Here is a 56,364-nt window from a genome sequence, read left to right as displayed (position 1 = left end):
TGCGCACCCAGTTCTTCAGCGCTTCATTGATGCGGGTTTGCCAGCCATCGCCCGATGCTTTGAATTTCTCCAGCACCTCCACGTCCAGGCGCAGGGTTACCTGGGCTTTGCTGCCGCTACCCAGCGGGCGGCCACGGCGCACCAGTGGCTTGGCCTGCTCCCATTCGGCATCCGTGAAGGGCTGGGCGTCGGGGTCTGCCATGGCGGCGGCTGTGATGACTGCATCCTCGGCAGGGGTTGGCAGGATGGTTTTGGCTTTAAGTTTCGGCATAGCGTTTTACCTCTCGGCTGTTGGCCTTTCGCAAGCTGATGACGCGGCGCTCGGTCGGATGGTCGGCCGGGCGGTCAACAAACATCACGGCCATGATGCGCAACCCGATGTACCCCAACGCGGCCATGCGGGTTTCGCCATAGTCCCGGCGCTGGTCAGGCCACACCACGGCGGTGTTCCATTCAAAGCCTGCGGCCTCGGCCAGGGACAGGCCATGCTTTGCCATGTTGACGGCATCCTTGGCGAGGTCGAACGTCACATTCATCGTTAAGTGTAGCTACGTTTATTTGATGCGCAAGGATTATTTGTAGTTGCGTTATTTCAGGGGGACACCACCGTGCGCAGCGTTTCCGGCTCGGCCTGGGCCGTGACAAATGAAACGGGGGCTGCGGCAGATGCCGCAGCCCCCGTGGTCACTTGTCCAATGGCTGCCTTGCAGATCAGCCCTGCTTCTGCAGCATCTTGATCACACTCGAAAAATCCTCCCCGCCATGCCCCGCAATGCTGTGCGCCGCGTAAATCGCGCGCGCCATGCCGCCCAGCGGGGTGCTGGCTTTCACGGCGGTGGCATTTTCTTGCGAGAGGCCCAAATCCTTGAGCATCAAATCCGTGCCGAAGCCGCCGGTGTAGCCCTTGCTGGCCGGGGCGTTCTCGTGCACGCCGGGGTAGGGGTTGTACTTTTCCAGCGCCCAGTTGCCGCCTGAGCTGCGGCGCATGATTTCACTCAGCACTTTCGGGTCCAGGCCGTTGGCCACGCCCAGGGCGATGGCCTCGCTGGTGCCGACCATGAGGATGCCCAGCAGCATGTTGTTGCAGATCTTGGCGGTCTGGCCTGCGCCCACGGCGCCGGCGTGGAAGATGTTGGCGCCCATTTTTTCGAGCAGGGGGCGGGCGCGCTCCAGGGCGGCTGCCGTGCCGCCGACCATGAAGGTGAGCGTGCCGGCGATGGCGCCGCCGGTGCCGCCCGAGACGGGGGCGTCGATGAAGTCGATGCCTTCAGCTTCAGCGGCCTTGGCCACTTTCTGGCTGGTGGCGGCGGCGATGGTTGAACTGTCGATCACCAGCGCCCCCTTGGCGATGTGGGCCAGCAGGCCGGGCTGGCCGTTGCTGCCCAGGAACAGCGCTTCCACATGCTGGCTGGCGGGCAGCATGGTGATGATGGCCTCGGCCCCCTGCGCGGCGGCGGTGGCGCTGGCGGCAATGGCCACGCCGTCGGCGGCCAGTTTGTCGCAGGCGGGCTTGGAAAGGTCGAACGCCTGGACGGTGTGGCCGGCCTTGTGCAGGTTCAGGGCCATGGGGCCGCCCATGTTGCCTAGGCCAATGAATGCAATTTTCATGCTGCTGTCTCCTTGTGGTGATGGGGTTGATGGGTGGATATTGGTATCAATTGGATAGCTTCTGGCGCTTGTTGCATAAGCGCTATCGGCCAAAAAGGCTTGAAATCAGGGTGTGTCGTCGTCAAAAATGCTGTGCCGCTTGCTCTTGGAGATGGATGGCGCTGCGGGCGGGGGGTTGGCTGCTGCCCGCTTGCGCGGTGGCGTGGCCTTGGCCTGCGGGTTGTAGGCCAGGGCTTCACGCAGCCAGAAGTGCCACTGCGCACGCGTGGCGTAGCCGTTGGGCTCCACCCAGAAGTAGCCCTGCATCTTGCCCTCGGGCGATAGCTCGCGTGTGTTCTGCATTTCCTGAAACTCCGCGTGCCGCCCCGGCGGCAGGCGCACCAGCAGTTCTTCGCCCTTGACGGCTATGCACAGCTTGCCGTCCACAAAAAAGCAGTAGCTGCCAAACAGCCTGCGCTCGTCCACATCGCTGCGATGCGCCAGCGCGGTGCGCACGGCGTCGATCAGGTGCAGGGTTTCGTCGCGGAGGGGGCGGGCCGGCATGGCTTGGGTCAAATGGGCTGCTAGCGCTTGTGTATAAAGCGCTGGAAGCTATAAAAAACCTAGCGAATCACCTCCGTGGCGTCGCCGTCCAGCATGCGCCTGGCAATGATCACGCGCATGATTTCGTTGGTGCCTTCCAGGATCTGGTGCACGCGCGCGTCGCGCAGCAGGCGCTCCAGCGGGTATTCGCGGATGTAGCCGTAGCCGCCGTGCAGTTGCAGGGCTTCGTTGACCACGGTAAAGCCCGCGTCGGTGGCAAAGCGCTTGGCCATGGCGCAGTAGGTGGAGGCGTCGCGGGCTCCAGCGTCGAGCTTGGCTGCAGCCAGGCGCACCATCTGGCGCGCGGCCACGAGTTCGGTGGCCATGTCGGCCAGCTTGAACTGCAGGGCCTGGAAGCTGGCGATGGGTTTGCCAAACTGCTTGCGGTCGTGCAGGTATTGCTGGGCGGCGTTCAGTGCGCCCTGGGCCGCGCCCACCGAGCAGGTGGCGATGTTGATGCGCCCGCCGTCCAGGCCTTTCATGGCGATCTTGAAGCCTTCGCCCTCGCGGCCCAGCAGATGGTCGGCAGGGATGCGCACGTTGTCGAAGCTGATGGTGCGCGTGGGCTGGCTGTTCCAGCCCATCTTGTGTTCCTTTTTGCCGTAGGTGATGCCGGGGGCATCGGCCGGCACCGCAAAGGCGCTGATGCCGCCCGCGCCCGATGCCGCGTCACCCGCGCGGGCCATGAGCACCAGCACGTCGGTGCTGCCCGCGCCGCTGATGAAGGCCTTGCTGCCGTTGATGACGTATTCGTTGCCCACCAGTTCGGCGCGGGTCTTGAGCGAGGCGGCGTCAGAGCCCGCGCCGGGCTCGGTCAGGCAGTAGCTGGCCAGCTTTTCGCCGGTGGTGAGCAGCGGGCCCCAGTGCTCGCGCACGGCGGGCGTGGCCCAGGTGCCCAGCATCCAGGTGGCCATGTTGTGGATGGTGATGAAGGCGGTGGTGCTGGGGTCGATGGCGGCCATTTCCTCGAACACCAGCGTGGCATCAAGGCGGGGCAGAGCCAGGCCGCCAGCGTTCTCGGGCGCATACAGGCCGCAAAAACCCAGTTCGCCGGCCTTGGCGATGGCTTCTTTGGGGAAGATGCCTTCGGCGTCCCACTGCGCCGCATGGGGCGCCAATTGGCCTTCAGCAAATTCGCGGGCGGTCTGGGCAAAGGCGCGCTGTTCTTCGGTGAGTTCAAAGTCCATGGGGAAGTCTCGCAGGGTCTTGCGACTGAATGGGGATCGGTCAGGGCTTTGCGGGCGTGTCGGCGCTCAGCCAGCGCATGAGGCCCCGGCGGCGCTGCTGCGTCTCGCGCGTGAGGCACTCATGAAAGAGCCGGGGGCCGTCGGGCTGCTGCTCGGTGGCGCGCGTGGCCTGTTTGCAGCGGGTGGTGCGCTCGCGCAGCCAGGCGCTGTGCTCCTGGCGCAGCTGCGGGCGTTCGTGGGCGGCCAGGGCGCGCATCACGTCGGCATACAGCACGGCGATGGTGGTGTCTGCGGTCTGGAAGTCCTGCACCGCGCAGGCATTGACCTCGGCCACGCTGCCGCCGGGGCGGCAGTTGGCGCCCGCCTGTGCCCACGCACCGCCTGCCTGCAGCGCCAGCAGGGCGGTGGCGCACAAAGTTGCAACAGGCTGGCAGCCCGCCATTACTTCAGGCTGATGGTGGTGTTCACACCGTGCGACGTGGTGCTGTCATCGAACCAGCGGGCCGTCACGGTCTTGGTCTGCGTGTAGAACATGATGACCTGCTTGCCATAGGGCCCCAGGTCGCCCAGCTTGGAGGCGCGCGAACCCGTGAACGAGAACAGTGGCACCGGCACAGGAATTGGCACGTTGATGCCGACCTGGCCCACGTCGATTTCTTCCTGGAACTTGCGGGCCGCGGCGCCGCTTTGCGTGAAGATGGCCGTGCCGTTGCCGTTGGGGTTGGCGTTGATGAACTCGATGGCTTCGTCGATGTCGGCGGCGGGGACCAGGGCCAGCACGGGGCCAAAGATTTCCTGGTCGTAGATGGCCATGCCGGGCTTGACGTTCGAGAAGATCGTCGGGCCCACGAAGTTGCCCTTTTCATAGCCTGGCACCACGGGCTTGCGGCCGTCGAGTTCCAGCGTGGCGCCGTCGGCAATGCCGCGCTCGATCAGGCCTTCCACGCGGGCCAGGGCTGCGCAGGAGACCAGCGGGCCCACATCGGTGCCCTTTTCGGTGCCGCCATTGACCTTGAGCGTCTTGGCCTTGGCCACCAGCTCGGGAATCCACTTTTGCGCCTCGCCCACCAGCACCACCACGGGCAGGGCCATGCAGCGCTGGCCAGCGGCACCAAACGAGGCACCGGCGATGGCGTTGAGCGTTTGCTCCTTGTTCGCGTCGGGCAGGATGATGGCGTGGTTCTTGGCGCCCATCATGCATTGCGCGCGCTTGCCGGCCAGGGTGGCGCGGTTGTACACATGGGTGCCCACCTTGGTGGAGCCCACGAACGACACGGCCTTGATGTCCTTGTGGTCGCAGATGGCGTTGACCGCGCGCTCGCCCCCGTGGATCACGTTCAGCACGCCGGGCGGAATGCCGGCCTCCAGCGCCAGCTCCACCAGGCGCATGGTCACCATGGGATCTTGCTCGGAGGGCTTGAGCACGAAGGTGTTGCCCGTGGCAATGGCCATGGGGAACATCCACAGCGGAATCATGGCCGGGAAGTTGAAGGGGGTGATACCGGCGCACACGCCCAGCGGCTGCAGCAGGGTGTAGGTGTCCACGCCGCCGGCCACGTTGTTGGCCAGCTCGCCGAGCTGCAGGTTGCCGATGCTGGCGGCATGCTCCACCACCTCCAGGCCACGGAACACGTCGCCTTCGGCGTCGGGCAGGGTCTTGCCCTGCTCGGCTGTCAGCAGGGCGGCCAGCTCGCCCATGTTTTCACGGATCAGCTGCTGGTACTTGAGGAAGATGCGGGCACGCGCGCCAATAGCGGTTTTCTTCCAGGTCTTGAAGGCTTCCTTGGCGGCGGCCACGGCGGCATTGATTTCTTCGTCGGTGGCAAAGGGCACGCGGGCCAGCACTTCTTGTGTGGCGGGGTTCACCACATCGCGCCACTCGGTGGTCTTGGATTCGACAAACTGGCCGCCGATCAGCAGCTTGACGGTGGGGGCCAGTGCGGCCACGTTGGTGGGTGCGTTCATGGGGTTGTCTCCTGGAAAAAAGCGGGCAGGGGTGCGGGCAAAGCGCCCAAAACCACTCCATGTTAGTTGTGCGAAATTGCTAGCGCAATAGAGAAAATTGCACTTTGTTTTTGCATATTTGCACATCGACGCCATGCATGCGCAGCCCCCCATGGCGAAGCGCCCGCCTGCGGCCTCGCCCGTGTGACCGGTGCAAGGGCGAAGGCGGGCGTGAAGGGCTTCAAGCGGGTAACCCGGCGCGGCCGGGGCTCGGGGCCGGGGCCGTCAGTCCAGGCTGATGTTGGCCTTCTGGATCAGCAGCTTGTACTGCTCGGACTTGACCCCGGCCTGGCGCTGGATTTTCTCTACCGACCACGACAGGGGCTCGAACGCAAAGGTGTTGAATTTCTCGCGCACCTCGGGCTCTTGCAGCACTTTCAGGACATCGGCATGGATCTGGGCGCGCACGGGGGCAGGCACGCCCTTGACTGCCAGCAGGGACACGAACGAGTTCACATCCAACTGCGCGGGGCCTCCGGCCTCGGCCAGGGTGGGTACGTCGGGCAACTGGGCAATGCGGCGGGGGCCGGCCACAGCCAGGTAGCGGATCTTGCCGGCCTTGTAGATGCCCTGGCTGGACGGAATGCTGGCCAGGCTCCAGGCGGGGTCGCCATTGGCGACCGAGGTGAACAGCTGGCTGACCTCGCGGAACGGCACATGGGTCATCTGCGTGCCTGCCACCAGGTCCAGCCACTCGCCGCCCAGATGGCCCGGGCTGCCGACACCCCACGAGCCGTAGCTCACTGCGCCGGTGCCCTTCTTGGCCGCCGCAATCAGGTCGCCCACATTCTTCCAAGGCGACTGCGTGGGCACGGCGACCAGAAACGGCGTGCGAAACAGCGGCGCGACCGGGTCGAAGACCTGCAGCGTCTGGAAGTTGCGTTGCTTGTACAGGTGGGGCAGGGCGGACAGGTGCTCGCTGTCCAGTTGCAGCAGGGTGTGGCCGTCGGGGGCGCCACGGCGCGCGGCTTCGATGGCGATGAAGCCGCCGCCGCCGGGGCGGTTGTCCACGGTCACGCTCTGCTTCCAGGCCACCGACAGCTTGTTGGCCACCAGGCGCAGCACCGCATCGGGGCCGCTGCCCACGGCAAAGGCAGTGACCACGGTGACCGGCTTGCTGGGAAAGGTGGGCGTGCCGCCCTGGGCCCAGGCCAGGCCGGTGGCGCTGGCGCCGCCCAGCAATAACGCTGCAGTGGTGAGCGCGCGGCGGCGCAGGCCGCGCAGTGGGGCCGGGGCGGAATGGAAGGCTGGCATGGTTTGTCTCCTGGGAACGGTTATGAGTACTGGCACTGCGGGCCCCGGCTTTGTTGCAGGGCGGAGCGGTAAGGGGAGGCAGGCGCGCGACCGCGCACCGGCCGCTGGCGCGTGGGGCCGGCGTTGTCTTTCCAACAATCTTCAAAGCCCTGCGGGCTCAGGCATCCGGTTGGGCCGCAGGTGCTGCTCGGGCAAAGGCCGGTAGCTCGGCGCAGGCGGCATCCACCGCGCTGATGAGCGGCCAGGCGGTCATGTCCAGACCAAAGCGGCGAGCGCTTTCGACCTGCGGGATCAGGTACACATCGGCCAGGGTGGGCGCACCGCCAAAGCAGTAGCTGCCGCGCGCGTTGTCCTTGGCCAGCAGGGCTTCGATGGCGTCGAAGCCAGCGGTGATCCAGGTGGCGCACCAGGCGTTGATGGCGGCCTCATCCGCGCCGAACTGCTTGCGCAGGGTTTGCAGGATGCGGCGGTTGTTGATGGGGTGCACGTCGCAGCCCACGATGGCGGCCAGTGCACGCACATGGGCGCGGGCCAGTGGATCAGCGGGCAGCAGCGCGGGGGTGGGATAGCGCTCCTCCAGCCATTCGATGATGGCAGGCGACTGGATCAGCACCTGGCCGTTGTCGATCTCCAGCGCGGGCACCAGGCCCTGCGGGTTGATGGCCTTGAACGGCGCCTGGGCCTGCTCGTCCACGCGCAGGTCCACCGGCACGTAGTCGGGTGTGAGGCCCTTGAGGTGGAGCGCGATACGCAGGCGGTGCGAGGTACCGCTGCGGAAAAAGCTGTAGAGCTTCATGGGGCGGTCCTCGGCTTACTCGGGCTGGCCCACGGTCAGCGCGATCTCGCCCACACCTTCCACGCGGCCGGTGATCCGGTCGCCCGGCACCACCGCACCCACGCCTTCGGGCGTGCCGGTGTAGATCAGGTCGCCGGGCTGCAGGTGGTAGAACAGCGAGAGGTCGGCAATGATCTCGCGGATGTTCCAGATCAGCTTGTCCACGTTGGACTGCTGCTTGACCGCGCCATTGACCGAAAGCTCGATCACGCCGGAATCGATCACCTTGCCAGGCATGGGCACGACCTCGCTCGCAACGGAGGATTGCTCCACGTCCTTGCCCAGGTCCCAGGGGCGGCCCTTGTCGCGCGCCACCAGTTGCAGGTCGCGGCGGGTCATGTCGAGGCCGCAGGCGTAGCCGTAGATGTACTCATGCGCCTGCTCGGCCGGGATGCGGAATCCGGCCTTGCCAATCGCCACGACCAGTTCCATCTCGAAGTGGTAGTTTTGGGTTTCCGGTGGGTAGGCAACCGTGGCGCCCGATTCGGTGAGCGTCTGGGGGGCCTTGGTGAAGTAGAAGGGGCGCTCGACGCTTTTGTCCACGGGGCGGCCCATTTCGACGGCATGCGCGTGGTAGTTGCGGCCCACGAAAAACAGGCGGTGGATGGGCAGGCGCTGCGCGCTGCCGCGCACGGGCAGGGATTGAACGGGGGAGGGGGTCCAGAGATAGGGGATAGCGGTCATCGGGGCTTCCAGTCAGGGATAAAGGGCGCAGGGCCTGTCCGCGCGGGCAGGCCGGTGCTGCGAAGAAAAGGGCTTGGGGGTTATCAGGCGGGTTCCACCTGTTCGCGCCAGGCATGCACGGCTTCAAAAATGGGCGTGTCGCTGAAGCGGAACAGGTCCAGCGAGGGCTGGCCGGCATCGCACTGGGCGGTGAACGGTTGCCAGGACGGCACCACGAACATGTCGCCACGGCGCACCGGCCATTGGTGGTCGCCCACCTTCACGCTGCCTTGACCGTTAAACACCTGGAACACCGAGGAGCCCACCTCGCGGCGCGTGCGGGTGGTGGCGCCGCTGCGCAGGCGGTGCATCTCGCAGCGGATGGTGGGCAGCACGTCGCGGCCATTGGTGGGGTTGGTGTAGCGCACGGCGGCGTGGCCGGGGCTCAGCGTGGCGGCGTGGCCTTCGGCTTCCAGGGCCAGTTGTTCGTTGAGCGCCTTGTCGGTGTCCACCCAGCGGTAGGCCAGCAGGGGCGTGACGGCCTGGTCCTGCAGTTGCGAGACCGGGCGCAGGCCCGGATGCGCCCACAGGCGTTCGGAACGCGAAAACTCGGGCGAAATGCGTTCGGCCGGGCTGATGGCATCGCGGCCGAACTCGAAGAACTGGGACTCGGTGGAGTAGGCGAACGGAATGTCCAGCCCGTCGATCCAGGCCATGGGCTTGTCGGCCGCGTTGTGGTGGGCGTGCCAGTTCCAGCCGCCCTGGGGCAGGAAGTCGCCGCGTGACATGCGCACCGAATCGCCATTGACCACGGTCCAGACGCCTTCGCCCTCCACGATGAAACGGAAGGCGTGTTGGGTATGGCGGTGCTCGGGTGCGTCCTCGCCGGGCATCAGGTACTGGATGGCGGCCCACAGGGTGGGCGTGGCAAAGGGCCTACCACCGAGGGACGGGTTGGCCAGGGCGATGGCCCGGCGCTCGCCGCCCCGGCCCACCGGCACGATGCGGCCGGCCTCATCGGCCAGCGCTACCAGCCGGTCCCAGTGCCACAGGTGGGCACTGGCCTTGCTCTGCGGATGGGGGGGCATCAGGTCGCCGATCTGCGTCCACAGCGGCACCAGCATTTCCTGCTCAAAGCCGCGGTACAGCTGCTCCAGCGCGGGTGTGGGCTCCGGCTGGCCATGGGCCGCCACGGCGGGCAGGCGAACGGGCGAAGGTACGGTATCGATCAGGCTCATGGGGGAATCTTTCGGTCAATGAAGGTGGAACGAACGGGCCGATGGCAGGCTCAGTCGGCCAGACAGTTGTCCACCTTCCAGCCATACAGCCATTCCATGGCGTCATAAAAGCGCTCGGGGCTGCGGCCCTTCCAGAGGTCGTTGCGCACCAGGCGCTCCACACCCTTGGCGTGGAAGATGCGGCCCATTTCACGGGCCGACAGCACCACCCGCGCCGTGCGGGCAATGCGAGAGCGTTCGTACAGTGCGAGCGCCTTGGGGAAATCCTGGTCGCAGCGCTTCAGGGCCTCGCCCAGCGTCACCGCGTCTTCCAGCGCCATGCAGGCGCCCTGTGCCAGGTATTGCAGCGTGGGGTGGGCGGCATCGCCCAGCAAGGTGGCGCGGCCAAAGGTCCACTGGCCGATGGGCTCGCGGTCGGCGGTGGCCCAGCGTTTCCAGCTCTTGGGCATGTCGATCAGCTGGTGGGCGCGCGGGCAGCAATCGCGGTAGTAGCTCTGCACCTCCTCGCGGCTGCCCTCGCGCACGCCCCATTCCTCGTGCTCGCGGCTGTGGAAGGTCACGACCACGTTGTACTGCTCGCCGCCGCGCAGCGGGTAGTGCACCAGGTGGTAGTTGGGGCCGACCCAGATGCTGGCGGCGTTCCAGCGCAGGTCTTCGGGGAAGTCGTTCTTCTCGACCACGGCGCGGTACACCACATGGCCCGACACGCGGGCGGCATCGCCCACGTATTGCTGCCGCACGACGGACTTCACACCGTCCGCACCAATCAATGCCTGGCCCTGGTGTGCCACGCCATGCTGGTCATACACCGTGACGGTATCTCCGGTTTGCTCCACGCGCTCGATGCGGGTGCCGGTCAGCGTCTCGATGTTGCCATGCGCTTTGGCGCCTTCCAGCAGCGAGGTGTGGATGTCGGCGCGGTGGATCACCGCATACGGATTGCCAAAGCGCTGGCGAAAGGCGTCGCCGGTGGGGATGCGGCCCACCAGGCGCTCGTCCAGCGCGTCGTGCATGACCATTTCATCGGTGTAGACCGCGCGGGCCCGCGCCAGCTCGCCAATGCCCAGGGCATCAAACGCCGCAAAGGCGTTGGGGCCCAACTGGATGCCTGCGCCGATCTCACCGAGCTGGGGGGCCTGCTCCAGCACCTTGACCGCGTACCCCTGGCGCGCCAGAGCCAGTGCTGCCGCCACGCCACCGATGCCGCCGCCGGCGACCAGGACTGGTGCCGTGGGAATGTTCAAAACTGTCATTGCCGCTGTCTCCGTCGGTTGTGATGCTGATGTGGATCAATAAACAGTGTGCATATAAAAAGTACACTGATGATTAGTGTAGGTCCTAAAATGATGTGAATCAAGATTGGTGGAAACCCTTAATTTTTCATGCCCGTAGAGATCGACAACCTTCCCGGTTTCCATATCCGCCGTCTGCAGCAGATCGCCGTGGCGGTATTTCTGGAGGAGACGCAGGCCAGTGGAATCACACCCGTGCAATTCGCCGCGCTGTATGCCGTGGGGCGTGAGCCGGGCATTGACCAGCGCACGCTGGCGCGCACCATCGGCTTTGACACCTCCACCATTGGCAGCGTGATCGACCGCCTGGAGTCGCGGGGCCTGATGCAGCGCAACGCCCACCCCGAGGACCGGCGCGTACGCCTGCTGACCATCACGCCCGACGGCCAGCGTTTGCTGGAGGAGGTGGAGCCCGGCATGCTGCGCGCACAAGAGCGCATGCTCGAACCCCTGGCGCCGGAGCAGCGTGCGGTGTTCATGGACATGCTGCGCACGCTGGTGCGGGGCAACAACGCGCTCAGCCGTGCGCCCAGCGAACCCTTGGACGAGCGCACCCCACGGCGTGCCCGGTGACGCCATGGACTGGGACAACCTGCGCTACTTTCTGGAACTGGCCCGCGCCGGCACGCTGGTGGGCGCCGCGCGCCGCCTGGCGGTGGACCACACCACGGTGGCGCGCCGCCTGCAGGCGCTCGAAAAACAGGTGGGCTCGGCCCTGTTTGCGCGCGAGGCCGGCGGCCACCGGCTGACCGAGGCCGGGCGCGCGCTGCTGCCCCAGGTCGAGGCCATGGAGGCGGCCTTTCTGGCGGTGGAAAACGCCGCGCCCGGCGTGCGCCAGGGCCTGCACGGCCTGGTGCGCATCGGCACCACCGAGGGCTTTGGCAACCTGATCCTGGCGCCGCAGCTGGCGCGCTTTGCGCTGAGCCACCCCGGGCTGGTGGTGGACCTGCTGGCCCTGCCGCGCCTGGTGCACCTGTCGCGGCGCGAGGCCGACATCGTGATCTCGCTGGAGCGCCCGGCACGCGGCGCGGTGCTGGTGGTCAAGCTCACCGACTATGTGCTGCAGCTCTATGGCGCGACCAGCTACCTGGAGCGGCACGCGCCCATCCACACCGCCGACGACCTGCGCGGCCACACCTTCATCAGCTACGTGGACGACCTGTTGTTCAGCAAGGAGCTGCAGATCCTGGACGAACTGCACCGCCCCGCGCACTTTGCGCTGCGCAGCACCAGCATCCTGGCACAGTACGAGGCCGCACGTGCCGGGGCGGGGCTGGCGGTGCTGCCGGCGTTTGTGGCGGCGCAAGACCCTGCGCTGGTGCCGGTGCTGCCCGGTGTGGCGCGGTTCCAGCGCACGTTCTGGATGTCCATGCCCGCCGACAACAAGCATGTGGCGCGCATCCAGGCCACCTGGGCGTTTTTGCGCGAGGCGGTGGCGGCGCAACAGGGCCTGCTTTTGCCAGGAATGAATGCTATTTAATTAATAGCTCGCAGCGCTTGATGCACGCGCAATCAAGGCCTTTTGGCTGACATTGACTGCGGCAAAAGACATTCAGTGCGCGCCACCCGCATCCACCGCGGTTCCCGCCGCTACGCGGGCGGGGCGCCTGGTCAGCCAGATCAATCCGATCAGCAGCAGGAACAGGCCGGCCGATCCCAGAAAGATGTCGTCGGCGGCGCGCGTGAAGGCCTGCTGGTCGATCAGCCGGTTGATCTGTGCCAGCGCCTGCATCTGCGTGAGGCCCGATGCCATGAGCTGGTCCAGTGTGGCGGCAAACACGCCCTGGCCCTGTACCAGCCCCTCGGTCAGGTGTGCGTGGTGCATGGCGGCGCGGCTTTCCCACAGCGTGGTGGCAATCGAGGTGCCCATGGCCCCGGCGGTGATGCGCACGAAGTTGGACAGGCCCGCGGCAGCCGGAATACGCTCTGGCGCAATGCCCGACAGCGTGAGCGTGGTGAGCGGAATGAAGAAGAACGCCATGGCCGCGCCCTGCAGCAGCGTGGGGATGAGGATGTGCACAAAGTCGGTCTGCACCGTGAACTGCGAGCGCAGCCACAGCACCATGCTGAACACCATGAACGCCCCTGTGGCCATGCGGCGCGGGTCCCACTGGCCCACCTTCTTGCCCACCAGCGGTGTGAGCAGGATGGCGAAAACACCCACCGGCGCCAGCGCCATGCCGGCCGAGGTGGCGGTGTAGCCCATCCACTGCTGCAGCCACAGCGGCAGCAGCACCACGTTGCCGAAGAACAGCGCGTAGGCCACCGACAGGGCCAGCACGCCGAAGGTGAAGTTGCGGCCCTTGAAGAGCTTGAGGTCCACCACCGGGTGCTTGTCGGTCAGCTCCCACACCAGAAACACGGCAAACGCCACCACGGCCACCACGGCCATCAGGATGATTTCGCTGGAGGCAAACCAGTCCAGCTCCTTGCCCTTGTCGAGCATGAGCTGCAGCGCTCCCACCCACAGCACCAGCAGCGACAGGCCCACGGTGTCGATGGGCAGCTTGCGCGTGGGCGTTTCGCGCTTCTGGTAGATGCCCCAGGTCAGGGCGGCGGCCAGCAGTCCCACGGGCACGTTGATGTAGAAGATCCACGGCCACGAGATGTTGTCGGTGATCCAGCCGCCCAGCAGCGGCCCCACCACGGGGGCGACCAGCGTGGTCACGCCCCACAGGGCCAGGGCGGTGCCCGCCAGCGCGCGCGGGTAGCTGGCCAGCAGCAGGGTTTGCGACAGCGGAATCATGGGCCCGGCCACCAGGCCTTGCAGCACGCGGAACACCACCAGCATTTCGAGCGACGAGGCAAAGCCGCACAGCCACGAGGTCAGCACAAACAGCAGCACGCTCATGGTGAAAAGGCGCACGGCGCCAAAGCGCTGCGTGAGCCAGCCGGTCAGCGGCACCGAGATGGCGTTGGCCACGCCAAAGCTGGTGATGACCCAGGTGCCCTGGCCGGGGCTCACGCCCAGGTCACCGGCGATGGCGGGGATGGAGACGTTGGCGATGGACGAGTCCAGCACGTTCATGAACGTGGCCAGCGACAGCGACAGCGTGCCCAGCAGCAGGGCGGTGCCTTGCAGCGGCGGGTGCGCTGCGGGCGCAGCCGGGGTGGCAGGCGCAGGCGGCTGGGCCGGACCGGCGGTGGGATTGGCGGCAGTCATGCAGGCCTTGGCTTACTGCATGGTGGCGGCACGCAGGGGCGCGGCGGCCAGCGTGGCAGCGGTGGGCGCGGTGGACTTGCGTGCGGTGGGCGCAGGGCCTGCCTGCGCCTTGCGGCCCAGGTTGGCGGCGATGATGCGTGCCACATCGGCATCCGCGGCCTGGAGCTGTTCGTCAAACACCGTGGTGGCGGCCACGGGCGCGGTGCGCTGGGTGTCGGCCAGGGCCTTGCCGCTCTGGTCGGCCGTGTCCACTTTCACCTCCATCGACAGGCCCACGCGCAGGGCGTGCTCGGCCACTTCCCTGGGGTCCAGCGCAATGCGCACGGGCACCCGCTGCACCACCTTGATCCAGTTGCCGGTGGCGTTCTGTGCCGGCAGCAGCGCAAAGGCCGAGCCCGTGCCTGCGCCCAGGCCGGCAATGCTGCCATGGTAGGTGACCCTGGTGCCGTACACATCGGCCACCAGCTCGGCCGGCTGGCCGATGCGCAGGTTCTTGAGCTGGCTTTCCTTGAAATTGGCATCCACCCACAGGTCGTTCAGCGCCACCAAGGTCATCAGCGGAGCGCCGGCCTGCACGCGCTGGCCCACCTGCACGCCGCGCTTGGCCACATGGCCGTCGAGCGGGGCCACCAGCTGGGCGCGCTGCACGGCCAGATAGGCCTCGCGCACGCGGGCCGCGGCGCGCAGCACGTTGGGGTGCTGCTCGATCGTGGTGCCTTCGGTCTGCGTCTGGCTGGCAGCCAGTTGCTCTTGCGCCGCCTGCACGGCCGACTGGGCCGCGGCCACGGTGCTTTTGGCGGCGGTGACCTGGGCGCTGGCGTGCTGGAATTCTTCCTTGCCCACGGCGCCGCTGGCCATCAGCGGGGCGCGGCGGTTCACGTCGTCCTGAAGGCGGGCGGCATCGGCCTGGGCGCGCGCCAGGTCCGCCTGGCGCAGGCTCACCTGGGCCTGGAGGGTGGAATTGTTGGCATACAGCGTGCGCACCTCGCGCACGGTTTGCGCCAGCTGGGCCTCGGCCTGGTCCAGCGCCACGCGGGCATCTGCCGGGTCGAGCTGGACCAGCAGCTGGCCAGCGCGCACATAGTCGGTGTCGTCCGCACCAATCGACACCACCGTGCCGCCCACCTGGGGCGTGATCTGCACCACGTTGCCGGCCACGTAGGCGTTGTCGGTGGTCTCTGCATGGCGTGCGTTGAACCAGTGCCAGCCGCCCCAGCCCAGCGCCGCAATGGCCACCGCGGCGGCAATCACGGTCAGGCCACGGCGGCGGGCGGTGCTGGCTTCGTGGGAGGTAAGGGGGTCGCTCATGGCGGTGATCTTTCAGGACTGTGTTGTTGTGTGGTTTTTGATGGGGCCGGTCATTGCCTGCTACGTACGCCATTGGCGCGGCCTAGGCCAGTAACTGGCTTTGCCAGGCCGCTGGGTGTGTTCCCCTCCCGCGAAGCGAGAGAGGGGGAAGGCGCGAAGCGGCTCAGGGGGTGTCTCATAGTGCCGTGTCGTCGGTCCAGCCACCGCCCAGCGCCTTCATCAGCACCAGGCGCGTATCGAGCTGGCGGGCGCGCAGGTCCACGGCCAGGCGGCGTTGGACCAGCACCTGGCTTTCGGTGCTGAGCACCACCAGGTAGTTGCCCAGGCCTGCGCGGTAGCGCTCCTGGGCAAAACGGTAGGCCTTCTCCGCGCTGGCCATGGCGTCGCCCTGCAGCGTTTGCTGGCGGGTCAGCGACTGGATGGAGTCCATGGCGTCGCCTGTCTCCTTGACAGCATCGAGCACGGCGCCGTTGTATTGGGCGATGGCGGCATCCAGCTCGGCCTGGCGGCCACCGAGCTGGGCGCGCAGGCGGCCGCCATCAAAAATCGGCAGGCGCAGGGCGGGTGTCACGCCCATCTGGCGCGAGCCGGCGCTGAAAAGCTGGTCGAGCCCCAGCGCGTTCAGGCCGATGAAGGCGCCAATGTTGATGTTGGGATAGAACTCGCTGCGCGCACTGTTCACGCCCTGGGTGGCCGCTTCCACGCGCCAGCGGGCCGCCACCACGTCGGGGCGGCGGCCCAGCAGGTCGGCGCCCAGCACCTCGGGCACGGCGATGGGTTGCAGCGCAGTGAGCCGGGGAGCGAGGGTGGGCAGCGCACCGGGCGCCTGGCCGGTGAGCACGGCCAACTGGCGGCGGGCCAGGATGATCTGTTCATCCAGCGCCTCGATCTGCGTGCGCGCGTCGGGCACGGCGGCCTGGGCCTGGGTGAGTTCGACCTGGCTGTCCAGGCCGGCGGCGGTGCGCTCTTGCGTCAGCTTGCGTTGCTCCTCGCGCTGTTCCAGCGCCCGCGCAGCCACGTCGCGCTGCGCCACCAGCCGGGCCAGCGCCACATAGCTGCGGCCTACCTGGGTGGCCAGGGTGTTGGCGGCGGCGGCGGCATCGGCCTGGGCGGCGCGGGCCTGGCCCAGCGCGGCCTGCAGTTCGGCCGCGTGCTGGCCAAAAAAGTCGGGCGACCAGCTCAGGGATGCCTGCACCGTGCCACTGTTGTAGGTGTTGCCGGCAATGGGGGCGGGCACCAGGCCGTTGGCGGAATAGCGCTGGCGCGTGGCGTCCACGCCCAGGGTGGCCTGCGGGCCATTGGCGGCCTCGCGCACCTGGCTCAGGGCCACGGCCTGCTCCAGCCGGGCGCGGCTGACGGCCAGGCTGGGGCTGCCTTGCAGGGCCTGGTCAACCAAGGTGTCGAGCTGTTCATCCCCCAGTGCCGTCCACCATCGCGCCGGGGCTGCCGTCTGCGTTGCCGGGGGCGAGTCGGACAGGCCCAGCGCAGCGGGCGTGGTCTGGGTCAGCGGTGTATGCAATGCGCCCGGGCTGGCACATCCGGTGATGAAAAGCGCACAGGCCAGCGCAATGGCCAGGGGGGCGGGGTGGCCTGGCGCGCCAGCCCATCGCGAAAAGACAGAACGGTGCATGGAGGGTGCGTTCGAAGAGTGTGGAGGACTTGGCTTAGCCGGCCGCCGTGTCGGGCGGTGGGATCTGCTGCCGCAGTGCATCGCCATTGGCCAGCATGCGGCGCAGCATATTCAGCAGCAACTGCCATTCATCATGGGTGAAGCCGACCAGGTGGCCGTTGAGCACATCGGCCAGCACGCGCGGCACCTTGGCGGCCACCACCTGGCCTTCATCGGTGAGCGTGAGGTGCACCACGCGGCGGTCGGCGGTGGAGCGCTCGCGCCGCACCAGCCCCTTGGCTTCCAGCCGGTCCAGCGTGCGCGTCATGGAGGCCGGGTCGGTCTCCAGATCACGCGCCATGCTGGCCAGCGTGGCGTTTTCGCAGAGCCTCATCTTGTACAGCGGCAGCCACTGTGCATAGGTCAGGTCGTGGCAGGCGAGCTGGCCATCTGCTTGCGTGCGGATGGACGATGTCACCTTGCGCATCAGGTAGCCCACGCTGTCGGCGGGCTGCATGTGGTCGGGTTGGTAGAAGCCCTGGAGGCCAAGCTTATCGGGCAAATCAGACATGCCGTGAATGTAATTGACTAGACAATCATTGTCTTGGCAATTATTAAATTCAGATATCCCGTCAGGGTTATTACGCAGCCTGCGACTTGGCTCAGGGGAGGGGATGGCGGTCGTGGTCCGCGCAGCCAGACCGCCGAACCAGCGACGCCGTATGGGCGATGGCGGCGTGAAACCTCTGGCCTACCCCAGCAGCGCCACCACCACGGTCAGAACTCCCAGCACCAGGTTGACGCCCACCCAGGTGCGGATGCCGGCCAGCGCCTTGCCGCCGGCGGGCCAGTCGGACGCTGCCACGGCGCGCTGCAGGCGCTTGAACAGGATGAGCCGGATGTGGCCGAAGATGGCCACCATCACCAGCCCGAGCGTGGCCATCACCGTCCAGGCCATGGGCATGGCAAAGCGGCCATCCGATTGCGCGGCCTCGCGCGCCGACTGGCCGATCATCCACAAGCCGCTGGCCAGCACCAGCACCACGGCCACCAGCACGGCGGCAAAAAAGCGCTGCAGCACCTGGTGCATGAGCTGCACGCGCGCGGCAGGCTCCAGCGCCTGGGCTGCGGGGCGCAGGAAAAAATGGGCAAAGACCATGCCGCCGATCCAGACGATGATGGACAGGAGGTGGATCAGTTTCAGGCTGGCGTAAAGCATGGTGCGGGGCTCTTGAAGTGTGGAAGAAAAAGGCTGCAGGGACTGCGGGCGCGCGGCGGTGGGATGCCCTTGTGTCTTGTACGAATGGGGTTCCCGCGGTGTCAGTGCGGTGCGCCTGGCCGCGGCAGGAACTGCAGTGCCATGCCGGTAGCGCCGGCCACGCACACCTGGTTGCCGCCGCTGTTCTTGGACCGGTACATCGCTGCATCGGCATGGCTGAGCAGCAGGCTTTCTTCGCTGCCATGGTCCGGGTGCATGGCAACGCCGATGCTGGGCCGCATCGTCACCTGGTGCCCGTGCAGATCAAAGGGCTGGATGAAGGTGGCCAGTATTTTTTCTGCCACCGCTGCGGCATGCTCGGCCGAGTCGCTGCTTTCGAGCAGCACGACAAACTCGTCGCCGCCCAGGCGCGCCACGGTGTCCGAGGCGCGCACGCATTCCAGCAGCCGCTGGGCCACGCGCTGCAGCAGCAAATCCCCCATCGAGTGACCCAGGCTGTCGTTCACCTGCTTGAAGCGGTCCAGGTCAATGAACAGCAGCGACAGCAGCGTCTGCTCGCGCTGGGCCCGGGGCAGCGCGGTTTTCAGGCGATCCAGAAACAGCTGCCGGTTGGGCAGATGGGTGAGCTGGTCGTACTGCGCCATGTGCTGCAGCCGCTTGCGCATCTGCGTGCGCTCAATGGCGGACGCCACCTGGGTGGAGACGAATTGCAGCAGTTCCTTGTCCCGCTCGGAGTAACGCGCCTCCTCGGAATAGCCCTGCAGCACCAGCGCCCCCAGCACGCCCGCCGGTGTTTGCAATGGCACACCCAGCCAGTACAGCGGCCTGGGAGCGGATGCCATGGGCGGCGCCGTGGGTGGGAGGCTGTCGGGGGTTAGCAGCAGGGTCTGCCCCTTGCGGATGACGTGGGAGCACAGTGCGTCGGCATCCAGCGGGCTCGGCGTGGGGGCCGGGTGGCGCTCATCGACATGGTAGGGAAAGCTGATCGTGTCGGGCAGGCGGTCGTGCAGCGCGACGGAAAAATTGGAGGCGGGCAGCAGCGTGCCGATGATGTGGTGGATTTTTGCAAACAGCGTATCCAGGTCTTCTGCGCCCTGTGCCGCCTCGGATATGGAATAGATGGCGGCCTGCAGCGATTCGGTGTGCTTGCGCTCGGTGATGTCGTGCGCCACCGCCAGCCGGACCTGCTGGTCTTCTACCCAGCGCGCTGTCCAGCGGATATGGGCGATGTGCCCGTCCTTGCGCACATAACGGTTCTCGAAATGCAGCTGCAGAGTCCCCGCCATGATGTTTTGTGCGGCGCGCAGGGTGCGCTCGCGGTCTTCGCTGTACACCATTTCAATCATGGGTCGCCCCACCGCCTCTTCGGGTGTATAGCCAAAAATGCGCTCGAACGAGGGGCTGACATACACAAAGCGGCCCTGTGCATCGACGATGCAGACAGCGTCGAGCAGCAGGTCGACCATGTTCGGGGGGATCAGGGCCGTCATCGCAGCAGAAGGAAAATCCGGCAGGCCGGTGTGAACGCGGGCATAGGGCGCTTGGCGGAGCGGGTGATGGTCCATTGTGCCTTTGGAATGGGTCGGCGGGGCATATCCAGCAGGCTGAGCCAACAGCGCTGCGTGTCGCTTCCCACGGCGTCCAGGGGCCGGCCCTGAATTGCCGCTATTCTCTGGGGCTCCATCCCTGGCGTTCCTTCGCGGTCCGTTTTGAATATTCCCCATTGCCGATGACATTCATGCCACACCTCACCCGCCACCGGCACTGGCTGCTGGGCGCGGCGGTGGCTGTGCTGGGACTGGTGACGACCTTCTGGCTGGCGCAGCAACAGGCGCGGTCGGTGGCCACGATTTCCGAAGCCCGCTTCCTGTATGAAGTGCGGGAGTTTTCCAGTGCGCTGACGCAGCGCATGGCGGCGAACACCGAAATCGTCAACGGTCTGCGCGGACTGTTCATGGTCAACCCGCTGCTCAGCCATGCAGAGTTCGAGCGCGTCACCCGCGAACTGGATGTGAGTCAGCGTTACCCTGGGGTACGCAATCTGACCTTTATGCGCTACGTCACAGCCGCCCAGCGCCCTGCATTCGAAGCCCGCGTGCGCTCCGATACTTCGGTGCGGCCGCAGGGGCTGGCCGACTTTGCCATCCACCCCGCGGGCGAGCGCCCCGAGTATTTTGTGCTGGAGTATGTGTGGCCCGAGGAAGATGGCAAGGGTCTGCTGGGTATGGACATCAGTGCCCAGCCCGCCAACCTGGCGGCCATGCGCTACAGCCGCGAAACCGGCAACACGGTGATCTCGGCGCCGTTCGATCTGCCGCAGGAGCAGGAGCATCGCACTGCCGTGGTCCTGCGGGTGCCGGTCTTTGGCCCCGCGGGGCCGGGCGAGAAACCGGTTTTTCTGGGTGCTGTGGCGTCCACCATCCGCCTCCACGACCTGGTGGGCGGATTGCGCACGCTGGGCTACCTGCAAGGCATTGCCGTCTCGATCACCGATCGTGGCCCGGTGCATGCCGGTGCGGCGAATGCCCAGGGCGAGAAGGAGCTTCCCCTGCTGGCACTGACGGATGCTGCGCCGGCCTCGGTGCAGCTGCATACGGTGGATATGCAGGTGCACGATCGCCGCTGGCGCCTGGGTTTTGTGCCGACCCAGGACTTTCTCTCACCGTCCGAGCGGCGTCTGCCGCTGCTGGCCGGTCTGGCGGGGACGCTGGTTTCCGTGCTGCTGGCAGCGCTGGTGGCATTGCTGGGCCGGCAGCGCACGCTGGCCCTGGCGCGGGCGCGGGTGTCGGACGACGCCCGGCGCCAGAGCGAAGAGCGCTTTCGCGCCGTATTCAGGCAGGCGGCCGTGGGCATGGCGCAGGTCGATACGCAGACCGGGCAGTTCGTTCGCGTCAACCAGAAATACGGCGATATCCTGGGTTACTCGGTGGAGCAGATGGTCCGGATGGATTTTCAGACCATCAGCCACCCCGCCGAGCTGGCCGAGGATCTGGCCCTGCTGGAGCGCCTGAAAGCGGGCGAGATCTCCGAATACCACATGGAAACGCGCTATTTCCACCGCGACGGCCACGCCGTGTGGGTGGACCTGACGGTGTCGCCCATGTGGGCTCCCGGGGCGCAGCCTGGCTTTCACATTGCCGTGGTGCAGGACATCACCGCGCGCAAGCAGATGGAAGAGCACCTGCGCAAAAGCGAGTTGCGCCTGCGCAGCATCCTGCAGCGGCTGCCCGTGGGCGTGTGCCTGGTGCAGCAGGACGGGCGCATGGTGTTTCGCAACGATCAGTTCGTGCAGATCTGCGGCTACACCGAGGACGACGTGCCCACGGGCCAGGACTGGTGGCCCGCGGTGTACCCCGACGGGCAATCCCGCGAGCGCGCCCGCGCCGAATGGACTGCGGCGCGCACCCAGGCGATTGCCGGCGACGGCACCATTGCCGCCGGTGAGTACACCATCCATTGCAAGGATGGCCAGCAGCGCACCGTGGAAATTGCCGGTGCCATGGTGGACGGTGGCCACCTGTTCACCCTGGTGGATCTCAGCCAGCGCAAGGCCGACGAAGAGGAAATCCGCTACCTCGCTTTTTACGATCCGCTCACGCGCCTGCCCAATCGCCGCCTGCTCAGGGATCGGCTGCAGCAGGCGCTGGCGGCCAGCGCCAGGCACCGGCGCAGTGGTGCCCTGCTGCTGCTGGACCTGGACAATTTCAAGACCCTCAACGAAACCCAGGGCCACGAGCGCGGCGACATGCTGCTGCAGCAGGTGGCCCAGCGGCTGCTCGGCTGCGTGCACGAGGACGATACGGTGGCGCGCCAGGGCGGCGATGAATTCGTGGTGGTGCTGGAAGACCTGGGCAGCAACCCCGAAGAGGCGGCGGCGCGCAGCGAAGAAACGGGCCAGAAAATTCTGGCGGCGCTGCGCGCGCCCTACCCGTTGCACGGTGAGGTCCACCATAGCTCGCTGAGCATGGGAATCACCATTTTCAGCGGCATGCGCGAAACCGTGGACGAGTTGCTCAAGCGGGCGGACCTGGCCATGTACCAGGCCAAATCGGCGGGTCGCGACACCCTGCGGTTCTACGACCCGCAGATGCAGGCCGCCGTGAGCGCAAGGGCGGCCATGGAGCAGGACCTGCGTGCCGGTCTGGCCCAGGGCCAGTTCGAGCTGTATTACCAGGCGCAGACCGAGCAGGGCCGCATCACCGGTGCCGAGGCGCTGCTGCGCTGGCGCCACCCGCAGGGCGGTTTCATCTCGCCCGCCCAGTTCATTCCGCTGGCCGAGGAGTCGGGCCTGATCCTGCCGCTGGGCGAATGGGTGCTCAAGACCGCCTGCGAGCGGCTGGCATTGTGGGCGGCGCAACCGGGTCTGGCTCCGCTGTCTCTGGCCGTCAATGTAAGCCCACGGCAGTTCCATCAGGCCGATTTCGTGCCGCAGGTGCTGGCGGCGCTGGCCGGCACGGGCGCCGAGGGGCATCTCCTCAAGCTGGAGCTGACCGAAGGCCTGCTGCTCGACGATGTGGAAGACACCATCGAGAAAATGGGCCAGCTCAGGGCCTATGGCGTGGGTTTTTCGCTGGACGACTTTGGCACCGGCTATTCGTCGCTGGCTTACCTCAAGCGTCTGCCGCTCGACCAGCTCAAGATCGACCAGAGCTTTGTGCGCGACGTGCTCACCGACCCCAACGACGCGGCCATCGCCCGCACCGTGGTGGCGCTGGCCACCAGCCTGGGCCTGCGCGTGATCGCCGAGGGCGTGGAGACCGAAGCGCAGCGCGAGTTCCTGGCCCGCAACCATTGCCACGCCTGGCAGGGCTTTTTGCTGAGTCCACCACTGCCCGCGGCCGAGTTCGAGGCGCTGGTGCTGCACACCAATGGCCCGGACCTGCCGCAGACGTAGGCGAAGCAGCATCCGTTGCTCCGCTCTCATCCTGCTTTCATCAGAATTGATGGCTGTCAGCGCTTTCTCTATAAGAGCCTGTTCACGATCTCCCAGGGGTCGCGCAGCGGTCTTTGCGGGATGGGATGCAAGGCGCGGTGTGCAGTGGATAGCCAGGCTATCCACAAGCGCCGCAACGCCGCAGACCGCCCGCAAAGACCACTGCCCGAAGGGTTGGAGCGAAATCGGGCGACAAGGCCGCCCCGGCCGCTTGCATGGGCACGAGCCCATGCGGCGCACCCGAAGCATCCACTCATCCCGATTGCGCTCCAACGCGATCCCCTGCGAGATCGTGATCAGGCTCTAAGCGCCAGGACCGAATTGGCGCTTTAAAAACAGGACCGGTTTGCTCGTGAGTCCGCCCTGACAGGGTATGGAGAACCGGTCATTGGCCCGCGGGCAGGAAGCGCCCATGAAAAAAGCGCTCGGTGAGCGCTTTTTTACGGGAGCAGGCAAGATATCCGGCCTATTCCCGGGCATCGCCGTGCGTTCAAGCCTTGCGGCGGCGGGCCAGTGCGGCGCCCAGCAGGCCCAAACCCATCAGTGCGATCGAGGCCGGCTCGGGAACTTGGGTGGGATCGCAATGGGCCGTACCCACGATGCAGCCGGCGAGTTCAATGGAGCTGCCCTGGGTTCCAGCGTCTTGAAACTTGGCGGCATAAGGGCTGGTGAATGAAACCCCATTCGTGAGGAAGTTTCCGGCGGTTCCCAGTGTCAGCGCAAAGATATCCTTCTGCCCCTCACCAACGCCCTGGTTACCCCCGCCGGAACAGCTGCTGCCGTCCCAAATGCAAAGGTCTACGGTTTGAAAAGACGGGAAGTTGGTGTTGCGTGTGGCATCCCAGCCTTCGTTGGCCGACGCGAAATTCAATGTGGGGCTCACGATGTCGATGCCAAACGACGTCAGCCGGTTGGTCCCCGGACCGAAGGAGTTGTTCAACACCTCCACTTCAAAGATGGCCTGCGCTGCAGTCAAAGAGTTGAGCGTGAATTTCACCGTTGCGGAAAGCGTGGCGCCATCCTGGGTCGCTGAATACAGAATCGAACCCGTATCGGCCACGCTGTCGAAGATCATGGCCGCAGCATGGCTGCTGCCCATTCCCATCAATCCCCCGCAAAGGGCAACGGTTTGAAGAAATTTCTGGAGTTTCATGGAGGACATCCTTTGGATTTGCTTGCAGTGACGCACCTCCAGAAAGCATGATGTGTGCCAGATTGAAAATAGACAACAAAATCAAACACTTGGTATCCCAATCTGACAAGTCATCGGATGAGGTGTAAAAAAAATCGACAAACAGGGGCTGGATAGCCCGTGGGCCCATGGGCAGGCGCGCGGGGCTGCTCTGCATTCCCAGGTTGCGCAGGCAATGACCCTGTCCCCACAGCGCGGCAACGCCAACCACCTCAGTTAACATTCACCCCTCAACCGCCCGGCACGCCAGCGCGCCCGGCGGCGGCTGCCGACCGGCCCTGGCGCTTTGTCAGCGGTGCGGTGTTACAGGTGATTCGTGCGTCTCAATTCCATCAAACTCTCCGGCTTCAAGTCGTTCGCTGAACCCACCAATTTCATGCTGCCCGGTCAGCTGGTGGGCGTGGTGGGGCCGAACGGCTGCGGCAAGTCCAACATCATGGATGCGGTGCGCTGGGTGCTGGGTGAAAGCAAGGCCAGCGAGTTGCGTGGCGAGTCCATGCAGGACGTGATCTTTTCCGGCACCACCACGCGCAAGCAGGCCAGCCGCGCCAGCGTCGAGCTGGTGTTCGACAACTCCGACCACCGTGCGGGCGGCCAATGGGGCCAGTACGGCGAGGTGGCCGTGCGTCGCGTACTCACGCGCGACGGCACCAGCAGCTATTACCTCAACAACCAGCCCGTGCGCCGCCGCGACGTGCAGGACGTGTTCCTGGGCACGGGCCTGGGGCCGCGCGCCTACGCCATCATCGGCCAGGGCACCATCAGCCGCATCATCGAAAGCCGCCCCGAGGAACTGCGCCTGTTCCTGGAAGAGGCCGCTGGCGTCTCCAAATACAAGGAGCGCCGCCGCGAGACCGAGAACCGCCTGCACGACACGCGCGAAAACCTCACGCGGGTCGAAGACATCCTGCGCGAGCTCAACGCCAACCTCGAAAAGCTTGAAAAGCAGGCCGAGGTGGCCGCCAGATACAACGCACTGCAGGCCGATGCCACGCTCAAGCAGCACCAGCTGTGGTTCCTCAAGCGTGCCGACGCCGAAGCCGACCAGGCCAAGGTGCGCCTCGATGGCCTGCAGGCCGTGAACGACCTCGAATCGCGCATGGCCGACCTGCGTGCCGTGGAGTCCGACCTCGAAACCATCCGCCAGGCGCATTACGCCGCTGGCGACCAGGTCAACCAGGCCCAGGGCAAGTTGTACGAGGCCACGGCCGAGGTGGGCAAGCTCGAGGCCGAGATCCGCTACGTGGTCGAAGGCCGCCAGCGCGTGGAGCAGCGCCTCGTCACCCTGGCCGAGCAGGTCGCCCAGTGGCAAACCCGCAAGGAAGAGGCCGACATCGAGCTTGAAAACCTCGCCGGTGCCGGCGTGGATGCCGAAGAACGCGCCGAGCTGCTGGCCGCCCAGGTCGAAGAGCAGGCCATGCAGCTGCCCGACCTGGAAGAAGCCCTGCGCCAGGCCCAGAGCCGCACGGCCGAGCAACGCAGCAGCGTGGTGCAGGTACAGCAGCAAATCGGCGTGCTGGCCGCCGAGCAGCGCAGCTTTGACGAGCAAAGCCGCCAGCTCGACGCCCGCTTCGAGCGCCTGCGCACCGACCGCAATGCGCTGGCAGCGCCCGACGAAGCCCGCCTGATCCACCTGCGCGAACAGCTCGAAGAAGCGCAGGAGATCGCCGAAACCACCGAGGCCCGCCTGCACGAGCTGCAGGAGTCCGTGCCCCAGCTCGACGACGACCGCCGTGCGCGCCAGCAGGCCGTGAACACCGAAAGTGCCCGCCAGGCCGACCTGTCCGCGCGCATGGAGGCGCTCAAGGCGCTGCAGGAAAAGATCAAGACCGACGGCAAGCTGCGCCCCTGGCTCGCCAAGCACGGGCTCGATGGCCTGCAAGGCCTGTGGAGCCGCATCCACATCGAACCCGGCTGGGAAAACGCGCTGGAAGCCGCGCTGCGCGAGCGCCTGGGCGCGCTGGAAGTCGGGCGCCTGGACATGGTGCGTGGCTTCCTGGGCTCCGGCAGCAACGACGCGCCGCCCGCGCGCCTGGCCTTCTACAGCGCCCCCGCTGCGGGACACCCCGAGACATCCTCACCCCACGCCCGCCTGTCCGATCTGCTGCGCCTGAACGACGTGGGCCTGCGCGCCGTGCTCACCGACTGGCTGCAGGGCTGTTACACGGCCCCCACGCTGGACGAAGCCCTAAGCCGCCGCACCACGCTGCAACCCGGCGAAATGGTGTTCGTTCCCACCGGCCATGCGGTCAGCGCCCACAGCGTGAGCTTTTACGCGCAGGACTCCGAGCAATCCGGCATGCTGGCCCGCGCGCAGGAGATCGGGCACCTTGAAAAGGAGCTGCGCGCCCAGGCATTGATCGCCGAGGAATCGCGCACCGCCCTGGTCCGCGCCGAGGCGGCGTATGCCGACGCCTCGCAGCGACTGGTGGCGGCCCGCCGCGAAGCCACCGAAACCCAGAGCCGCGCCCACGAACTGCAGGTCGAAACCCTGCGCCTGACCCAACTGGCCGAGCAGACCCGCGCACGCAGCCAGCAGATCGACGGTGACCTGGCCGAGGTCGAGGCCCAGCTGGCCGACCTGCAGGAGCGCCGCGTGTCCGCCGAAGCGCGCTTTGAAGAACTCGACATGCAGCTGGCCGACAGCCAGGAACGCGAGGCGCAACTGGGCGACCGCGTGATCGAGGCCGAGCGCAAGCTCACTGCCTGCCGCGAGCAGCAGCGCACGCTGGAGCGCCAGGCGCAAGAAGCCACGTTCTCGCAGCGCACGGTGGAGGCACGCCGGGGCGAACTGTCCCGTGCCATTGAAACCGCGACCCAGCAGGCCACAGCCCTGGCCGACGAGCAGCAGCGCGCGCGCGATGAGCTGGCCCGCCTGTCCGACGCCGCCGCTCAGGGCGGCCTGCAGCAGGCGCTCGACATGAAGATGGAGCGCGAAAAAGCCCTCTCAGCTCAGCGCAGCGAATACGACGACCTCACGGCCAAGCTGCGCGCCAGCGACGAGCGCCGCATGCAGCTGGAGCGCGCGCTCGACCCGCTGCGCGCCCGCATCACCGAATTCCAGCTCAAGGAACAGGCAGCGCGCCTGGGCCTGGAGCAATACACCACCTTGCTGGCCGATGCCCAGGCCGACCTGGAGGCCGTGGCCCAGTCGATCACCGACGGCAATGTGCGCGTGGGCGGCCTGCAAGGAGAAATCGACCGCCTGCACCGCGAGATCGCCGCCCTGGGCGCGGTGAACCTCGCGGCACTCGACGAGCTGAAACTCGCCAGCGAACGCAAGGTGTTCCTGGATGCGCAGACGGCCGACCTCACCGAGGCCATGAACACGCTCGAAGACGCAATCCGCAAGATCGACGGCGAAACGCGCCAGCTGCTCTCGGGCACCTTCGACACCGTGAATGCGCACTTTGGCCGCATGTTCCCCGAGCTGTTCGGCGGCGGCCAGGCCAAGCTCATCATCACCGGCGACGAAATCCTCGATTCGGGCGTGCAGGTGATGGCGCAGCCACCCGGCAAGAAGAACCAGACCATCCACCTGCTGTCGGGCGGCGAGAAGGCCCTGACGGCGATTGCGCTGGTGTTTGCCATCTTCCAGCTCAACCCGGCGCCGTTCTGCCTGCTGGACGAAGTGGACGCGCCGCTGGACGACGCCAACACCGAGCGTTATGCCAAGCTGGTGTCCAGCATGAGCAAGGGCACGCAGTTTTTGTTCATCAGCCACAACAAGATCGCGATGGAAATGGCCGAGCAACTGATCGGTGTGACCATGCAGGAGCAGGGCGTGTCGCGCATCGTGGCCGTCGATATGGAATCGGCCCTCTCGATGGTGGACGCTTGAACCCATTCATTCAAACATGAGCACATTGCAACTGAGTCTGGCCATCATCGGTGGCCTGGTGCTGGCCCTGATCGTGGCCTACAACACCTGGACCTCGCGCCGCAACGCGCCCAAGCGCGCCCTGCCCACAGAGTACGACCCGGCGGCGGAGCCCGCGCAGCGCCTGGAGCCCGGCTTTGACGCAGGCGCGACCGGGGCCATGCCACCCAGCGATTTCCACGGACTGGACCGGGGCCCGGAGCCTTCTGAACACACCGTGGACGCGGGCGACGCCCTGCAACTGCCCGTGCCACCGTTTTCGTCCGAGCGCCGCCCGGGGCTGGATCCGCTCATCGACGTGATCGCCTCGCTGCAGCCCGAGCATGTGGTGTCCGGCGATGCGGCCCTGGCCGCACTGCCGCCCACCCGCCGCGCGGGCAGCAAGCCCTTTGCCATCGAGGGCCTGAACGAAGCCACCCAGCAGTGGGAAACCCCGGCCCCCGGCCAGCGCTACCAGTCCTTCCAGGCGGGGGTACAACTGGCCAACCGCATGGGCGCGCTCAACGAGATCGAGTTCTCCGAGTTCGTGGTCAAGGCCCAGGCCTTTGCCGACGCCATCAACGCTGCCCCCGACTTCCCCGACATGCTGCAGGAAGTGGCCCGTGCCCGCGAGCTGGACCAGTTCGCCAGCGACCACGACGCCCAGCTCATGTTCATGCTGCGCGCCCGCCAGGCCGCCTGGAGCCCCGGTTATGTGCAGCAGAACGCCGCCCGCCTGGGCTTTGTGGCCGGCGCCATGCCCGGCCGCCTGGTGCTGCCGGCCGGCATCCAGGGCTTGCCACCCGTGCTCACGCTGGGCTACGACACGCAGGCCGCGTTGGCCGACGACCCCGAGCAATCCGCCATCCGCGACCTCACGCTGAGCCTGGACGTGGCCCAGGTGCACCGCAGCGAACAGCCCTTTGCCCGCCTGCGCGAGGTGGCCGCCGCCCTGTGCCAGGCCATGGACGGCGTGCTCTGCGACCAGAACGGCCAGCCGCTGCCCGCCATGGCCATGGACCCGATTGCCGCCGACCTGGAGCTGCTGTACGACCAGTTGGATGGCCGCGATCTGTCGGCCGGGTCCGTGCTGGCACGGCGTCTCTTCAGTTGAGCGCTGGTGCGGTCATGACCGAGAATTTGGACCTGTTTTCGGCCCCAGCGCCCGTGGCTTCAGCGCAGCCAGCCATCAGAATCAAGGCGCTGCGCGACCAGCTCAACCACTGGGCGCACCAGTACTACGTGCTGGACGAGCCCACCGTACCCGACGCCGAATACGACCGCGTGTTCCGCGAGCTGCAGGCGCTCGAAGCTGCACACCCCGATCTGGTCACCCCTGATTCGCCCACGCAGCGCGTGATTGGCGCGGTGATGGAGGGCCTGGCCCCCGTGCGCCACGCGGTGCCCATGCTCAGCATCCACACCGAGACCGACACCGAAGCGACGGGCGCCCAGGCGTTTGATGCACGCGTGCGGCGCGAGCTGGGGCTGACAGACGCCGACCCCGCCATCGAATACGTGGCCGAGCCCAAGTTCGACGGCCTGGCCATGAGCCTGCGCTACGAAAACGGCCGCCTGGTGCAGGCTGCCACGCGCGGTGATGGCGAGGTGGGTGAGGAGGTGACGCACAACATCCGCACCATCCGGCAGATCCCGCTGACCTTGCCGGAAGGCGTGCCGCCGCTGCTGGAAGTGCGTGGCGAGGTCTACATGCGTCGCGCCGATTTTGACGCGCTCAACGAGCGCCAGCGGGAGCAGGGTGGCAAGACCTTTGTGAACCCGCGCAATGCCGCCGCAGGCGCTGTGCGCCAACTCGACTCCAACATCACCGCCCAGCGGCCTTTGAGCTTTTTTGCCTACGGCCTGGGCGCGATCACGCCGACCGGCGATGGCGGGCCCGTGTTTCGCACCCATTACGAGATGCTGCAGACCCTGAAATCCTGGGGTTTTCCGGTCGCAGCGCAGGTGCAAATTGCGCTGGGTGCTGCGGAATTGGTCGCATTCCACCAGCAGGTGGGCGCCAGCCGTGACGCGCTGCCCTACGACATCGACGGCGTGGTCTACAAGGTGAATTCGCTGCAGCTGCAGCGCGACCTGGGCTTCAAGACGCGCGAGCCGCGCTGGGCCGTGGCGCACAAGTACCCTGCGCAGGAGATGGCCACCAAGGTCGAAGCCATCGACGTGCAGGTGGGCCGTACCGGCAAGATCACACCCGTGGCGCGGCTGGCGCCGGTGTTCGTGGGCGGCGTCACCGTGACCAATGCCACGCTGCACAACCTGTTCGAGATCCGCAAGAAGGGCGTGCGCGTGGGCGACACCGTCATCGTGCGCCGCGCGGGCGATGTGATCCCCGAAGTGGTGGGCGTGATGCCCGGCAACCGCACCGGCTACGTGCCCAACTTCCAAATGCCCAAGGCCTGCCCCGTGTGCGGCAGCGACGTGGTGCGCGAAAAGGGCGAGGCCAACCACCGCTGCACGGGCGGCCTGTTCTGCGCCGCGCAGCGCAAGGAGGCCATCCTGCACTTTGCCGCGCGCCGCGCCATGGACATCGAGGGCCTGGGCGACAAGCTGGTGGACCAGCTGGTGGATGCCAACGTGATCCGCACGCTGCCCGATCTGTACCGGCTGGGCCTCACCTCTCTGATTGCGCTGGAGCGCATGGCCGACAAATCGGCCCGGAACGTGCTGGCCGCGCTCGAAAAATCCAAGCAGACCACGCTGCCGCGTTTTCTGTTCGGCCTGGGACTGCGCCATGTGGGCGAGGCCACGGCCAAGGACCTGGCGCGGCACTTTGGCACGCTCGACGCCATCATGGATGCCAGCGTCGAGCAGCTGCTGCAGGTGAACGACGTGGGTCCTGTGGTGGCACAGAGCCTGCACACTTTCTTCCAGCAGCCGCACAACCGCGAGGTGGTCGAACAACTGCGCGCCAGCGGCGTGACCTGGCCCGAAGGTGCCCCTGCCGAGCGCGCACCGCAGATTCTTGCCGGCAAGACCGTGGTGCTGACGGGCACCTTGCCCACGCTGAGCCGCGATGCCGCCAAGGACCTGCTCGAAGCTGCTGGCGCCAAGGTGGCCGGCTCGGTCAGCAAGAAGACCAGCTACGTGGTGGCCGGCGAAGAGGCCGGCAGCAAGCTGGCCAAGGCCCAGGAGCTGGGCGTGCCCGTGCTCGACGAGGCCGGCATGCTGGCGCTGCTGCAGGCGGGCGCGGCGGCCGAGGGCGCGGGCTGATGGCACTGGCGCGGCGCGCACCCCGCCTGGGCCTGGCGCTGGGCAGCGGCTCGGCGCGCGGCTGGGCGCACATCGGCGTGCTACAGGCACTGGCCGAAGAAGGCGTGCGGCCCGACATCGTGTGCGGCTCGTCCATCGGCGCGCTGGTGGGCGCGGCCCATGCGGCGGGTGAGCTGGAGCGCTTTTCCGACTGGGTGCAGGGCCTGGGCATGCGCGACGTGTTCGGCTTCATGGATTTCAATCTGTCGGGCGGCATGCTCAAGGGCGAGAAGCTGATTGCCTTCTGGCGCCGCAATTTCGCGGATTTCGACATCGAGGCCTCGCCCATGCCCTTTGGCGCCGTGGCCACCGATCTGCATTCGGGTGCCGAGGTCTGGCTGCGCCATGGCTCGATTGCCGATGCGGTGCGCGCTTCCATCGCGCTGCCGGGCCTGTTCACGCCGGTGGTGCAGGACGACGGGCGGCTGCTGGTGGACGGCGGCCTGGTCAACCCCGTGCCCGCTTCGCTCGCGCGCGCCATGGGGGCGGACATCGTGATCGCGGTGGACCTGAACAGCGACATCCTGCATCGCAACATGCACCCCCTGGCCGTTGTACGTGAGCCGCAGGCCGATGCACCGGAGGCGGTTGGCACCGACCCTGCAGTGCCCGAGCCCGAACCTGCGCGCAATGGCGACTGGATGCGCCGCCTGAAGTTCTGGGGGCCAGGATCTGGTGACGCTGTGGCGGTGCCCGTGCCGCGCGTGCCTTCGATGCTGGACGTGGTGATGACCAGCGTCAACATCATGCAGATGCGCATCACCCGCAGCCGCATGGCGGGCGACCCGCCCGAGGTGGTGGTGGCGCCCGCGCTGGCGCATCTGGGGCTGCTGGACTTTCACCGTGCCGCCGAAGCCATAGCGGAAGGCCGCCGCGCCGCCCGGGCTGCACTGCCGCAGCTGCGGCGTTTCATGGCATGACGTTTTTTCATCGCTGCAGGCGCTTTGACTATAAGCGCCTGAGGCACTTTTTATTCGGATTTTCATGGTTTCCCTGACTTCCCTGCGCGCCGCGTTCGCGCGGCTGCTGCGCCGGCCCGAGCGGCTGCTGTCGCTGCACAGCCTGTCCTGGCTGCTGGCCGCCTTGCCGCTGGCCCTGCTGCTGTATGCGCTGGTGCTGGTGCCGTTCACGCCCGGCATCAGCGACATCCGCAAGGCCAAGAGCGAGCTGCCTGCGCAGCTCCTGTCGGCCGATGGCAAGCTGCTGGCCGAATACCGCTGGGCCAACCGCGAATGGGTGGAGCTGAACCAGATTTCGCCCAACGTGGTGAAGGCCCTCATCGCCACCGAAGACCACCGCTTTTACGAGCACTTCGGACTGGACTGGCGGCGCACGGCATCGTCGGTGCTGCTGACGCTGCGCGGCGATCCGCAGGGCGGCTCCACCATCACGCAGCAGCTGGCACGCAACCTGTTCCCCGAGGAAATCGGCCGCTCGCGCACGCTCACGCGCAAGCTCAAGGAGGCGATCACCGCGCTCAAGATCGAGGCCTCGTACACCAAGGACGAGATCCTGGAGACCTATCTGAACACCGTGCCGTTCCTGTACAACGCCTACGGCATCGAGATGGCCGCGCGCACCTATTTCGACAAGTCGGCCGACCAGCTCAATGTGCTGGAGAGCGCCACGCTGATCGGCATGCTCAAGGGCACGGCCTACTACAACCCGGTGCTCAACCCCGAGCGTGCCAGGGACCGGCGCAACACCGTGCTGTCGCAGATGGTCAAACGCGGCAAGCTGGATGCCAAGCAACTGGAGCCGTTGCAAAAGCGCCCGCTGAGGGTCAACTTCGAGCGCCAGACCGAGGTCATGGGCCCGGCACCGCACTTTGCGATGCACTTGCGCAAACAGCTCATCGCCTGGGCCGACAGCAAGGGCTACAGCCTGTACTCCGACGGCCTGGTGATCCGCACCACCATCGACTCGCGCCTGCAGGCCTATGCCAACCAGGCGGTGGCGCGCCAGGGGCGCCAGTTGCAGGGCGTGGCCGACGCCGCCTGGGCGCGGCGCGACGGCTGGGGGCCGCACAGCGCGCTGGTGCAGACGCTGGTGCGCGAAAGCGCCGAATACCGCAGCGCCATCGACAAGGGCGAAGCGCCCGAGGACGCGCTCAAGGAGCTGCTGGCCGACAGTGCCTTCATGGCCAAGCTGCGCACCGAAAAAACGCGCGTGCAGGCGGGCTTTCTGGCGCAGGACCCGGTCACCGGCCATGTTCTGGCCTGGGTGGGCAGCCGCGATTTTGCGCAAGACCCGTTCGACCATGTGCAGGCGGCGCGGCGCCAGCCCGGCTCCACCTTCAAGCCCTTTGTGTATGGCGCGGCGTTTGCCAACGGCGCTTCGCCCGACGACACGCTGATGGATGAGGCCGTGGAAATCCCCCTGGGTGGCGGCCGCGTGTGGCGCCCCACCGATGGCCGCCCGCCCAGCGACCAGCCCATGACGCTGGGCGACGGCTTGGCGTATTCCCGCAACACCATCACCGCGCAGGTCATGCAGCAGGTGGGGCCGGCCCGCGTGGCCGAGGTGGCACGCGCCCTGGGCGTGCGCCAGTCGCCGCTCGAAGAGGTGCCGTCGCTCGCACTGGGCACCAGCCCGGTCACGCTCAAGGAGATGGTGACGGCCTACAGCTCCATCGCGAACCTGGGGCGCTATGTGGAGCCGGTGCTCATCACCCGCATCGAAGACCGCCATGGCAAGCTGCTGGAGGCTTTTGCCCCGCCCACGCCCGAGGCGGTGTTTGACGCCCGCGCCGCGCAAACCCTGCGCAACACCCTGCGCGGCGCCGTGGATCGGGGCACGGCAACGGCCATCCGCACGCGCTACGGCATCCAGGCCGACGTGGCGGGCAAGACCGGCACCACGCAGGACAACACCGACGGCTGGTTCATCCTCATGCACAGCCGCGTGGTGGCGGGCGCCTGGGCCGGCTTCAATGACGGGCGCATCACGCTGCGCAGCGACTACTGGGGGCAGGGCGCCCGCAGCGCGCTGCCCATGGTGGGTGAATTCATGCAGCAGGCGCTGCGTGCCAACGTGGTCCATGGCCGGGACCGGTTCGTGGACGAGTTCGACACCGCACCGTCGCTGGACCGTTCGCTGGACAGCATGCGCGACTGGATCCGGGGCCTGTTCCGCAGCGATCCACCCGCACCGCCTGCGCCATCTGCCCAGCCGTCCCCCGCGCCCGCGCCGCGCCGCCTGCCACCGGTGACCACCGACGATGCGCCATCGTTGCCGCCCGTGCGCGTCGAGGAGCCTGGGGGCGCCTGACCTGCCGGGCTTGCGGGCGGTTGACCGCCTGCCCGCGTTCATGCATGGTGATGCCATGCAGACCCCGGCGAACCCTGCATCCAAAATACCTGGAACATTCCGGCCGCCCGTGCGTTGAAGCATCCGTTCACCATGGGAATCTGCAGCCACCTCGATGACGAAGCATGCGCCGCGCAAGCGCAGCGCGGCGACCGCGCGGCGTTTTCGGAACTGGTAGGCCGCTTTCAGGACCGTATTTACCGTTTTCTGGTGCGGCTGACGCGCTCGCCCGACGACGCACTGGAGCTGACACAGGAAACGTTTTTGCACGCCTACCAAGCCCTGGCGCGCTGGACGCCCGACGCCCGGCTGAGCACCTGGCTGTTTCGCATCGCCCGCAACCTGGCGTTTGACTGGCTGCGGCGCGGCAAGCGCGTGGCCTTTGTCCCCTGGGACGAAGACGAAGCCGCCAGCCACCCCGACCCCGCGCCGGCGCCCGACGCCGTGCTGGAGACGGCGCAGCGCTACCAGGCCCTGGAAAAGGCCCTGGCGCGGCTGCCCCCTGAACACCGCGAGATCCTGCTGCTGCGGGAGATCGAAGAGATGTCATACGACGACATCGCCACCGTGCTGGACCTGAACACCGGCACCGTCAAGTCGCGCATTGCACGGGCGCGCGCCGGGTTGCTGGAAAAAATGCCGCGCTGAATGGAGACCTTGCCATGACCTGCCCACGACACTCCGACCTGTCCGCCTATGCGGACGACATGATGGCCCCCGCCGAGCGCGCCCGCTTCAGCCTTCACCTGGCGGGCTGCCCGGCTTGCCAGCACCGGCTCGATGAAATCACCGCGCTGGGCCAGAGCCTGCGCGCCTTGCCGTCGCCCCGGCTGGGTTTTGACCTGGCGGCGCAATTGAACGACCGCTTGCACGCTCCGCCACCGGGGCGGCGGCCAGCGCGTCAGAGGTCCGCGTGGTCCGCCTGGCTGGGCTGGATGCCCGCCGGACTGGCGGGCGGGCTGGCACTGGCCTCGGGCATCTGGCTGGGCGGCCTGCTGCTGGGCGGCGGCGCGGCCACGGTGCCCAGCGCCGGCCTGGTGCGGGTGTTCGACCCCGTGCCGCCGGGCGGCCTGTGCGCCGCCGCAGAAATCTGCCGTCTTTCGAAGGGAATGCCATGAACCGCCGCAGCGTACCGGCATGGCTGCTGGCCGTGTCGCTGGCCCTGAATGCCGGCATTGTCGTGGCCGTGGCCCTGCACCAGCTGCAGCCACCCACCCAGGCGGGCGCTGCCAGGCCAAGCGCCGTGAATCTGCCAGATTACCTGGAATTGAGCCCCGAGCAGCGCCAGCGCTGGCAGCAGCTCGAACCCACCTTCCTGAGCGACCTGGCCGCCAACTGGGCCGATATCCGCCGGCATCGCGAGGCACTGGTGCGGCATATTTTTGCCAACCCGCCGCAGCGCGCCGCCATCGACGCCGAGCAGTCCCGCATTGCCGCCCTCCAGGATGCGCAGCAGCAGCGCGTGATTGTGCAGCTTCTGGCCGAGCGCGCGCTGCTCGACGACGGGCAGCGTGCCCGCCTGATGGCCCTGCTGCTCAGCCGCTATGCCCAGGAATCCACCGAAGAGGAGCTGCTGCACCGCGATTGAGGGCAGCCTAGCGGTGCCAGGGCGGGGGCCGCCAAAGTCCGTGCATCAGCAGTGCATCAAAAAAGATGCAAAACAGATGGAACATTGGCGGTCGTCCATCGTTTGAAGCAACAAGGCCCGGCAATTGCCGGCCCTTTTGTTCAACCTACCGGAGTCTTCTCATGCAATCCCCTCTGTACCTTGTGCTCGCCGCCGCCCTGATCCTGCCGGTTGCCACGCTGGCCGCCAGCCCGGCCGCCCATGACCATGGCGCCGCCACGCCTCAGAAAATCGAACGCAATGCCGGCAAGAAATGGCACATCGATGCCCCGCTGCGCCAGGGCATGAACGCCATGCACAAGGCCGTGAACCGTACGCTGCCCCTGGCCCATGCGGGCAAGGCGCGGGCTGCCGACTACGATGCCTTTGGCGCGGAAGTCTCCAAACAGGTGGCGTTCATCGTGGAAAACTGCAAGCTCGAACCCCAGGCCGATGCCCAGCTGCACGTCGTGATCGGCGAGATTCTGGGCGGCGTGGATGCCGCGCAGGGCAAGGAAGGCGAGCAGGCACGCGCAGCGGGGGTGGTGAAGGTGGCGCAGGCGCTCAACACCTACGGCAGCCATTTCAACCATTCCGGCTGGAAAGCCATCGCGCTGCCGCACTGAGTGCGCGAGCGAACCCCGGGCCGCACGGTGCGGGGGCGGGCTATTCCAGGTCGATGCAGTGCAGCCCGAACTGCCCGGCCTTGCGGTCGGCGAAATAGTGTTCCAGCGTTTCCTTGACGGTGCGGAACGCCAGCTCATCCCAGGGCACCTCGGCTTCGGTGAACAGGCGCGCCTCGATGGTCTCGTAGCCGGGGTTGAACTGCTCGCTGAGCAGCCGGGCGCGGTAGAACAGGTGCACCTGGCCCACGCGGCGCACGTTCAGCAGGCTGAACAGCGGGCCCATCTCGATCTGGGCGCCGGCCTCTTCGTCGGTTTCGCGGGCCGCGCCCTGGGACGTGGTTTCATCGAGCTCCATGAATCCGGCCGGTAGCGTCCACTTGCCCCAGCGCGGCTCGATGTTGCGCTTGCACAGCAGCACCCGGCCATCGGCAAACTCCGGCACGGTGCCCACCACATTCAGCGGGTTCTCGTAGTGCACGGTGTTGCAGGCCGGGCAGACGGCGCGCTGGCGGGTGTCGCCGTCGTCGGGCAGGCGGTAGACCACGGCCGTACCGCAGGCGCGGCAGTGTTGGATCGGGCTGCGAAAGGTCATGCGAAAAATAGGATTCAAACAGGCTGCAGGCGCTTGTGCATCAAGCGCTTGCAGTCATGAAAAGTAAAGTGAATGCGGGCAGTGCCAGGGCGGCTACACCACGCTCAGGCGCAGCGGGGTGAGACCCTCCACGCCGCCTTCGAGCACATCACCGCGCACCACGGCACCCACGCCCTCGGGCGTGCCGGTGTAGATCAGGTCGCCCGGCTGCAGCGCCCAGGCGGCAGACAGGTGTTCGATGGTCTCGGCGATGTTCCAGATGAGCTGGGCCACGGTGCTGCGCTGGCGGTCGGCGCCATTGACCTGCAGCCAGATGGCCGCATGGGCCACGTCACCTGCCTGTGCGGCCGGCGTGATGGGGCCGATGGGGGCGCTGGCATCAAAGCCCTTGCCGATGCACCAGGGGCGGCCCTGTTTCTTCATGTCGTTCTGCAGGTCGCGGCGCGTCATGTCCAGGCCCACGGCGTAGCCGTAGATGTGCTGCAGTGCATCGGCGGCCTGGATGTTCTTGCCGCCCTTGCCAATGGCCACCACCAGCTCGATCTCATGGTGCAGGTTGGCCGTGAGGCTGGGGTAGGGCAGCAGGCCGGTTTCGCCGGCGTTGACCACCACGATGGCATCGGCAGGTTTCAGGAAGAAGAAGGGCGGCTCGCGGCCGGTGAAGCCCATTTCCTTGGCGTGTTCTTCGTAGTTGCGGCCCACGCAGTAAATGCGGTGCACGGGGAAACGGTCGCCAGAGCCCACAACGGGCACGCTGGCCACGGGCGCGGGAGAAAAAACATAGCTCATGGGGGGTCTTTCTGCTACAGGATGGTCAATAGGGCGGGGCGCAGGCGCGGGGCTCTGGCGCGGTGGCGCCGCCTTGCACCAGTGTGCCACGGGGCCGGCGTGTCTGCCCAGCGGCGCTACACTCGCGCCCGGGGTGTTCCTGCCGGCGCAGACCGGCAAAGCCCACCTCCCCGCCAGCCTCCCTTCGCGCACCACCCACGCTCTGCAACCCATGAAACTGTTCAATTATTTCCGCTCGTCGGCGTCGTTTCGCGTGCGCATCGCGCTGCAGCACAAGGGGCTTGGCTACGAATACATCCCCGTGCATCTGGTGCGCGGCGAGCACCACGACCCGGCCTACACCGGCCGGGTGGGCGATGCCCTCGTGCCCACCTTGCTGACCGACGATGGCGTGGCGCTGTCCCAGTCCATGGCCATCATCGAATACCTTGATGAAACCCATCCTGCGCCGCCCCTGCTGCCCGCCGAGCCGCTGGCCCGGGCCCAGGTGCGGGCCCTGGCGCAGATGGTGGCGTGCGAGATGCACCCTCTGAACAACTTGCGGGTGCTCAAATACCTGGTGCGTGAGCTGAAGGTTTCGGAGGACGCCAAGAACGCCTGGTACCAGCATTGGGCGCGCAGCGGGCTGGAGGCATTCGAGCGCCAGCTGGAGCTGCTGGCGCAGCAGCGCGTGGCGCAGGGGCTGGCGCCTTCGGTGTATTGCTGGGGCGATGCCCCCACGCTGGCCGATTGTTGCCTGGTGCCGCATGTCTTCAATTGCCAGCGCTTCAATGTCCAACTGCAAGGGCTGCCGCTGACCATGGCGGCCTTTGCTGCCTGCATGGCGCTGCCTGCGTTTGCGCAGGCACAACCCTCGGCCTGCCCGGACCATCAGCCGTGAGCAGGCGATGAACCTCTCGACAGGGATGGCGCATGCCGACTGGCTGCAGCCGCAGTGGCCCGCGCCTGCCGGCGTGCACGCCCTGTGCACCACGCGGGCCGGTGGCGTGAGCAGCGGCCCCTATGCCAGCCTGAACCTGGGCAGCCATGTGGGCGATGCGCCAGCGGCAGTGCAGGCCAATCGCCAGCGTTTGCAGGCCGTGGTGCAGGGCGCCACCCCGGGTGCCCGGCCCGTCTTTCTGAACCAGGTGCATGGCACGGCGGTGGCCGAGATCGACCACGCCACGCCCGACGGCACCGAGGCCGATGCCTGCGTGGCCACAGAGCCGGGAGCCGTCTGCACCATCATGGTGGCCGATTGCCTGCCCGTGCTGCTCGCCCATGGCTCGGGTGCCATGGTGGGCGCGGTCCATGCGGGCTGGCGCGGGCTGGCGGGAATGGACGGGGTGGGTGTGCTGGAGTCTGTTTTTGAACGATTCAAGGCTCTGGCGCTGGCTGGTAAATCGCCATCAGCTATCAAAAACGAAGCGGTTGATGCGCTGGCTGCTGACACGATGGCGTGGCTGGGGCCCTGCATCGGCCCCACGGCCTTCGAGGTGGGTGCAGAGGTGCGCGAGGCATTCTGCCAACACCACCCGGCGGCCCAGGCGTGCTTTGCGGCGCAGGGCCAGGGCAAGTTTCTGGCCGATCTGGCAGGGCTGGCGCGGCTGCGGCTGCGTACCCTGGGCGTCACGCAGATCTACGGCAATGACAGCACTGCGCCCTGGTGCACCGTGGGCAATGCCTCACGGTTCTTTTCGTACCGGCGCGACCAGAGGGCTCTTGGTGGCAGCGGCCGCATGGCCGCCTGCATCTGGCGCGGCTGACGCTGCCGGCGCGGCACCCGGTGTAGCCCCTGCATCCGGCGGATTGCCAGCTTGCTCAGCGTCATAGGCGGCCTGCTGCGCCTGCTCGCGCGCCTTGATGGCCCGCTTGCGCGCGGGCGTGCCCAGGATATAGGCCACGATGCCGGCCGGCAGCAGCCCATACAGCACAAACGTCACGACAGCGCCCATCAGGCTGCCCGTGCTGCTGGTGGCTTCGGCCACGGCCATCATGAGGGTGACATACAGCCAGGTGATGACAACGAGGTACATGAGAACAAGAGAGAAGAGAAAAACGCGGGTGAACATTGCCTTGCGGCAGCAGGTGGGCAACAATGGTGCGCAAGCCCCGTGCGACCGACCAACCATTGAGGATGCAGCATGAATTCTGAAGCACTCTGGGCCCAAAGCGCCCAGCAATTCCAGCAGATTTTCGGGGACAGCTGGACGAAGGCGGTGCAATCCTTTCAATCCGCAGACCTGGCGGGCCGCACGCCAGGTGCCGCACCCTTGAAGTTTTCGCCGAACAAATTGCAGGCACTGCAGCAGCAGTATCTTCAGGATGCCCAGGAATTGTGGGCCCAGGGCCTGCAAACCACTCCCGAACTGAAAGACCGGCGTTTCGCGGGCGAGGGCTGGGCCAGCAACCCGGTGGCCGCGTTCTCCGCGGCGGCCTACCTGCTCAACGCGCGCACGCTGATGGGCCTGGCCGAGGCGGTCGAGGCCGACGCCAAGACCCGTGCCCGCATCCGCTTTGGCGTGGAGCAGTGGATGGCCGCCATGGCGCCCAGCAACTTTCTGGCTTTCAATGCCGAAGCGCAGAAAAAGGCCATCGAAACCAAGGGTGAAAGCATTGCCAAAGGCATGCAGAACCTGCTGCACGACATTACCCAGGGCCATGTGTCGATGACCGACGAAAGCCTGTTCGAGGTGGGCCGCAACGTGGCCACCACCGAGGGCGCGGTGGTGTTCGAGAACGAACTGTTCCAGCTGCTCGAATACAAGCCGCTCACCGCCAAGGTGTACGAGCGGCCGTTTTTGCTGGTGCCGCCGTGCATCAACAAGTTCTACATCCTGGATCTGCAGCCCGAGAATTCGCTGATCCGCTATGCCGTCGAGCAAGGCCACCGCACCTTTGTGGTGAGCTGGCGCAACCCCGACGACTCCCTGGGCCACAAGACCTGGGATGACTATGTCGAAGACGGCGTGATGGCCGCCATCGACGTGGTGCAGAACATCACGGGTGCCGAACAGATCAATGCCCTGGGTTTTTGCGTGGGCGGCACCATCCTGAGCAATGCGCTGGCCGTGCTGGCTGCGCGCGGCGATGAGCCCGTGGCCAGCGCCACCTTTTTGACCACGCTCATCGACTTCACCGACACCGGCATCCTGGACGTGTTCATCGACGAGAACTTCGTGAAGTTCCGCGAGATGCAGATGGGCAAGGGCGGGCTCATGAAAGGGCAGGACCTGGCCTCGACCTTCAGCTTCCTGCGGCCCAACGATCTGGTGTGGAACTACGTGGTGGGCAACTACCTCAAGGGCGAAACACCGCCACCGTTCGATCTGCTGTACTGGAATAGCGACAGCACCAACCTGCCCGGGCCGTTCTACGCCTGGTACCTGCGCAATTTCTACCTCGAAAACAACCTGGTCCAGCCCGGCAAGCTCACCGTCTGCGGCGAGAAGATGGACCTGGCCAACCTCACGCTGCCGGTCTATATCTACGGCTCGCGCGAAGACCATATCGTGCCCATCAATGCGGCCTATGCCTCCACCCAGGTGCTGCCCGGCAAGAAGCGCTTTGTGATGGGCGCCTCGGGGCATATCGCCGGTGTGATCAACCCGCCCGCCAAGGGCAAGCGCAGCCACTGGATTCGCGCCGACGGCAAGCTGCCCGCAACGCTCGACCAATGGCTGGAAGGCGCCACGGAGTACCCGGGCAGCTGGTGGACCGACTGGTCCGGCTGGCTCAAGGGCCACGCCGGCAAACAGGTTGCGGCACCCAAGGCCTACGGCAAAGGCGCCCGGTTCAAGGCCATCGAGCCGGCACCTGGCCGCTACGTGAAGCAAAAGGCCTGAGCGAACCGCTCCAAAGGGCTGCGAGAATCTGAAAACTCTCCGGGGCGCGTGCTTTCGCCCCCACCGATTTACTTCGAAAGGACTTTCCATGGAAGACATCGTCATTGTTTCTGCTGCCCGCACTGCCGTGGGTAAATTTGGTGGCGCTCTGGCCAAGACGCCCGCCACCGAACTGGGCTCCATCGTGATCCGCGAGGCCATCGCGCGGGCCGGGCTGGCGTCCGACCAGATCGGCGAAGTCATCATGGGCCAGGTGCTGACGGCTGGCGTGGGCCAGAACCCCGCGCGCCAGGCCGCCATGAAGGCGGGCGTGGCCAAGGAAACACCGGCCCTCACCATCAATGCAGTCTGTGGCTCGGGCCTCAAGGCGGTAATGCTGGCGGCCCAGGCCGTGGCCTGGGGCGACAGCGAAATCGTGGTGGCCGGCGGCCAGGAAAACATGAGCCTTTCGCCCCACGTGCTCAACGGTTCACGCGACGGCCAGCGCATGGGCGACTGGAAAATGGTCGACTCCATGATCGTCGATGGCCTGTGGGACGTTTACAACCAGTACCACATGGGCATCACGGCAGAAAACGTGGCCAAGGCCTACGGCATCACCCGCGACATGCAGGACGCCCTGGCCCTGGGCAGCCAGCAAAAGGCCGCCGCCGCGCAGGACGCAGGCAAGTTTGCCGATGAAATCGTGGGCGTGAGCCTGGCCCAGAAGAAGGGCGACCCCATCATTTTCAATGCCGACGAATACCTGAACCGCAAGACCAATGCCGAAGTGCTGGCGGGCCTGCGTCCGGCCTTCGACAAGGCGGGCAGCGTGACGGCGGGCAATGCCTCGGGCATCAACGATGGCGCCGCTGCCGTGGTGGTGATGAGCGCCAAGAAGGCTGCCGCCCTGGGCCTCAAGCCCCTGGCCCGCATTGCCGCCTTTGGCACCAGCGGCCTCGACCCGGCCACCATGGGCATGGGCCCGGTGCCCGCCTCGCGCAAGGCGCTGCAGCGCGCGGGCTGGAACGCTGCCGACGTGGACCTGTTCGAGCTGAACGAAGCCTTTGCAGCGCAAGCCTGCGCCGTCAACAAGGAACTGGCCATCGACCCCGCGAAGGTCAATGTGAACGGTGGCGCCATTGCCATCGGCCACCCCATTGGTGCGTCCGGCTGCCGCATCCTGGTCACGCTGCTGCACGAGATGCAGCGCCGCGACGCCCGGAAGGGCCTGGCGGCGCTGTGCATTGGCGGAGGGATGGGCGTGTCGCTGGCGCTGGAGCGCTGAGGGTACCCGCACGCCGCCTGCAAAGGCACCCCTTCATACGGTTTTGCCTTCAAACGTATCACTTCGTTGGTTCGCCTTGCCGTGCTAGAGCACTGTCTGCGGCTTCCCGCCTAGTTATCCGCTTGAATGCAAGACCGTGTCAGAAGCCGCGTTGCCACGCGGCTTTTTTGTTGCCGGTGGTGCTTGATGCCGCAGGCAGGGCGCACAGGCCTGTGCCCGCGGAGGCAGCCGCTGCGGGTGTGCTTATGCCGAAACGCGGTCTGGCGAGGACGGTTTGTGCCGGATCTCGGCCCTTTCTGCCATGCACAGCACGCGGGTGGGGATCGATCGGCGCAGTCTTGCAGAAAAAACGAAGGCTTCCGTGTTTTTCTTCACCGCAGCGTATCAATTCTTGGGTAGAGTGGGTGCGGAGCACATCACAACCAGGAGAAATCAAATGAGCCAGAAAGTAGCGTATGTCACCGGCGGCATGGGTGGCATCGGCACCGCCATCTGCCAGCGTTTGCACAAGGAGGGGTTCACGGTCATCGCCGGCTGTGGCCCCACGCGAGACTTCAGCAAGTGGCTCGATGAGCAAAAAGCGCTGGGCTACACCTTTTACGCATCGGTGGGCAATGTCGGCGACTGGGATTCCACCGTGGAAGCCTTCACCAAGACCAAGGCCGAACATGGTTCGATCGATGTGCTGGTGAACAACGCCGGTATCACGCGCGACCGCATGTTCCTCAAGATGACCCGCGAGGACTGGGACCAGGTGATCGAGACCAACCTCAACAGCATGTTCAATGTCACCAAGCAGGTGGTGGCCGACATGGTGGAAAAGGGCTGGGGCCGCATCATCAACATCAGCAGCGTGAATGGTGAGAAGGGCCAGGCGGGGCAGACCAACTATTCGGCCGCCAAGGCCGGCATGCACGGCTTTTCCATGGCGCTGGCGCAGGAACTGGCCACCAAGGGCGTGACGGTGAATACCGTGAGCCCGGGTTACATCGGCACTGACATGGTCAAGGCCATTCGCCCCGATGTGCTGGAGAAGATCGTGGCCACCGTGCCCGTCAAGCGCCTGGGCGAGCCCAGCGAAATTGCCTCCATCATCGCCTGGCTGGCTTCGGAAGAGGGAGGCTACGCCACCGGGGCTGATTTCTCCGTCAACGGTGGCTTGCACATGGGCTGACACGAAGCCCCGAAGCCGACAACAAAAAACCCCGCAATGCGGGGTTTTTTTGTTGAGAGGAACATGGATGAAGGGGCTACCACCGCCATGGTGGGCGGCTGCCACGCCCTCAAAGGCGGGCCGGTGCGCGTTTGCGGTCGCGTTCGTCTTCGGGCCAGGCGGACAAGATTGCGGTGGTATTCATACTGGAAAACTCCTGTGATGTACCAACAACGCGCTCACTCAAGGCTTGGTTGACGTCCAAACGCAAAAAAATGCAACCGTATCACTCGCTATTTTGATGAGAAAATTTGCTTCAAAAATAATAGCTGTCAGCGCAGGTATTTATTGGCTTAAAGACCAATAAATATCGGAAGAAATTACAAGATTTTACGTATCAGGCGCTGGCGCTCACGCCCATTTCTTCCAACTCAGCAGAAATTTCCAGCCAGCGTTCTTCCAGCCGTGCCGTTTCGTCGTGGCCGGTTTTCAGGCGCCGGCCCAGGTCGGCGATTTCCGCGGGCGCCAGCGCCTGGGTGAGGCGTTCTTCCAGGCCGGCCCGCTCGGCGACCAGGGTGGCCAGGCGTTGGTCGATCTGTTCGATTTCGCGTTTCAGGGGCCGCGTTTTTTCCGCCAGCTGCTGGCGCGCCTGGGCATCGAGCTTGCGCTGTTCCTTGGCATCGACAGTGGGTTTGGCATCCATTCGGCCTTTGGCGCCTGTCTGGTTTGCGCTGGCAGCTATGGAAACAGGGGCGGTAACCGCCACGACAACGGGTGCAGGCGCTGCAGCGGCCTTGAGTGCCGCGCTTTCGGCCGCCGCTTCGGTCTTGGCCAGTTCGCGCTGGCGCTTGGCCTCATCGAGCAGGTAGCGCTGGTAATCGTCGAGATCGCCATCAAACGGCCCCACGGCACCGCGGCCGACCATCCAGAACTCGTCGCACACGGCGCGCAGCAGGGCGCGGTCGTGGCTGACCAGCATGACGGTGCCTTCGAACTCGTTGAGCGCCATCGACAGCGCCTCGCGCGTGGCCAGGTCCAGGTGGTTGGTGGGCTCGTCGAGCAGCAGCAGGTTGGGGCGCTGCCAGACGATCATGGCCAGCACCAGGCGGGCTTTTTCGCCGCCGCTCATGCTGCCCACGCTCTGCTTGACCATGTCGCCGGTGAAGTTGAACGTGCCCAGGTAGCTGCGCAGGTCTTGCTCGCGACTGGCTTCGCGGCTGTTGGGGCCCAGTTCGCGCGCCAGGCGGATCATGTGCTCCAGCGGGTTTTCGTGCGGGCGCAGCACGTCCAGTTCCTGCTGAGCAAAGTAGCCGATCGACAGGCCCTTGCCCTCGGTCACGGTGCCGGCCAGCGGCGCCATGGTGCGGGCAATGGTCTTGACCAGCGTGGATTTTCCCTGGCCGTTGGCACCCAGGATGCCGATGCGCTGGCCCGCCAGCACGCTGCGGCTGACGTTTTCCAGGATGGTGGTTTGCGCACCGTCTTCGGCGCGGTAGCCAAACGAGGCGTCGCTGATGGCCAGCATCGGGTTGGGTAGGTTCTGCGGCTCCTTGAATTCGAAGGTGAATTCGGCATCGGCCAGCACGGGGGCGATCTTTTCCATGCGGTCGAGCGCCTTGACCCGGCTTTGCGCCTGCTTGGCCTTGCTGGCCTTGGCCTTGAAGCGGTCGATGAACTTCTTGAGGTGGGCGATCTTTTCCTGCTGCTTGGCAAAGCTGGCCTGCTGCAATTCGAGCTGCTGGGCGCGCAGATCCTCGAACTTGCTGTAGTTGCCACCGTAGCGCGTGATCTGCGCGTTGTCGATGTGCATGGTGACGTTGGTCACGGCATCGAGGAACTCGCGGTCGTGGCTGATGACGATCATCGTGCCTTCGTAGCGCTTGAGCCAGGCTTCCAGCCAGACCAGGGCATCGAGGTCCAGGTGGTTGGTGGGCTCGTCGAGCAGCAGCAGATCGGACGGGCACATCAGCGCGCGGGCCAGCTGCAGGCGCATGCGCCAGCCGCCCGAGAAGCTGTTGACGGGTTTGTCCAGCTCGGACACCTTGAAGCCCAGGCCCAGGATCAGTGCCTGCGCACGTGGAATGGCGTCGTGGTCGCCGGCATCGGCCAGGTCGGTGTAGGCGTGGGCGATGGCCATGCCGTCATCTTCGGCTTCGGCCTGCACCAGTTGGGCGCGCAGTTCGACGAGGCGGGTGTCTCCGGTGACGACGAAGTCGGTGGCGGACTCATCGGTTTCGGGCATGTTCTGCGCGACCTGCGCCATGCGCCACTGGGGCGGGATGTAGAAATCGCCCCCGTCTTCGTGCAGGGAGCCATTGAACAGGGCAAACAGGCTGGATTTTCCGGCGCCGTTGCGGCCCACCAGACCGACTTTTTCGCCGGGGTTGATGGTGGCGTTGACGCCATTGAGCAGCACCTTGGCGCTGCGGCGCAAGGTGACATTTTTAAGAGTGATCATCAGGAGGAAAAATAGGAAACCAGGGCCTGGCGTGTGGCCAGAAGCACCTGGTCTTCGCCCGCGCTGGTATCTATCCAGTACACGGGCAGCTGCCCGAAGGCCGCTTCAAAGTGGGCGCGTTCGTTGCCGATTTCGAGAATGAGGACCGCATTTTCGCTCATGCGTGCGGGGGCGTCCTGCAGCAGCTGGCGAATGAAGTCCATGCCATCGGTGCCGCCCGCCAGGGCCAGGGTGGGTTCTGCCAGGTATTCGGCGGGCAGTTGCGCCATGCTGGCCGCGTTGACGTAGGGCGGGTTGCACAGGATCAGGTCCCACGGGCCGGGCAACTGGGCCAGGCCGTCCGACAGCTGCAGCGCGATGCGGTCCTGCAGGCCGTGCCGGTCCACATTGATGCGGGCCACGGCCAGTGCGTCGGGCGAGATGTCGGCGCCCGTGACTTCGACTTCGGGCCAGGCCATGGCCGCCAGCACGGCCAGGCTGCCGTTGCCGGTGCACAGGTCGAGCACGCGGCGCGTGTGCGCGCCCAGGAAATCATCGATGCTGCCATCGGCCAGCAGCTCGGCGATGAAGCTGCGCGGCACGATGGCGCGCTCGTCCACGTAAAACGGCACGCCCTGCAGCCAGGCCTCGCGGGTCAGGTAGGCGGCGGGTTTGCGGGTGCGGATGCGTTCTTCAAAAAGTGTAGCTGCCAGGGCAAGTTGATCCTGGTCTACAGGCTGATTTGCCACGGAATCTGGGCCATCGCCCAGGTTGCTGTCGAGCGGCAGCCCGAGGCGCCACAGCACCAGCCAGGCGGCTTCGTCCTGGGCATTGGTGGTGCCGTGCCCGAAGGAAACGCCCGCGGCGGTGAGCAGTGCGGCGCCCGACTGCACCAATGCGCCCACGGTGGCGCCTTGCAAGGTGGGCAGGGCGGTGGTGGAGCCGGTCATGCCGCGGCCGCCTGGGTGGCTGCGGGCGCCAGGCTGGCCATCTGGTTCAGGTTTTCGAGGGTGCGGCGGTAGATGGCCTTGAGCGGTTCGATGTCGGCCACGACCACATGCTCGTCGATCTTGTGGATGGTGGCGTTGGGCGGCCCCAGCTCAATCACCTGGGGGCAGATCTGCGCGATGAAGCGGCCGTCGCTGGTGCCACCGGTGGTGGACAGTTCGGTGCTCAGTCCGGTTTCGGCCAGGATGGCCCGCTGCACGGCCGTGACGAGGTCGCCCGGTGTGGTCAGGAAGGGCTGGCCGCCCAGCGTCCACTGCAGGTCGTATTCGAGGCCATGGCGGTTCAGCAGGGTGTGCACGCGCTGCTTGAGCTTTTCGGCGGTGGATTCGGTGGAGAAGCGGAAATTGAAGTCCACCACCACCTCGCCCGGAATCACATTGGTGGCGCCGGTGCCGCCATGCATGTTGCTGATCTGCCAGCTGGTGGGAGGAAAGAAGGCATTGCCCGGGTCCCACTCGGTGGCGGCCATCTCGGCCAGCGCCGGCAGCGCCTGGTGGATGGGGTTGCGTGCCAGCTGCGGATAGGCGATGTGGCCCTGGATGCCGCGCACGGTGAGCTTGCCGCTGAGCGTGCCGCGCCGGCCGTTCTTGATCATGTCGCCGGTCTTTTCGACCGAAGTGGGTTCGCCCACGATGCAGTAGTCGAGCGGCTCGCCGCGCGCCCGGAGCTGCTCTACCACCACCTTGGTGCCGTCCACCGAGGGGCCCTCCTCATCGCTGGTCAGCAGAAAGGCGATCGAGAGGTGCGGATCGGGGTGGGTGGCCAGGAATTCTTCCACCGCCACGACGAAGGCGGCGATGGAGGTTTTCATGTCGCTGGCGCCGCGGCCAAAAAGTTTGCCGTCCTTGTGCGTGGGCGTGAAGGGGTGGCTGCTCCACTGTGCCAGCGGGCCGGTGGGCACCACGTCGGTGTGACCGGCAAATACGATGGTCTTTGTAGCTTGCTGAGCAGATGGTGCAAGCGCCGCAGGCCGTTTTGCCCACAAATTGCTGACGCGGAAATGGTCGGGGCCACTGTCCAGGCGTTCGCACACAAAACCCAGCGGGGCCAGGCGTGCCGCCAGCAGGTCAAGGCAGCCGGCGTCCTCCGGCGTGAGGGAGGGCAGGGAGATGAGCTGTTCGGCCAGGTGCAGGGTGCGGGACATCGGGGAATTCAGGTGAGGCCGGGTCAGGCGGCTTTGACGTCCAGCACGATTTCGGTGAAAGAAGGTTGGTCGTCGGGGATGTCCCGCGCCTCTTTCTGGGCCCTGGCAGCGTTGGCCGCCAGGGCGAAGTCGTTTTGCAGACGCCACATGAGGTTGGTGGGCGAGTCGGCGTGGGCCAGTCCTTCCTTGCGGTCGATCTTGCCTTCCATGATGTGGTGGGCCAGGGCTTCTTCGAAGGTCTGCGAGCCTTCGGCCATGGATTTTTCCATGGCCTCCTTCACGCCCGAGAAGTCGCCCTTTTCCACCAGCTCGGAAACGAGCTTGGTGTTGAGCATGATTTCCACGGCGGGCACGCGGCCACCTTCCACCGTGCGCACCAGTCGCTGCGACACCACCGCCTTGAGCGCCGATGCCAGATCGCCCAGCATGGTGGGGCGCACCTCGACGGGGTAAAAGCTCAAAATCCGGTTGAGCGCGTGGTAGCTGTTGTTGCCGTGCAGCGTGGCCAGGCACAGGTGGCCGGACTGTGCATAGGCAATGGCCGCCGACATGGTTTCCCGGTCGCGGATTTCACCGATCAGGATCACGTCAGGGGCCTGGCGCAGTGCGTTCCTGAGAGCCGTCTGCAGCGACTGGGTGTCGCTGCCGATCTCGCGCTGGTTCACGATCGATTTCTTGTTCTTGAACTGGTATTCCACCGGGTCCTCGATGGTGAGGATGTGCCCGGTCAGCTGTTCGTTGCGGCTGTCGATCATCGACGCCAGCGTGGTGCTCTTGCCCGAGCCCGTGGCGCCCACCACCAGGATGAGGCCGCGCTTTTCCATGATCAGTTCGCGCAGAACGGGCGGCAGGCCCAGCGAACCGAGCTCGGGTATGTGCTGCGAGATGAAGCGGATGACCACCGCATAACTGCCGCGCTGGCGCATGGCGCTGACACGGAAACGACCCACACCGGTCAGCGGCACGCCCATGTTGAGTTCGCCGGTTTCTTCCAGCTCTTCGATGCGGTCCGGTGGCACCACCTCGGAGAGCAGGTTGCGCGGCGCGTCGGGCGGCAGGATCTGGTTGTTGATCGGCACGCATTCGCCGTTGATCTTGATCAGCGCTGGCGCGTTGGCCGACAGATAGACATCGGAGGCCTTCTTCTCCGCCATCAGGCGCAGGATTCGTTCCATCGTGCTCATGGTGTTTCCCTCTCGTTGTTCGTGTCGGCTGTGGTGGCAATTGCGCTGGCGTGGGCGGTCAGCCGCGCTCAGTCGCGCAGCAGATCATTCAGGCTGGTCGTCGAGCGGGTCTTGGCATCCACCTTCTTGACGATGATGGCGGCGTACATGCTGTACTTGCCGCCTTCCTTGGGCAGGCTGCCGCTGATGACCACCGAGCCGGCGGGCACGCGGCCGTAGCTGATTTCGCCGGTGGAGCGGTCATAGATCGGGGTGCTCTGGCCGAGGTACACGCCCATGCTGATGACGGAGTTTTCTTCCACGATCACGCCTTCGACCACTTCGGAGCGGGCACCGATGAAGCAGTTGTCTTCGATGATGGTGGGGTTGGCCTGCAGCGGCTCTAGCACGCCGCCCAGGCCCACGCCGCCCGACAGGTGCACGTTCTTGCCCACCTGCGCGCAGCTGCCCACGGTGGCCCAGGTATCGACCATCGTGCCTTCATCGACATACGCGCCGATGTTCACGTAGGACGGCATCAGGATGGCGCCCTTGGCGATGAAGCTGCCGCGGCGCGCCACGGCCGGTGGCACCACGCGCACGCCGGTGGCGGCCATTTCGTCGGCGCTGAGATTGCCGAACTTGGTGGGCACCTTGTCATAAAACCCCAGGTCGCCGGCCTCGATGAGTTCGTTGTCCTTGAGGCGGAACGACAGCAGCACGGCCTTCTTGATCCATTGGTGCACGGTCCACTGGCCCACGCCTTCGCGGGTGGCGACGCGCAGCTTGCCGTTGTTGAGCTCGGAAATCACATGCTCGACTGCGTCCTGCACTTCTTTGGGAGCGGAGGCGGGCGAGAGGTTGGCGCGGTTGTCCCAGGCGTTGTCGATGAGGGTCTGGAGTTGTTGGGTCATGGTGTCAGGCAGTACGGGATTGGATGAATTGGACGATGCGCAGCGCGGCTTCCACGCATTCTTCGGTATCGGCCACCAGGGCCATGCGCACGCGCTGGGCGCCGGGGTTGCTGCCCTGGGCCTCGCGGGCCAGGTAGCTGCCCGGCAGCACGGTGACATTGTATTGAGCCAGCAAGGCCTGGGCGAACTCGGTGTCGGTCATGCCCAGGGCCTCGGGCACCCTGGCCCAGAGGTAAAAGCCGGCGTCAGGCAAGGAGACATCCATCACGCCGGCGAGCAGGGGCGTGACCTGCGCAAACTTCTTGCGGTAGAGCGTGCGGTTTTCCACCACATGCTGCTCGTCGCTCCAGGCGGCGATGCTGGCGGCCTGCACCACCGGCCCCATGGCGCTGCCGTGGTAGGTGCGGTACAGCAAGAAGGCCTTCATCAGGGCGGCATCACCGGCCACAAAGCCGCTGCGCAGCCCCGGCACATTGCTGCGCTTGGACAGGCTGGTGAATGACACCAGGTTCTTGAAGTCGCTGCGCCCCAGTTGGGCGGCCGCCTGCAGGCCCCCCAGCGGGGGCTCGTCGCGGAAGTAGATCTCGCTGTAACACTCGTCCGAGGCGATGACGAAGCCATGGCGGTCGCTCAGCTCGAACAGCTTTTGCCATTCGGACAGCGGCATCACGGCGCCTGTCGGGTTGCCGGGCGAGCAGACAAACAGCAGCTGCGTGCGCTGCCACACCGCCTCGGGCACGCTGTCCCAGTCCACCGCAAAGTTGCGGGCCGGGTCGCTGGGGGCGTAATAGGGTGTTGCGCCGGCCAGTACGGCCGCGCCTTCGTAGATTTGATAGAACGGGTTGGGGCAAACCACCACGGGCTGGCCTCGGGACGGGTCGATCACGGTCTGGGCAAAGGCAAACAGGGCTTCGCGCGATCCGTTCACGGGAAGTACCTGGGTGCCGGCATCCACGGCCAGGCCGTAGCGTTTCGACAGCCAGGCAGAAAACGCCTCGCGCAGGCGCAACTCGCCCGCCGTGGCTGGATAGCTGGCCAGCCCGCCCAGGTTGGCGCTGATGGCATCCTTGATGAACTGCGGCGTAGGGTGGCGCGGCTCACCCATGCCCAGGCTGATCGGACTCAAGGCCGCAGGGGGGGTGACCCCCGAAAAAAGCTGCCGCAGCCGCTCGAATGGGTAGGGCTGCAGATGGGAAAGCAGGGGATTCATGGGGCTGCATTATGGGCGATGCCTTGCCCGCGCTGACCGTGCCGCCACGCTGAAAAGGGGATCACCGAAGGAAAACCCATGAGGCCTGCATGTGTCAATCCGGCGTAAGTGGCGCTTTTCCGTATGTTTGTCGCTATTTGAAACCTGTCGGAGATGCCATGCCAGGGTTCTGCTTGCTGCGGCCGGGCCAGTGGCTTATGCGCTGGCTCCCTCTGTCCGGCTGGCAAGTACCGCTATTTCGGCTGCAGCGGCGGGCTCATCGCGAGGCAGGGCCTCGCCGCTGCCGTGCACGGGCCATGGCCGCTGCGATGGCGGCCTGGCGTGTCTCCTGCGCCGTCGAGGCCGTGGAGGCCGGCGAAGCCGGTGCAGTGCCCGCATCAGGGGGGACGGGCGTGCCGCCATCTGGCCCGGCCTCGGGTGGTTCGGCGCCGGTCTGCGCCAGCCGTTGCTGGCGCGCGGTGTAGCGCTGGCGTGCGGCGTCGGCCTGGGCCGGGGTCCAGGCGGCCCAGCCGGTGGCGCTGCCGCTGGCATTTTCCAGCTGGATGCAGTCCACGGGGCACACCGGTATGCACAACTCGCAACCCGTGCAATGGGCTGGCATCACGGTGTGCATGAGCTTGTTGGCGCCCACGATGGCATCGGTGGGGCAGGCCTTGATGCACAGGGTGCAGCCAATGCACCAGTTTTCATCGATGACGGCCACCGTCCGCGGGGCCTCCAGTCCGTGGTCTGGATTGAGCGGCTGCACGGCCTGGCCCGTGATGGCCGCCAACCGGGCCACCCCCTCCTGTCCGCCCGGTGGGCACTGGTTGATGGATGCGATTCCTGCGGCGATGGCCTGCGCATAGCTGGCGCAGTCGGGGTAGCCGCAGCGGGTGCACTGCGTCTGGGGCAGGGCCGCGTTGATGCGCTCTGCCAGTTCGTCCACGTTCTGCCGCAAGCCTGGCATCAGGCCTTGCGTGCTGCGGAGCGCTTGGCGCCGGGCGTTGCCGGCGCTGCGGTCTTGGCAATGGCTTCACCGCCCGCGGGCTTGACCCACCGGGTGGCCACACCGGCCGGTGCCGGGTTTGAGCGGACTTCCTGCACGGCCTTGGGCGCAGAGGCCTTGGCAGGACGCGGGGCGGTGGCTGACTTGGCGGCGCGCGCGCTGGTGGCCTGCGGAGCTGCTTTGGCAGCAGCTTGCATCGGCGCGGCAGGTGCCACCACGGGTGCGCTCGGTGCGGGGGCTGCGCTGACCGACACGACCGGTTCGTTGGCCGGTGCGGGCGTGGAGGGTTGGGCTCGGGGCGCCTGGTGCTGCTGGATGAAGGCGCGCACCTTGGGATACACGATCTCGCGCCAGCGCCGACCGCTGAAAATGCCGTAGTGACCCGCGCCCTTGGCTTCAAGGTGGTGCTGCTCCTTGCGCTCGATGCCGGTGCACAGGTCGTGCGCGGCCTCCGTCTGGCCCGAGCCGGAGATGTCGTCGATCTCGCCCTCTACCGTGAACAGCGCGGTGGTCGTGATGTCCTGCGGACGCACGCGCTCGATCTTGCCTTCGGGCGAGCGCACATCCCAGGTGCCGTTGACCAGGCTGTAGTCCTGGAACACGGTCTTGATGGTTTCCAGGTAGTAATCCGCATCCATGTCCAGTACGGCGTTGTATTCGTCGTAGAACTTGCGGTGCGCTTCGGCGCTGGCGTCGTCGCCCTTGATCAGGTCCTTGAAATAGTCGTAGTGGCTGGTGGCATGGCGGTCGGGGTTCATGGCCACAAAGCCGGTGTACTGGAGGAAACCGGGGTACACGAGGCGGCCGGCGCCCGGAAAGTTGTCGGGCACCCGGAAGATCACGTTGTTTTCAAACCACTCGTAGCTGCGGTTCGTGGCCAGGTTGTTCACCGTGGTGGGGGACCTGCGTGCATCGATGGGGCCACCCATCATGGTCATGGTGATGGGGGTGGTTTCGCCCCGGCTGGCCATCAGCGACACGGCGGCGAGCACCGGCACGGTGGGCTGGCAGACACTGATCACATGGCAGTTGCCATAGATGCCCTGCAGGTGGCGAATGAACTCCTGCACATAGTTCACATAGTCGTCGAGGTGGAACTCCCCCTCGGACAGGGGCACCAGGCGGGCACTGCGCCAGTCGGTGATGTAGACCTTGTGGTCCTTGAGCATGGTGCGCACGGTGTCGCGCAGCAAGGTGGCGTAGTGGCCCGACAGCGGCGCCACGATCAGCACCACGGGCTGGGTCTTGAGCTTGGTCAGCGTGGCCGGATCGTCCGAAAAGCGCTTGAAACGGCGCAGTTCGCAAAAGGGCTTGTTGATCTCGACGCGCTCATGGATGGCCACGCCCACGCCGTCCACATCCACCGTGGGAATGTCGAATTCCGGTTTTTCATAGCCCTTGCCCAGGCGGTAGAGCAGGTCGTAGCCGGCAGAAACGCGCTGCGCGAGCGGCATTTGGCTCAGGAAGGAGGAGGGGTGGCTGTACAGCTTGGAGGCCGCTTGGGCAAATTCGGCAAAGGGCTCCATCAGGGAGCGTTGGGTTTCGTAGATCTGGTAGAGCATGGGTGAAACTCCGTTATGTTGCAGTGCAATATAACAGCAACTCGTTACGAGTGTCTGGAGTGAAACCACCAATCCGAAGTCACCTGGGGGACAAACCGGTGAGATCGGGGAATGGCCTGTATATTTGTCTTTGATGCTATAAAAATTAGAGCTTCATGCGCAATACTGTTAATCGCTAACAGTAATTTTATTCTTGTTTTTTGCGTGCAACCTGGTGGTGCCGGGGCACGCTGCTGTCTTTGTCTGCCTCAAGGGCTGCCGTGCTCCTGCAGCCAGGCTTCGAAGCTTTCCCGCGCCACGTTGCGCAGGGCCGGGCGGAACGCGGTGCTGTTACTGAGGTACAGGCAGTGGCGGATCACGGTGTAGGGGTTGAAGCTGCCCTGCGGGTTCTGTTCTTCAAAGTGCAGCTTGTAGCGTTTGACCACGGCGATGGTTTCACGCAGCAGCGCATTGAAACGCGCGCGCGTCATGCCGGGCGACCAGCTCTGGATGTCGTCCACGAAACTATCCACCTTGTAGGGTTCGAACTCGAAATCCTTGAAGAAGTGGTTGGCAATCTTGAGGAAGGTGAAGGCGTTGAGCTCGCTGCCGGGGGGCGCTAGCTTGTCTGCCATCGGTGCTCCGGCTTCCGGCAGGACTTCGGCGGTTTCGTCGGGCGCCTCCAGCAACTCGGCTGCGGTGGCGTCGCGGATCTGGCGAAACTCGCGGTCGGCCAGCTCGAACAGTGCCGACAGCACATTGATGCGGCGCTTGAGCTGGCCAGGAATCGATTTCTTGTACTTGATCTTGTGGTCCAGCACGCTCCACGAGTCCTGGATGATGGTGCGCACCTGCAACTCGAAAGCATGGTCCGCGCAGGCGGCATGCTCAGGCAATGCCCGCCGGGCAGCGTTGAGCCGCAGGTCCAGGTGCAGGCCCTTGTAGCCAAACGAGGCCTCGGTGCCTTCCACAGCCGCTACCTTGTCGGTGACATCCATCACGTCAAAGTGCGAGCGCACCAGGCGGGCCACCTTGTCGAGCTCGTCTTCATACAGGCAAACCACGCGCACCCCGATCAGGTCGGTGATGTAGGGGGCAATCTCATAGGGCTGGTTGGCTTCTTCCAGCATCGGCCGGTACTTGCGGGTGAATTTACGGATGGACTCTTCCTTGTCCTTCACGCGCCCCTCGATCTTGGATACATCCACCTGCCCTGAAGGGGTCAGCAAGGAAGTGAGCAGGGCGACGAAGGACGCGCAGGCCTCCTGCAAACGGGGCAGATTCTGCGCATGGAAGGCATGGAAGCGGGTTTCTTCCCGTTCAAAGTCAAGCGATGGCATAGGGGGCTTTCGAATGCACCTGTACCCCGGATCGTAAGGCCGGCATGGCCCTGTGTGGCTGTCGGGGGCAGGTCTGTTGCCGTGTTTGCATATCGCCACAGGGCAGGGGCAGTTCGCGGGGACGCATACAAATACTTAGGATCACCCCTTTCAAGGTGTAGTCGTCCCCTTGAGCACCCGGTCAGTGGAGACATGAGATCGAGCGGTCTTGCCGTCCACATAGCCTTTGCCGTTCTC

48 protein-coding genes (1 of these 48 only partly in view) are annotated in these 56,364 nt (G+C 66.1%); 17 read left to right on the top strand and 31 right to left on the bottom strand.

The window, feature by feature from the left end; translation table 11 throughout:
- From BLW02_RS10900 to BLW02_RS10845, 12 genes are all read right to left on the bottom strand, one after another.
- On the bottom strand, positions 1 to 271 hold the 5' portion of the coding sequence (locus BLW02_RS10900) for a BrnA antitoxin family protein (protein ID WP_092698483.1). Its footprint begins 11 nt before the window's first position; 271 of the gene's 282 nt are visible here — the first part of the coding sequence; the start codon lies at positions 269 to 271; the stop codon falls past the left edge of the window.
- A complete protein-coding gene (locus tag BLW02_RS10895; protein ID WP_092698481.1) occupies positions 258 to 536 on the bottom strand; it encodes a BrnT family toxin in 279 nt (92 codons plus the stop codon). Before BLW02_RS10895 ends, BLW02_RS10900 begins: the two co-directional genes overlap by 14 nt.
- A 175-nt stretch (positions 537 to 711) precedes the next feature.
- Entirely contained in the window at positions 712 to 1,608 is an 897-nt protein-coding gene (gene mmsB, locus BLW02_RS10890; protein WP_092698479.1) for a 3-hydroxyisobutyrate dehydrogenase, read from the bottom strand.
- Positions 1,609 to 1,713: 105 nt separating this feature from the next.
- On the bottom strand, positions 1,714 to 2,151 hold the full coding sequence (locus tag BLW02_RS10885; protein ID WP_092698530.1) for a TfoX/Sxy family protein: 438 nt from the start codon (positions 2,149 to 2,151) through the stop codon (positions 1,714 to 1,716).
- A 59-nt stretch (positions 2,152 to 2,210) separates the two neighbouring features.
- On the bottom strand, positions 2,211 to 3,377 hold the full coding sequence (locus BLW02_RS10880) for an acyl-CoA dehydrogenase family protein (protein WP_092698477.1): 1,167 nt from the start codon (positions 3,375 to 3,377) through the stop codon (positions 2,211 to 2,213).
- A 40-nt stretch (positions 3,378 to 3,417) separates the two neighbouring features.
- The gene (locus BLW02_RS10875; protein WP_092698475.1) at positions 3,418 to 3,819 is read right to left on the bottom strand and encodes a lysozyme inhibitor LprI family protein; all 402 of its coding nucleotides are present in this window, start codon (positions 3,817 to 3,819) and stop codon (positions 3,418 to 3,420) included.
- Complete coding sequence (locus BLW02_RS10870) at positions 3,819 to 5,342, bottom strand: CoA-acylating methylmalonate-semialdehyde dehydrogenase (RefSeq protein WP_092698473.1); 1,524 nt, start codon at positions 5,340 to 5,342, stop codon at positions 3,819 to 3,821. The genes BLW02_RS10875 and BLW02_RS10870 overlap by 1 nt, the downstream gene beginning before the upstream one ends.
- A gap of 264 nt (positions 5,343 to 5,606) precedes the next feature.
- Positions 5,607 to 6,635: a Bug family tripartite tricarboxylate transporter substrate binding protein gene (locus tag BLW02_RS10865; RefSeq protein WP_092698471.1), complete on the bottom strand. Its 1,029-nt coding sequence runs from the start codon at positions 6,633 to 6,635 to the stop codon at positions 5,607 to 5,609.
- Between the two features lie 157 nt (positions 6,636 to 6,792).
- Complete coding sequence (gene maiA, locus BLW02_RS10860; RefSeq protein WP_092698469.1) at positions 6,793 to 7,431, bottom strand: maleylacetoacetate isomerase; 639 nt, start codon at positions 7,429 to 7,431, stop codon at positions 6,793 to 6,795.
- Positions 7,432 to 7,446: 15 nt separating this feature from the next.
- Positions 7,447 to 8,154, bottom strand: a complete 708-nt coding sequence (locus BLW02_RS10855; RefSeq protein WP_092698467.1) for a fumarylacetoacetate hydrolase family protein — start codon at positions 8,152 to 8,154, stop codon at positions 7,447 to 7,449.
- 83 nt (positions 8,155 to 8,237) lie between these two features.
- On the bottom strand, positions 8,238 to 9,371 hold the full coding sequence (locus BLW02_RS10850; RefSeq protein WP_092698465.1) for a cupin domain-containing protein: 1,134 nt from the start codon (positions 9,369 to 9,371) through the stop codon (positions 8,238 to 8,240).
- 50 nt (positions 9,372 to 9,421) lie between these two features.
- Entirely contained in the window at positions 9,422 to 10,624 is a 1,203-nt protein-coding gene (locus BLW02_RS10845) for a 3-hydroxybenzoate 6-monooxygenase (RefSeq protein ID WP_092698463.1), read from the bottom strand.
- A gap of 129 nt (positions 10,625 to 10,753) precedes the next feature.
- Here BLW02_RS10845 and BLW02_RS10840 point away from each other — a divergent pair, with 129 nt between their 5' ends.
- Positions 10,754 to 11,236, top strand: coding sequence for a MarR family winged helix-turn-helix transcriptional regulator (locus BLW02_RS10840; RefSeq protein ID WP_092698461.1), 483 nt, complete (start codon positions 10,754 to 10,756; stop codon positions 11,234 to 11,236).
- Between the two features lie 4 nt (positions 11,237 to 11,240).
- Positions 11,241 to 12,143, top strand: coding sequence for a LysR family transcriptional regulator (locus BLW02_RS10835; protein WP_092698460.1), 903 nt, complete (start codon positions 11,241 to 11,243; stop codon positions 12,141 to 12,143).
- Between the two features lie 72 nt (positions 12,144 to 12,215).
- Here BLW02_RS10835 and BLW02_RS10830 read toward each other — a convergent pair whose 3' ends face one another.
- From BLW02_RS10830 to BLW02_RS10805, 6 genes are all read right to left on the bottom strand, one after another.
- Positions 12,216 to 13,826: a DHA2 family efflux MFS transporter permease subunit gene (locus tag BLW02_RS10830; RefSeq protein ID WP_092698458.1), complete on the bottom strand. Its 1,611-nt coding sequence runs from the start codon at positions 13,824 to 13,826 to the stop codon at positions 12,216 to 12,218.
- Positions 13,827 to 13,838: 12 nt separating this feature from the next.
- Positions 13,839 to 15,134 carry an HlyD/EmrA/EmrK family protein gene (locus BLW02_RS10825; RefSeq protein ID WP_092698456.1) on the bottom strand — a complete coding sequence of 432 codons (1,296 nt, stop codon included), beginning with the start codon at positions 15,132 to 15,134 and terminating at the stop codon, positions 13,839 to 13,841.
- 175 nt (positions 15,135 to 15,309) lie between these two features.
- Positions 15,310 to 16,764 carry an efflux transporter outer membrane subunit gene (locus tag BLW02_RS10820; protein ID WP_092698454.1) on the bottom strand — a complete coding sequence of 485 codons (1,455 nt, stop codon included), beginning with the start codon at positions 16,762 to 16,764 and terminating at the stop codon, positions 15,310 to 15,312.
- Positions 16,765 to 16,798: 34 nt separating this feature from the next.
- Positions 16,799 to 17,314: a MarR family winged helix-turn-helix transcriptional regulator gene (locus tag BLW02_RS10815; RefSeq protein WP_092698452.1), complete on the bottom strand. Its 516-nt coding sequence runs from the start codon at positions 17,312 to 17,314 to the stop codon at positions 16,799 to 16,801.
- A 180-nt stretch (positions 17,315 to 17,494) separates the two neighbouring features.
- On the bottom strand, positions 17,495 to 17,962 hold the full coding sequence (locus BLW02_RS10810) for a CopD family protein (RefSeq protein ID WP_092698450.1): 468 nt from the start codon (positions 17,960 to 17,962) through the stop codon (positions 17,495 to 17,497).
- Between the two features lie 101 nt (positions 17,963 to 18,063).
- Positions 18,064 to 19,452 (bottom strand): sensor domain-containing protein, encoded by a 1,389-nt coding sequence (locus BLW02_RS10805; protein ID WP_092698448.1) that lies wholly within the window; start codon positions 19,450 to 19,452, stop codon positions 18,064 to 18,066.
- Between the two features lie 239 nt (positions 19,453 to 19,691).
- Between BLW02_RS10805 and BLW02_RS10800 the strand changes: the two genes are divergently transcribed.
- Positions 19,692 to 22,856, top strand: coding sequence for a bifunctional diguanylate cyclase/phosphodiesterase (locus tag BLW02_RS10800; RefSeq protein ID WP_092698446.1), 3,165 nt, complete (start codon positions 19,692 to 19,694; stop codon positions 22,854 to 22,856).
- A 529-nt stretch (positions 22,857 to 23,385) separates the two neighbouring features.
- Here the strand turns inward: BLW02_RS10800 and BLW02_RS10795 are convergent.
- The gene (locus BLW02_RS10795) at positions 23,386 to 24,048 is read right to left on the bottom strand and encodes a cistern family PEP-CTERM protein (RefSeq protein WP_092698529.1); all 663 of its coding nucleotides are present in this window, start codon (positions 24,046 to 24,048) and stop codon (positions 23,386 to 23,388) included.
- A gap of 355 nt (positions 24,049 to 24,403) precedes the next feature.
- On the opposite strand from BLW02_RS10795, the gene smc reads away from it, so the two are divergent.
- The 9 genes from smc to BLW02_RS10750 all read left to right on the top strand — a co-directional run bounded on the left by smc (position 24,404) and on the right by BLW02_RS10750 (position 36,757).
- The gene (gene smc, locus BLW02_RS10790; protein WP_092698444.1) at positions 24,404 to 27,928 is read left to right on the top strand and encodes a chromosome segregation protein SMC; all 3,525 of its coding nucleotides are present in this window, start codon (positions 24,404 to 24,406) and stop codon (positions 27,926 to 27,928) included.
- A 16-nt stretch (positions 27,929 to 27,944) separates the two neighbouring features.
- A complete protein-coding gene (locus BLW02_RS10785) occupies positions 27,945 to 29,060 on the top strand; it encodes a cell division protein FtsZ (RefSeq protein ID WP_092698442.1) in 1,116 nt (371 codons plus the stop codon).
- A 14-nt stretch (positions 29,061 to 29,074) separates the two neighbouring features.
- A complete protein-coding gene (gene ligA, locus BLW02_RS10780) occupies positions 29,075 to 31,177 on the top strand; it encodes an NAD-dependent DNA ligase LigA (protein WP_092698440.1) in 2,103 nt (700 codons plus the stop codon).
- Entirely contained in the window at positions 31,177 to 32,136 is a 960-nt protein-coding gene (locus BLW02_RS10775) for a patatin-like phospholipase family protein (RefSeq protein WP_092698438.1), read from the top strand. The genes ligA and BLW02_RS10775 overlap by 1 nt, the downstream gene beginning before the upstream one ends.
- A gap of 64 nt (positions 32,137 to 32,200) precedes the next feature.
- On the top strand, positions 32,201 to 34,486 hold the full coding sequence (locus BLW02_RS10770; protein ID WP_092698436.1) for a penicillin-binding protein 1A: 2,286 nt from the start codon (positions 32,201 to 32,203) through the stop codon (positions 34,484 to 34,486).
- Between the two features lie 132 nt (positions 34,487 to 34,618).
- A complete protein-coding gene (locus BLW02_RS10765) occupies positions 34,619 to 35,173 on the top strand; it encodes a sigma-70 family RNA polymerase sigma factor (protein WP_092698527.1) in 555 nt (184 codons plus the stop codon).
- Between the two features lie 14 nt (positions 35,174 to 35,187).
- A complete protein-coding gene (locus BLW02_RS10760) occupies positions 35,188 to 35,643 on the top strand; it encodes an anti-sigma factor family protein (RefSeq protein ID WP_092698434.1) in 456 nt (151 codons plus the stop codon).
- Entirely contained in the window at positions 35,640 to 36,113 is a 474-nt protein-coding gene (locus BLW02_RS10755; RefSeq protein ID WP_092698432.1) for a Spy/CpxP family protein refolding chaperone, read from the top strand. Before BLW02_RS10760 ends, BLW02_RS10755 begins: the two co-directional genes overlap by 4 nt.
- 161 nt (positions 36,114 to 36,274) lie before the next feature.
- Positions 36,275 to 36,757: a hypothetical protein gene (locus tag BLW02_RS10750; protein WP_092698430.1), complete on the top strand. Its 483-nt coding sequence runs from the start codon at positions 36,275 to 36,277 to the stop codon at positions 36,755 to 36,757.
- A gap of 40 nt (positions 36,758 to 36,797) precedes the next feature.
- On the opposite strand, the gene BLW02_RS10745 is transcribed toward BLW02_RS10750, so the two are convergent.
- Entirely contained in the window at positions 36,798 to 37,349 is a 552-nt protein-coding gene (locus BLW02_RS10745; protein WP_026436540.1) for an NUDIX hydrolase, read from the bottom strand.
- 93 nt (positions 37,350 to 37,442) lie between these two features.
- On the bottom strand, positions 37,443 to 38,138 hold the full coding sequence (locus BLW02_RS10740; RefSeq protein ID WP_092698428.1) for a fumarylacetoacetate hydrolase family protein: 696 nt from the start codon (positions 38,136 to 38,138) through the stop codon (positions 37,443 to 37,445).
- 211 nt (positions 38,139 to 38,349) lie between these two features.
- On the opposite strand from BLW02_RS10740, the gene maiA (BLW02_RS10735) reads away from it, so the two are divergent.
- The gene (gene maiA, locus BLW02_RS10735; RefSeq protein ID WP_092698525.1) at positions 38,350 to 39,018 is read left to right on the top strand and encodes a maleylacetoacetate isomerase; all 669 of its coding nucleotides are present in this window, start codon (positions 38,350 to 38,352) and stop codon (positions 39,016 to 39,018) included.
- A 7-nt stretch (positions 39,019 to 39,025) separates the two neighbouring features.
- Positions 39,026 to 39,883: a peptidoglycan editing factor PgeF gene (gene pgeF, locus BLW02_RS10730; protein ID WP_092698426.1), complete on the top strand. Its 858-nt coding sequence runs from the start codon at positions 39,026 to 39,028 to the stop codon at positions 39,881 to 39,883.
- On the opposite strand, the gene BLW02_RS10725 is transcribed toward pgeF, so the two are convergent.
- A complete protein-coding gene (locus BLW02_RS10725) occupies positions 39,803 to 40,153 on the bottom strand; it encodes a hypothetical protein (RefSeq protein ID WP_092698424.1) in 351 nt (116 codons plus the stop codon). The genes pgeF and BLW02_RS10725 overlap by 81 nt on opposite strands.
- A 108-nt stretch (positions 40,154 to 40,261) precedes the next feature.
- On the opposite strand from BLW02_RS10725, the gene BLW02_RS10720 reads away from it, so the two are divergent.
- From BLW02_RS10720 to phbB, 3 genes are all read left to right on the top strand, one after another.
- Positions 40,262 to 41,962, top strand: a complete 1,701-nt coding sequence (locus tag BLW02_RS10720) for a PHA/PHB synthase family protein (RefSeq protein WP_092698422.1) — start codon at positions 40,262 to 40,264, stop codon at positions 41,960 to 41,962.
- 88 nt (positions 41,963 to 42,050) lie between these two features.
- Positions 42,051 to 43,229 (top strand): acetyl-CoA C-acetyltransferase, encoded by a 1,179-nt coding sequence (locus BLW02_RS10715; protein ID WP_092698420.1) that lies wholly within the window; start codon positions 42,051 to 42,053, stop codon positions 43,227 to 43,229.
- Positions 43,230 to 43,665: 436 nt separating this feature from the next.
- Positions 43,666 to 44,403 (top strand): acetoacetyl-CoA reductase, encoded by a 738-nt coding sequence (phbB, locus tag BLW02_RS10710; protein WP_092698418.1) that lies wholly within the window; start codon positions 43,666 to 43,668, stop codon positions 44,401 to 44,403.
- 376 nt (positions 44,404 to 44,779) lie between these two features.
- Here phbB and BLW02_RS10705 read toward each other — a convergent pair whose 3' ends face one another.
- The 9 genes from BLW02_RS10705 to BLW02_RS10665 all read right to left on the bottom strand — a co-directional run bounded on the left by BLW02_RS10705 (position 44,780) and on the right by BLW02_RS10665 (position 56,127).
- Positions 44,780 to 46,840, bottom strand: coding sequence for an ABC-F family ATP-binding cassette domain-containing protein (locus BLW02_RS10705; RefSeq protein ID WP_092698416.1), 2,061 nt, complete (start codon positions 46,838 to 46,840; stop codon positions 44,780 to 44,782).
- Complete coding sequence (prmB, locus tag BLW02_RS10700; protein WP_092698414.1) at positions 46,840 to 47,769, bottom strand: 50S ribosomal protein L3 N(5)-glutamine methyltransferase; 930 nt, start codon at positions 47,767 to 47,769, stop codon at positions 46,840 to 46,842. The genes BLW02_RS10705 and prmB overlap by 1 nt, the downstream gene beginning before the upstream one ends.
- A complete protein-coding gene (gene dapE / locus BLW02_RS10695; RefSeq protein ID WP_092698412.1) occupies positions 47,766 to 48,971 on the bottom strand; it encodes a succinyl-diaminopimelate desuccinylase in 1,206 nt (401 codons plus the stop codon). The genes prmB and dapE overlap by 4 nt, the downstream gene beginning before the upstream one ends.
- A 23-nt stretch (positions 48,972 to 48,994) precedes the next feature.
- Positions 48,995 to 50,155, bottom strand: a complete 1,161-nt coding sequence (locus BLW02_RS10690; RefSeq protein WP_092698410.1) for a PilT/PilU family type 4a pilus ATPase — start codon at positions 50,153 to 50,155, stop codon at positions 48,995 to 48,997.
- 68 nt (positions 50,156 to 50,223) lie between these two features.
- The gene (gene dapD, locus BLW02_RS10685) at positions 50,224 to 51,048 is read right to left on the bottom strand and encodes a 2,3,4,5-tetrahydropyridine-2,6-dicarboxylate N-succinyltransferase (protein ID WP_026436552.1); all 825 of its coding nucleotides are present in this window, start codon (positions 51,046 to 51,048) and stop codon (positions 50,224 to 50,226) included.
- Between the two features lie 4 nt (positions 51,049 to 51,052).
- The gene (gene dapC, locus BLW02_RS10680) at positions 51,053 to 52,258 is read right to left on the bottom strand and encodes a succinyldiaminopimelate transaminase (RefSeq protein ID WP_092698408.1); all 1,206 of its coding nucleotides are present in this window, start codon (positions 52,256 to 52,258) and stop codon (positions 51,053 to 51,055) included.
- 256 nt (positions 52,259 to 52,514) lie between these two features.
- On the bottom strand, positions 52,515 to 53,207 hold the full coding sequence (gene rsxB, locus BLW02_RS10675; RefSeq protein ID WP_092698406.1) for an electron transport complex subunit RsxB: 693 nt from the start codon (positions 53,205 to 53,207) through the stop codon (positions 52,515 to 52,517).
- Positions 53,207 to 54,808, bottom strand: coding sequence for a polyhydroxyalkanoate depolymerase (locus BLW02_RS10670; RefSeq protein ID WP_092698404.1), 1,602 nt, complete (start codon positions 54,806 to 54,808; stop codon positions 53,207 to 53,209). Before BLW02_RS10670 ends, rsxB begins: the two co-directional genes overlap by 1 nt.
- Before the next feature lie 248 nt (positions 54,809 to 55,056).
- Positions 55,057 to 56,127, bottom strand: coding sequence for a GTP pyrophosphokinase (locus BLW02_RS10665; RefSeq protein ID WP_092698402.1), 1,071 nt, complete (start codon positions 56,125 to 56,127; stop codon positions 55,057 to 55,059).
- Between the last annotated feature and the right edge of the window lie 237 nt (positions 56,128 to 56,364).

This window comes from Acidovorax soli (assembly GCF_900107605.1).
Taxonomy (GTDB): domain Bacteria; phylum Pseudomonadota; class Gammaproteobacteria; order Burkholderiales; family Burkholderiaceae_C; genus Acidovorax; species Acidovorax soli.
This window is presented reverse-complemented; position numbering and strand designations above follow the sequence as displayed.

Bases quoted from the DNA above. Each gene is read 5' to 3' on its own strand.
- BLW02_RS10895 (WP_092698481.1), bottom strand. From the start codon at position 536: ATGAATGTGACGTTCGACCTCGCCAAGGATGCCGTCAACATGGCAAAG.
- mmsB (WP_092698479.1), bottom strand. From the start codon at position 1,608: ATGAAAATTGCATTCATTGGCCTAGGCAACATGGGCGGCCCCATGGCC.
- BLW02_RS10885 (WP_092698530.1), bottom strand. From the start codon at position 2,151: ATGCCGGCCCGCCCCCTCCGCGACGAAACCCTGCACCTGATCGACGCC.
- BLW02_RS10880 (WP_092698477.1), bottom strand. From the start codon at position 3,377: ATGGACTTTGAACTCACCGAAGAACAGCGCGCCTTTGCCCAGACCGCC.
- BLW02_RS10875 (WP_092698475.1), bottom strand. From the start codon at position 3,819: ATGGCGGGCTGCCAGCCTGTTGCAACTTTGTGCGCCACCGCCCTGCTG.
- BLW02_RS10870 (WP_092698473.1), bottom strand. From the start codon at position 5,342: ATGAACGCACCCACCAACGTGGCCGCACTGGCCCCCACCGTCAAGCTG.
- BLW02_RS10865 (WP_092698471.1), bottom strand. From the start codon at position 6,635: ATGCCAGCCTTCCATTCCGCCCCGGCCCCACTGCGCGGCCTGCGCCGC.
- maiA (WP_092698469.1), bottom strand. From the start codon at position 7,431: ATGAAGCTCTACAGCTTTTTCCGCAGCGGTACCTCGCACCGCCTGCGT.
- BLW02_RS10855 (WP_092698467.1), bottom strand. From the start codon at position 8,154: ATGACCGCTATCCCCTATCTCTGGACCCCCTCCCCCGTTCAATCCCTG.
- BLW02_RS10850 (WP_092698465.1), bottom strand. From the start codon at position 9,371: ATGAGCCTGATCGATACCGTACCTTCGCCCGTTCGCCTGCCCGCCGTG.
- BLW02_RS10845 (WP_092698463.1), bottom strand. From the start codon at position 10,624: ATGACAGTTTTGAACATTCCCACGGCACCAGTCCTGGTCGCCGGCGGC.
- BLW02_RS10840 (WP_092698461.1), top strand. From the start codon at position 10,754: ATGCCCGTAGAGATCGACAACCTTCCCGGTTTCCATATCCGCCGTCTG.
- BLW02_RS10835 (WP_092698460.1), top strand. From the start codon at position 11,241: ATGGACTGGGACAACCTGCGCTACTTTCTGGAACTGGCCCGCGCCGGC.
- BLW02_RS10830 (WP_092698458.1), bottom strand. From the start codon at position 13,826: ATGACTGCCGCCAATCCCACCGCCGGTCCGGCCCAGCCGCCTGCGCCT.
- BLW02_RS10825 (WP_092698456.1), bottom strand. From the start codon at position 15,134: ATGAGCGACCCCCTTACCTCCCACGAAGCCAGCACCGCCCGCCGCCGT.
- BLW02_RS10820 (WP_092698454.1), bottom strand. From the start codon at position 16,764: ATGCACCGTTCTGTCTTTTCGCGATGGGCTGGCGCGCCAGGCCACCCC.
- BLW02_RS10815 (WP_092698452.1), bottom strand. From the start codon at position 17,314: ATGTCTGATTTGCCCGATAAGCTTGGCCTCCAGGGCTTCTACCAACCC.
- BLW02_RS10810 (WP_092698450.1), bottom strand. From the start codon at position 17,962: ATGCTTTACGCCAGCCTGAAACTGATCCACCTCCTGTCCATCATCGTC.
- BLW02_RS10805 (WP_092698448.1), bottom strand. From the start codon at position 19,452: ATGACGGCCCTGATCCCCCCGAACATGGTCGACCTGCTGCTCGACGCT.
- BLW02_RS10800 (WP_092698446.1), top strand. From the start codon at position 19,692: ATGACATTCATGCCACACCTCACCCGCCACCGGCACTGGCTGCTGGGC.
- BLW02_RS10795 (WP_092698529.1), bottom strand. From the start codon at position 24,048: ATGAAACTCCAGAAATTTCTTCAAACCGTTGCCCTTTGCGGGGGATTG.
- BLW02_RS10785 (WP_092698442.1), top strand. From the start codon at position 27,945: ATGAGCACATTGCAACTGAGTCTGGCCATCATCGGTGGCCTGGTGCTG.
- ligA (WP_092698440.1), top strand. From the start codon at position 29,075: ATGACCGAGAATTTGGACCTGTTTTCGGCCCCAGCGCCCGTGGCTTCA.
- BLW02_RS10775 (WP_092698438.1), top strand. From the start codon at position 31,177: ATGGCACTGGCGCGGCGCGCACCCCGCCTGGGCCTGGCGCTGGGCAGC.
- BLW02_RS10770 (WP_092698436.1), top strand. From the start codon at position 32,201: ATGGTTTCCCTGACTTCCCTGCGCGCCGCGTTCGCGCGGCTGCTGCGC.
- BLW02_RS10765 (WP_092698527.1), top strand. From the start codon at position 34,619: ATGGGAATCTGCAGCCACCTCGATGACGAAGCATGCGCCGCGCAAGCG.
- BLW02_RS10760 (WP_092698434.1), top strand. From the start codon at position 35,188: ATGACCTGCCCACGACACTCCGACCTGTCCGCCTATGCGGACGACATG.
- BLW02_RS10755 (WP_092698432.1), top strand. From the start codon at position 35,640: ATGAACCGCCGCAGCGTACCGGCATGGCTGCTGGCCGTGTCGCTGGCC.
- BLW02_RS10750 (WP_092698430.1), top strand. From the start codon at position 36,275: ATGCAATCCCCTCTGTACCTTGTGCTCGCCGCCGCCCTGATCCTGCCG.
- BLW02_RS10745 (WP_026436540.1), bottom strand. From the start codon at position 37,349: ATGACCTTTCGCAGCCCGATCCAACACTGCCGCGCCTGCGGTACGGCC.
- BLW02_RS10740 (WP_092698428.1), bottom strand. From the start codon at position 38,138: ATGAGCTATGTTTTTTCTCCCGCGCCCGTGGCCAGCGTGCCCGTTGTG.
- maiA (WP_092698525.1), top strand. From the start codon at position 38,350: ATGAAACTGTTCAATTATTTCCGCTCGTCGGCGTCGTTTCGCGTGCGC.
- pgeF (WP_092698426.1), top strand. From the start codon at position 39,026: ATGAACCTCTCGACAGGGATGGCGCATGCCGACTGGCTGCAGCCGCAG.
- BLW02_RS10725 (WP_092698424.1), bottom strand. From the start codon at position 40,153: ATGTACCTCGTTGTCATCACCTGGCTGTATGTCACCCTCATGATGGCC.
- BLW02_RS10720 (WP_092698422.1), top strand. From the start codon at position 40,262: ATGAATTCTGAAGCACTCTGGGCCCAAAGCGCCCAGCAATTCCAGCAG.
- BLW02_RS10715 (WP_092698420.1), top strand. From the start codon at position 42,051: ATGGAAGACATCGTCATTGTTTCTGCTGCCCGCACTGCCGTGGGTAAA.
- phbB (WP_092698418.1), top strand. From the start codon at position 43,666: ATGAGCCAGAAAGTAGCGTATGTCACCGGCGGCATGGGTGGCATCGGC.
- BLW02_RS10705 (WP_092698416.1), bottom strand. From the start codon at position 46,840: ATGATCACTCTTAAAAATGTCACCTTGCGCCGCAGCGCCAAGGTGCTG.
- prmB (WP_092698414.1), bottom strand. From the start codon at position 47,769: ATGACCGGCTCCACCACCGCCCTGCCCACCTTGCAAGGCGCCACCGTG.
- dapE (WP_092698412.1), bottom strand. From the start codon at position 48,971: ATGTCCCGCACCCTGCACCTGGCCGAACAGCTCATCTCCCTGCCCTCC.
- BLW02_RS10690 (WP_092698410.1), bottom strand. From the start codon at position 50,155: ATGAGCACGATGGAACGAATCCTGCGCCTGATGGCGGAGAAGAAGGCC.
- dapD (WP_026436552.1), bottom strand. From the start codon at position 51,048: ATGACCCAACAACTCCAGACCCTCATCGACAACGCCTGGGACAACCGC.
- dapC (WP_092698408.1), bottom strand. From the start codon at position 52,258: ATGAATCCCCTGCTTTCCCATCTGCAGCCCTACCCATTCGAGCGGCTG.
- rsxB (WP_092698406.1), bottom strand. From the start codon at position 53,207: ATGCCAGGCTTGCGGCAGAACGTGGACGAACTGGCAGAGCGCATCAAC.
- BLW02_RS10670 (WP_092698404.1), bottom strand. From the start codon at position 54,808: ATGCTCTACCAGATCTACGAAACCCAACGCTCCCTGATGGAGCCCTTT.
- BLW02_RS10665 (WP_092698402.1), bottom strand. From the start codon at position 56,127: ATGCCATCGCTTGACTTTGAACGGGAAGAAACCCGCTTCCATGCCTTC.